The sequence below is a fragment of the Gammaproteobacteria bacterium genome, assembly GCA_029884425.1.
In the GTDB taxonomy this organism is placed as follows: domain Bacteria; phylum Pseudomonadota; class Gammaproteobacteria; order S012-40; family S012-40; genus JAOUHV01.
Map to the genome: position 1 here is coordinate 1 of JAOUHV010000011.1, position 57,671 is coordinate 57,671.

Genomic DNA, 57,671 nt, shown 5'->3' on the forward strand with positions numbered 1-57,671 from the left:
TGGTCAATACTGGCACAGGTTATAACTCCAATCTGAGCACTGATTTGAGTAATGATCACCCGATAGCCTTTGGCTACAACACGTTGTTGGCAACCTCTGATGGTGAGCTGATCGATCCGGCATCAACGACGTATATTGATTCCCGTCTTGGTCGTAGTGCGGCAGGGGCTGCTGCCACCAAAAACCGCATGGCGGTGCCGTTGGAGAATGGCAGCCTGGAGTGTACTTCCTGTCACGATCCGCATGTACGTGGCACCAATGGCGAAGAAGGTACCAATATCAAGTTTCTGCGCTTGAATCGCTTCCAGAAAACAACCCAACCCAGTGGCGCCGCGTTCAATGTGGCGACGGATATTGGCTGTTTGGCGTGTCACAAAAAAGCGGGCTGGGAAAATTCTACCCATGCTCATGCTCAGGTGGCGGACGAGACTTATGCTGACGCAGCAGCAGCGACACGCGAATTTCCAAAAAATATTCAAGTCTGGCAGGCCAGTTGTTTAAGCTGCCATGATGCGCACACGGTTCCCGGTGCTGAACGGTTATTGCGTGAAGGCACCGATGATATCAATACCCCCAAACAGGCAGGCGGCAATCCGTCGGTGGATGACAGTTGTTATCAATGTCATACCTCGCTGGCCAATGCGGATCAGGTGCTGACAGATGTGACCGCAGTGGCGGATATCGAAGCGGTGGATGGCAAGGCAGCCAACCATAGACCAGTAATCGTATCGAAAGTGCATAATGTGCTTACGGCGGATTTGACCGAAGATGCAGATCCGAATGCGGTGCCTTCGCTCAACTTGGGTTCAGGTCACAATACGCAGTGTTCGGATTGTCACCATCCGCACCGCATGATTTCCAATGCCACCGTGACATCAAGTCCGACCACGCCGGCCCCCGGCAAAGGCAAGCACGTTCACACTGCGGGTGTGGCGCATAACAATATCGCCTCCGGTGCGTTGCGTGGTGTAACCGGCGTTGAACCAACGACGCTAACGCCAACGACGTCCGCTTCGTTTGATCCATCAAATGGTACGTTGACCTACGCGTTCAAGAAAGGTGACCCTGGGGCGTCGCCAGGCACTGATGTCATCGAGTCATACACCACACGTGAGTACCAGGTGTGCATGAAGTGTCATTCCAGCTATGCTAACACCCCTGCTGCTAATGTGAGCAATACGGCGATGGAATTCAATGCTGATATTTCGGAAGCGGGCGAGCCGGGTGGCAACCACCTGAGCTGGCATCCAGTGATGGTTGGGACTAATCGAAGTGTGACCACGGGCGGTGCGGCAGCGGAGACATTTGTGGCGCCGTTTAATACTGCGGTGGGTACGCAGACAATGTACTGTTCGGATTGCCATACCAATAATGATGTCACTGGTCCTAAGGGGCCGCACGGTTCCAATGTGCCGAAGGTGCTTGCAGGTCCCTGGAACTCAAACACAGGCAAGCTGGGCAGTGAAAATGATTTGTGCTTTAGCTGTCACAAATTCAATGAATATGGCCAAGGTGGTACCGGAGTGGAGCAGAGCGGCTTTAGTTGCGTGGGCTGTACGACTCCCTTGTCAGGTTTTAGCGATAACAACTTACACTTGGGGCACATGCAAACTAATCCCAATGTCAAGGAAGATGGTCCTGCTGGTGCCGCGACTGCCAAGCAAGTGGTCTGTCAGGATTGCCATGTGCGTTTGACTCATGGCTGGAAGAAAAAAGGCATGCTGGCGGATAAGAACGATCTGGCGGGTGGTTTTGAATCGACCTATTTTGATCCGGCGGTTTCCCGCCTGCGGGTGGCAACCTATCGCGCCAGTGGTGCCTGGACTAAGGCGGACTGCACGACTTGTCATTAACCGTATGATTTATTGATAAAAAAGCCGGCGAAAAGCCGGCTTTTTTGTGACAGCGCTATTCGGGCCAAAAACCTAGTTTCGTGGCTTTTAATAGTGCTAGAATGCTGGCTTAATTTTGCGTTTAACAATAACAACAAACATCTTCGCAGGACTTCCGGGCTATTCATCATGTTAGAAACCGCGAATCTCAGCTGTGTACGCGGCGATCGTATTTTGTTCGAAGAATTGAGTTTCTCTGTGCAGGACGGTGAGCTGGTCCATGTGGTCGGTCCCAATGGTGCGGGCAAAACGTCGCTGATCCGCATGATGTGCGGTCTGGTGGCGCCGGCGATGGGTGAAGTGCGCTGGCGCGGCCAAAATATTCGTAAGCAAAAAGAAGAATTCAACAGCGAATTGCTGTATCTGGGGCATCAACTGGGTATTAAGGCCGAGTTGACTGCCGTGGAAAATCTGCGCATTTCCTGCGCAATGTCCAACCAGGCGCTGGCAGACGATGATGCCTGGCGGGCGTTGGATGAAATTGGCCTGCGTGGCCGCGAAGATCTACCCACGAAAGTGTTGTCGCAAGGACAGCAGCGTCGGGTTGCCTTGGCGCGATTATTGGTTAGTCGCGCCAAGTTGTGGATTTTAGACGAACCCTTTACTGCATTGGATGTCAAAGCCGTGGCCCAGTTGGAAGCCGTGCTTGGGCGCCATTTGGCCAGTGGTGGCATGATTGTGCTGACAACGCATCAGGCGTTCAGTTTGCCACAAGGACGTATGCGCCAATTGGTGTTGGAAAATCGCCGGGGGATTCTGCAGTGATTACCGCATTACGATGGCTGTTGTGGCGAGATCTGACCCTGGCGATGCGCCGCAAATCCGAAGTGCTGACGACATTGTTCTTTTTCGTCATCGTGGTCAGTCTGTTTCCGCTGGGGGTGGGGCCCGAACTGCAAACCCTGGAAGAGATTGCGCCGGGCGTGTTGTGGGTAGCGGCGTTGTTGGCGTCGATGTTGTCGTTGAACCGACTGTTTGCTGATGACTACGCCGACGGCAGTTTGGAGCAGATGCTGCTTTCCGCGCAACCGATGTACATGGTGGTGTTGAGCAAGGTTGCGGCGCATTGGTTGGTCAGTGGTTTGCCATTGGTGCTGATTTCGCCCGTTTTGGGAATGCAGTTGGGGTTGAGCACGGAAAACATCCTGATTTTGATGCTGACCCTGGCGTTGGGAACGCCTGTGCTGAGTTTGGTTGGTGCCGTGGGTGCTGGCCTGACGCTTGGGGTGCGAGGCGGTGGGGTGTTGTTGTCTTTGCTGGTGTTGCCGCTGTATATTCCGATTCTGATTTTTGGTGCGGGTGCAGTTGAATCAGCTCGTGCCGGACTGGGATTTGAGGCTCACGTTTCGCTGTTGGGTGCATTTTTGGTGTTGGCTGTGCTGTTGGCGCCGTTTGGTGCCGCGGCAGCGTTAAGGATTTCGTTGGACTGATATGCAGATTTTTTCTTGGTCGTTTTGGTGGCAGTATTCGTCACCCAAGGTGTTTTACCCGGTGGCGGGTAAAATGATTCCCTGGTTTGCGGCAACCGCAGCAATTTTGACGGTAGTCGGTTTGTATTTCGGCTTTTTTGTCGCGCCAACCGATTATCAGCAGGGCGAGAGTTATCGCATCATGTTCATTCATGTGCCTGCCGCCTGGATGTCGATGCTGATTTATCTGGTGATGTGTGGCTACGCTGCAATTGGTTTGATCTGGAACACCCGCTTGTCGCACATGATGGCGTCGGCCCTGGCACCAACAGGAGCACTGTTTACCTTTTTGGCGCTCTGGACCGGGGCGTTGTGGGGCAAACCCACGTGGGGAACCTACTGGGTTTGGGATGCGCGCCTGACCTCTGAATTGATATTGCTGTTTTTGTACCTGGGATATATGGCGCTACAGGCAGCGATAGATGATCCACAACGCGCAGCGCGTGCCAGTGGCCTGTTGGCTTTGGTGGGCGTGATTAATGTGCCCATCATTTATTTTTCTGTGCGCTGGTGGAATACCTTGCATCAGGGTGCCTCGGTGACGGTGACGAATGCGCCAACGATGGAAAGCAGTATGTTTACCGCCATGATTGTAATGACGTTTGCGTTTTGGGCATACGCAATCGCCATGGCACTTTATCGTGTCAGGGTGGTCATATTGGAGCGAGAGCGTCACGCGGCCTGGGTGCTGGAAATGATGGAGGCCAGAAAATGAACTGGGGCAGCTTTTCCGAATTTTGGGCCATGAATGGTTATGCTTGGTATGTTTGGGGTTCTTACGGCGTGACTTTTTTGTTTATGGCGATAGAAGTTATTTTGCTGGTGCGGACCAAGCGTACTCTGGTGCAGCGTTTGACGCGCATTTCCCGAATGAGTAGAGAGTAGTATTCATGAAAACGAGACATAAGCGCATGTTTTTGATTGGCGGTGGTTTGGCGGCCATCGCTATTGTGGCCACGTTGCTGTTCAATGCATTTAACAGCAACATGGTGTTTTTCTTCAGTCCCAGTGACGTGCACGCCAGCAAAGCGCCGTTGGATCGCGATTTCCGTTTGGGCGGTTTGGTGGAAGAAGGATCGTTACAGCGTGAAGACGATGGTCTGACCGTGCATTTTAATGTTACCGATGGTGCGCAAACCGTTGCGGTAACCTACACCGGTATTTTGCCGGATCTGTTCCGTGAAGGTCAGGGCGTGGTTGCTCAGGGCCGTATGTCCGGGAACAGATTCGCTGCGTCCGAAGTTTTGGCCAAGCATGATGAAAACTACATGCCGCCAGAAGTTGCTGACGCGCTGGAAAAAGCCAAAAAAGCCGAAGCTGCAGCCGCTGCAAAGCCTGCTGACGGCATCTAATATTTTCTGAGTTTCTTTGGGGGAGAACTTTCATGGTACCTGAGTTAGGTCATTTCGCCGTGATCATGGCGATGCTGATTGCCGCAGTGCAATTTGCCTTGCCATTGTGGGGGGCGCATACCGGCAATCAGGCATTGATGCGCGTGGCGCGTCCAGCTGCAGCGGGACAATTTGTCTTTATCAGCATTGCCTTTCTGTGTTTGACCTACACCTTTGTGACGAATGATTACTCGGTGACGTATACCGCTGGTCATTCCAATTCCATGCTGCCGATGATTTACAAAATCGCCGGTGTTTGGGGGGGGCACGAAGGATCGCTGTTGTTGTGGATGCTGATGCTGACGGGCTGGGGATTGGCGGTGGCGATTTTTAGCCGCAATCTGCCGTTGGACATGGTGGCGCGAGTTCTGGGTGTGCTGGCATTTGTTGGCTTTGGTTTTTATCTGTTCACGATGATTACCTCCAATCCGTTTGATCGTTTGTTGCCACCGGCACTGGATGGCAAGGATCTGAATCCGCTGCTGCAGGATCCTGGTTTGATAATCCATCCTCCATTGCTGTACATGGGCTATGTGGGTTTCTCTGTGGCGTTTGCGTTTGCAGTCGCTGCCTTGCTGTCGGGCAAGATGGATGCGGCCTGGGCGCGTTGGTCGCGTCCGTGGACCATTATCGCCTGGGTGTTTCTGACCCTGGGTATTGCGCTGGGTAGCTGGTGGGCGTACTACGAGTTGGGCTGGGGTGGCTGGTGGTTCTGGGACCCTGTTGAAAATGCCTCCTTCATGCCTTGGCTGGTGGGAACAGCGCTGGTGCATTCGCTGGCGGTGACCGAAAAGCGCGGCAGTTTCAAGAACTGGACGGTTCTGCTGGCAATCTTGGCGTTTTCGTTAAGTCTGCTGGGTACCTTCCTGGTGCGTTCCGGGGTGTTGACCTCAGTACACGCCTTCGCTTCGGATCCTGCACGTGGTACCGCAATTTTGATTTTCCTGGTGGTTGTCATCGGTTTGTCGTTGGTGCTCTACGCATGGCGTGCGCCTGCAGTAGGTTTGGGCGGACGGTTTGGCATGTACTCGCGCGAGTCGATGCTGCTGGTGAACAACGTATTGCTGGTGGTGGCGATGGCTGCGGTACTGATCGGTACGCTGGCGCCGCTGATTTGGGACTCGCTGGAGCTGGGTAAGATCTCGGTGGGTCCTCCGTCTTTCAATATGGTGTTTGTCATCCTGATCATGCCGTTGCTGTTTATGGTGGCGATTGGGCCGATTGTTCGCTGGAAACAGGGCAGCCTGCCAGACACCGTTACTCGCTTGAAATACGCCTTGGGTATTGCACTGATCCTGGGGATATTGGTGCCGTTGGCCATGGGTGAGTTGACCTTCAAGGCTGCGCTTGGCAGTTTTGTCGCTATGTGGATCGTGGTGTCGATCATCAGCAGTATCATGCATCGCTGGCGTACACGCGAAGAGCGTGCGGGCAAGGGCGAGGGTAGTTTCTCCCGCAGTTATTACGCGATGCAGCTGGCGCATTTTGGTGTTGCCGTGATGGTGCTGGGCGTTACGTTGGTGACCAATTACGAATCGCAGAAAGATGTGCGCATGAACATCGGTGATACGGTGGAAGTACATGGCTACACCTTCCGTTTCGATGGTACCCGTCATGTCCAGGGGCCTAACTACGAAGCGGACCAAGGTGTGGTAACCGTTTTCCAGGACGAACGTGAGATTGAAGTTCTGCATCCGGAAAAACGCTTTTACAACGTAACCACCATGGTGATGACAGAAGCGGCGATTGATTCGGGATTCTTCGGTGATTTGTACGTGTCCTTGGGTGAGCCTGTATCCGGTGGTGCTTGGAGTGTTCGCGTTTACTACAAACCGTTCGTGAACTGGATTTGGGGCGGCGCATTGCTGATGTCGATTGCTGGCGTGCTGGCGGTGACTGATCGCCGTTACCGTCTGGCTGCGCGTCGCAGTGAAAAAACGACTAAACAATCCAAAGATGTGGTTGGTCAGGCGACGGAGGCTAATTCCTGATGTTGCGTTTTTTAATTCCTCTGGGCATTTTCGCTGTCCTGGTTGTGTTTTTCTTTATCGGTCTGGGCAAAGATCCTGGCCGCCTGCCATCGGTGCTGGTGGATAAGCCTGCGCCGATGTTTGAGGTTCCTGAGTTGCTCAACAGCGAGGCGACTTTTTCGCCTGAGCAGATGAAAGGGCAAGTATGGATGCTAAACGTGTGGGCTTCCTGGTGTGAAGCCTGCCGCTCCGAACATCCTCTGTTCATGGAAATTTCACGTCGCGGCGACGTTGTGATGGTGGGATTGAATTACAAAGATGAGCGCAATGATGGTCTGGGTTGGCTGCAGCAGTTGGGCAATCCGTACAAGTCGATTGCCTGGGACTACAGTGGCGATGTGGGCATTGATTACGGTGTATACGGTGTGCCGGAAACGTTCCTGATCGACAAAGAAGGCGTGATTCGTTACAAGCACGTCGGCCCCGTTTCCCGTCAGGACTGGAATGAAATTCTCCTGCCCAAAATTAAGGAGCTTCGCGGATGAAAGCGTTGAGCCGTATTGTATGCCTATTGTTGCTGGCGCTGGCGTTACCTGTGAGCGCGCAGGAAGCTGCGCCGTTGTCGGATATGGATCCCGTGCTGCAGGCGCGAATGGATGAATTAACCAAAGAGCTGCGTTGCCTGAAATGTCAGAATCAAACCATTTACGATTCCAAGGCTGGCTTGGCGGATGATTTGAAGCGTCAGATTCGTATTCAAATAGAAAAGGGAAAGTCAGATGAAGAAGTCGTTGAATATCTGGTTTCCCGATATGGCGAGTTCGTACTGTACCGTCCACGTTTTGATGCGCAGACATTTTTTGTTTGGGTCGGGCCATTTATTTTGCTGATCGTGGGTGTAGTTGTACTGGTGGTTACGATTCGTAAGCGTCGTCAGCTGATTGACGATTCGCCGCTGAGTGAACAAGACGAGAAACGCGTACAGGATCTGTTGCGCGAACAAGCTGGGGATAAATAAAAATGGCTATGTTTTGGTTTTGGGCCGCCTTGTTTGTGGTATTGGCTCTGGTGTTTGTGTTGCCGCCTTTGTTGCGCAAGGGAAAAGGTGAGGATGAAGTGCCAGTGGGCGTGGATCAGCGCGCACTGACCTTGGAGGTCTATCGTGACCAGTTTACCGAACTGGAAAATGATCTGAAGATTGGCACGATCAGTCAGGATCAATACGAGAAAGCCAAGCAGGACATCGAAAAGAATATGTTGGCCGACGTGGGCATGCTGGAGAAAAATGCGCAGCACCAGGCGAAAGCCTCCGCAAAGCTTGCCAATATTGCGGCTGGCGTGATCGCTCTGGCGGTGCCGGTAGTGGGCGTTTCGTTGTACATGAGCTGGGGCGCTGGTGAGGCCGGACTGGATCCGTCGTCCGCTACACCACAAGTAGCTGCCGCCGAGCACAATGAGGTCAATATTGAAGCACTGGTTGAGCAGTTGCACGAACGTTTAAAAGCTCAGCCTGACGATGGTGAGGGCTGGTACATGCTGGCGCGCACCTATCAGTACATGCGTCGTTTTGACGAAGCCGTTGAAGCCTTTAAGCGAGCGGTGGAGCTGGGTGGAAGCAATAGCCCTGACGTGTTGGCAACTTATGCTGACGCCATTGCGATGGCGAGCGATCGTACGTTGACTCCCGAGTCGGTTGCGCTGTTGAAACAGGCGCTGCAATTGGATCCATTCCATGGGCAGTCGTTGTGGTTGATGGGAACAGCGTCGTACCAGAATTCCGATTTTAAAGGTGCGCTGGAGTACTGGACGCGCTTGCTCAACGTGCTGCAGCCTGGCAGTCAGGATCACACGCAGATTTTGGCGAACATTAATGAAGTTCGCTCCAATCTGGGTATGGCGCCGATGGCGGCACCTATGGTTGGTGGGCCCATGATGGGCGCAGGTCCGGCGATGGCACAGCAGGGCAGTGCGGCACCGGCGGCGAATGCCGGTCCAGGAGCTGTTATCAAAGGCAAGGTCAGTTTGAGCAGCAAGCTGGCAGGCAAGGTGAGCCCTGAGGATACAGTGTTCGTATTTGCCCGTGCGGTTGATGGTCCACGGATGCCGTTGGCGATTGTTCGTGCCCAAGTGAAAGATTTGCCGATGAGCTTTGAGCTGAGTGACGCGATGGCCATGAACCCCAACATGACCCTGTCCAGTGTGGACAAGGTGATTGTCGGTGCGCGAGTTTCCAAAACCGGCAACGCGATGCCGCAGCCAGGTGACAAGCAAGGTCTGAGCGGTGAAATCACCGTGGGTGACAAGGCAAGCATAACACTGGTGATTGATTCTGAAATCTAGGTTGCTTTGCTGTTTTTAAGCACGAAAAAAGGCCCAGTTGATACTGGGCCTTTTTGTATTTGATCAGTCCGGGTTGAATGGCGCGCAAAGTGGTGCGCGCTTGAATGTATTGCTTTAAACTTCTGATTCTTATGCCGTAGTAGTGCTTCCGTAGTTAAAAAGGGGTAGTTGGGGCCGATATAGCCATTATGGATGGATTCCAGGGCTGGGAGTGGCATGGATGCGAGGTGCGCTGATTCACTCGAAATTCGTATTTTTGTTGTTCCTTTGGATTGTTTGAATTGGTTTTAGTTAGTTGAAAACCAAGGTTTTTTCTGGACTGATAAAACGCTGTTAAACAATCGAGTGCAATTGTGTACGTGGCCGGCGACCGCTAATCCGAGGTAGGAGGCAGTATTATGCATAAGATGGCAGAAATTGCAGCCCAGGAAGCTGAACGCATGCGCAGTAACGCGGCGCAACGAGCTTCCAAACGCAAGGAAGATTTTTTGGGTGCACGGGTGCCCAAAGAGCTGAAGGAACGGGTCATGATGCGTGCCAGCGAGTTAGGTATTCCAGTTTCGCTACTGATTCGCAAAGTTCTGGAGGACGCATTCGCCGAACCGGGTCAAGCCTTGGCGCAAATGGCTGATCCTATCAAATGCAGTGCGGCTGACAGGCAGACTCGTTTGTCGTCGGTACTTGGCTGGAAATCGCTGGAGCTGAATCGCTCTCACGCTTGTGACTGTTGTGGGCAGGTATTACAGGCAGGGAATAACGTAGTCATGGGCGTCACGCCGGATAACGGCATGATGATAATTTGTGGTGCATGCAAGGAACAATTAAAAGCTTAGCGCGAAGTCTGGCCGCCCTCTTGTTGATCGTTCTGACTGGCTGGAGTGTCCCGGCGACGGCTCAGGAAGATCTGGATCAGGGGATGCAGTCGGATCTTGCTGGCTCGTTGGATGAAAAATCCACTTCGGGATTTTCCTGGGGTGGCTATTTGCGCAACGAAACGGCTTACCGCTATGACGAACCACGAACCTTCACCAAAATTCGCAACACATTTTCGCTGAATTTAGCGTACGATTTTGGGAGCTCTGCTCGATTGTATGCCGCAGGTTGGTATTATTACGACCACGTCTACGACCTCTTTAATTACGAAACCATTGCTGCGCGTACCCGGCGTGATGAAAAGGAAACTCTGGTCTTTATCGAAACACTCAAACACGAAAAAGACTCTGATGTTACCGATCTGCGAGAACTCTACCTGGATCTATATTTGCCCAGCATGGACGTACGCATTGGCCGCCAGTTTGTGGTGTGGGGGGTGATAGAAGGGATTCGTGTGGTTGATGAAATTAACCCGATGGATTTTCGTGAGTTGATTTTGCCCGAATTGCTGGATTATCGAATCCCATTGTGGACGCTGAAGGTGGATTATTACCTCGAACAGGGAGCGCTGCAATTTTTGTATATTCCTGATCTCACTTTCCACAAACCTGCGCCTGGTGGCTCTGAGTGGGAATTGTTCCAGGTGCTTGATAAAACCACCCTGCCAGAAAATGGCCGACCGGAGTTTGCGGAGTATGGCCTGAGGTGGAGTGGCAATGTTTGGGACGCGGATGTGTCCCTAAGTTATTTTTATACTTGGGATGACTATCCCACCACCTTTCGTGTCATTTCCGATGCGGATGTGCAAACCGCAGATCCCACCACTGAACTGGCAATTTTGCCAACTTACAAGCGCATGGCGATGTATGGCAGCACGCTGACCAAGGAAATCGGTGGTAATATCGTCAAAGCGGAGCTCGTGTATGCCACGGGCAAGTATTTTGCCGTGGTGGATGAAGATCAAGACGGCGATGGTTTCCTGGACGCCGATGGCGAGATAGAGCGACCGCACTGGCGTTGGGCGTTGGGATATGACTTTAGCTGGGGTGGAGCGGATTTTTCGCCTGCGATCGCCCAGTGGATCATCACAAATTACAATAATTACATTTTGACCGACGAAGTTGATACGACGTTTAATTTGTTTATTCGTAAGCCCATGCAGCGTTATTCATCAGTCTTTACCCTGCTGGGTATTTACTTGTGGAATTTCGAAGAAGTGTATTTGAAGCCAAAATTTACCTTTAATCTGACGAACAATTTTCAGATTATGGCAGGTGTGGATTATTTTGCCGGAATACGTACCCAGTTTGGTCGTGCGGCAGATACGACTGCCGAAGGTGGTTTGATAGACTTGGAACAACGAGCACAATTTCTCGGCAATTTCAGAGACAACAACCGAATATTCGTCGAGTTTAAATACAGTTTTTAATCACAGTGCCCCATGGGCAACAGACAGAAAGGGTCGTGAATGATTAAGGCGATATCCTCCATTGGTGTGAAGTTTCCCAAGACCGTGGTGTTGGTGATGCTGGCGGTGACCGCCTTCATGCTGATGCAATTGAGTCAGGGATTGCGTTGGGAGACTGACGCCAGGGTGTATTTGCCCAAAGGTCATCCTGCGATTATTTACGACGAAAAAATCGATGACGAATTTGGTGTTAAAGACAACATCATCATCGGTATCGTGAATGATGACACTATTTACAACCAGGACACACTGGAACGGGTTAAGCGCATCGCGGAGAAAATACGCGGCCTTGATGGGGTGGCAGCACAGCGCGATGTGGACATTGCTTCCATGGCCACGGCGATTTATTTCACCGGGGACGATGAGTCCATTGCCGGTGTACCGTTGATGCCAGATGTGCCCAAAAATGACGAAGAAATGGCTGCACTGAAAAAACGAGTCACGGAAAACGCTGATCTGTTTGTGGGCAATATTGTGTCCGCTGACGGCAAGGCAACCATGATTCGCGCCAAGCTCAAAGAAGGTATGGTCAATCGTTACATGACCTACTTCCAGATTAAAGGCATCCTGGCGGTGGAAGGTGGAACCAGCGCAGGTTGGGATTCCGCATCTTGGGGCGGCGGTGATGGCGACTGGAAAAAATGGCAAAAGACCGCCGAGTCGTCGGATGCTGCCAATGATCAATTGCAACAAAAACAGGCCGATCAACAATCGCAATGGCAAGCCGGTGCGGGTGGTCAGTGGGATGCCGCCGGTGATGCCGGTGGTGGCGCCAATCCGTGGTGGCCGGGCAATCAGTCAGACAATTCTTCGACTGAAACTGAGACCGCTCCAGCGTTCAAGCCGGCACCAGAGACCGAGCATTTTTATCTGGCAGGTCGTCCCGTTATTGAAGTGACCTCAGGCATTTACGCGCTGGATGACATGAAAATCATGATTCCAGCGATCGTTATTGTCATGGCACTGGTGTTGTTGGTGATATTCCGCAGTTTTCGCGGTGTGCTGATGCCGCTGATGGTGATGAGCTTTGCCATTATCTGGACTGGCGGATTGATGGTGTTGCTGGATGTGCCCTTGTACACCATTTCGACTATGCTGCCGGTTATTCTTGTGGCGGTGGGAATTGGCGATTCGGTGCATCTGATGAGTCAATACTACGATAGTGCCACACGCAATATTCATCGCAGCAGCAAAGAAATTGTTGCTGAAACCATGGATAATCTAGGTGCGCCGCTAATTGCGACGACAGCGACTACCGCTATTGGTTTCCTGGCTTTGCTGTTTGCGGAAATGCCTCCGTTCAAAGTTTTTGCCGCATTTGCCATTTTGGGTATTGTGTTCTCGTGGTTGATTACGGTGACGTTGCTTCCGGCAATGCTGAGCCTGCTTAAGCCGCATGTAGCGAATTATTACGCCAAGAAGCGAGCACAACGTGTCTACGAAGACAGCAGTCGTCTGGGATGGCTATTGGTGCGTTTGGGAGTGTTTATTAACGCCCGCACGAAACTGGTGATGGCATCATTGGTGGTGGTGATTATTGCTGCTGCTGTGGGTGCAAGTCAGTTGTTTGTCAACTCCAGTTGGCTCAGTGATTTCCGCGCAGAAAGTGAAATCAGTCAAGCAACAGCAATGATGAATGACAAGTTCAATGGCACTACATTCCTTCATGTGGTTATCGAAGCGGACGAACGTGACACGCTAAAACGCCCTGATGTGTTAAAGGCGATGGAAGAATTGCAGAAATACGCTGAAACATTGCCAAAAGTGGGCGGTTCATTGTCGGTGGTAGATTATCTCAAAAACATGAACCTGAATCTGCATTCCGCTGATCAGCAGTACAATAGATTGCCTGATACCCAAGCGCAAATTGCTGAATTTATGTTTTTGCTGGCCTTGTCTGGTCGCCCTGAGCAATTGGATGAAGTGGTAGATTACAACTTCAAAAAAGGCTTGATCAGTATCGCCATCAAAACAGATTACACAAAAGATTTGAAGTTCGTGGTTGACTCGGTGGATGCGTTTGTGAAGCAACACTTCCAGGGATTGGGGGTGCGCGTAAATTATGCGGGGTCGGCGAATAATTCGTACGTGTGGGGGCATCTGCTGATTGGTAGCCAGACCGACTCCATTGTTATTTCTAAACTGGGAATTATTTTGGCCGCGGGATTGATTATGATGTCGTTGGTCGCCGGCATTTTCGTGGTGATGCCGGTTGTATTGAGCACATTGCTGGTGGCCGGTATTTGCGGATTTTTTGCAATTCCGCTGGATGTGTCTACTGCGCTGGCTGCAGGTATTGCCATCGGTGTGGGTGTGGACTACGCGATACACTATATTTTCCGCTATCGGCGGGAACGTAAAAGCGGGAAAAACCACGACGAGGCGACCGCCGAGACGTTGCGGACCGCTGGCCGCACAATTGTGCTGAATGCGACGGTGGTGGCCGCTGGTTTTGCCGTGCTGTTTTTCTCACACTTTCCACCGCACGTAAAATTGGGATATTTCGTATCTGCCTACATGGTGATTAGCTGTTTGGTTGCCATCGTGGTATTGCCGGCGTTGTTTGCTTTCTTCCGGCCAAAATTTGTGGAGAAAGTGGCTGACTGATGTGGCGTGGCATAAGGGCGTGTTGTTTATTGCTTGCCTTGGCGGCAAACGCACAGGCGGCGGATCTTTGGGAGGAGGGCTGGATTTTTTCTCCCATCGCCGGCGTTGCGGTTCCAAAATTGGATGTAATTTATAACAAAGCCTTTTTTGCGCCACTGGCAGGTCAGTCTGAATTGCGCGACGAGTTACCGCAGGATGCTCAGGGTGAAAGCGCATATTCCATCGTTTCATTTCGTATCGAAAATAATTTGCCCAAGCCTGGAATTGCGCCGGAAGCAGGCTTGGAGTTTCGAAAAAATTTCGGTACGCGCAATGATTTTATAATTGGTGTCTCGGCTTGGGAGATTGGCTCTGCCGGCACAGTGCTGACAACTCTAACGTTGCAAGGTGTGGCGGATAATGACGCCATCTATGAGCGCAGAGCCAAGTTTTCCTATACCCAATATTTTCTTGGGTTGCGCCATTACTTGCGTGATCGCAAACAAAAAAACAATTTCTATGTAAATGCTACGTTGCACGAGTTTTTTGACTTGGATTATAAAGAAACCCATGTTCTTGAATTTCTGAGTGGACCACCCAAAGGTTTTAAACGTGTTGCAGTGTATCAAACACAGTCGACAGGGTTGTTATTAGGGCAGCTTGGACTGGGTTTTGAACGCATGATAGGCAGTCGTTTTTCGTTCGGTCTTGAGGCAGCCTACGCCAAGGGAGTTAATCGAGGTGTTTTTCGCACAGTGCAGGCTCGAAGCGACTTTAACCAGGGTGACCGTTTAATGGGGCCGCCTAAACCTCTATTGGAGGGGCCGGATGGAGCCGCTTATGTGCTGGGCGCAGATGGTGAGAGCAGGCATCGACTGGATATTGTGCTCGATGGTTGGCGCGTTACCGGTAAAATGAACGTGGCGTTTTAACGTATGAAAGCCGCAAATGTCATTAAATTTACTTTGCTTTGGTTGCTAACTGTACTTGTGTTTAGTGCGATGTCCTCTCCAGCGATGGCATTGGATGAAAAGGGCGGGAAGTTATTGGCACAAGCGCGCGAATTTCTACAAAAAAATAATATTGCTGAGGCAAAGCGGGCATTGGAGTTGGTGCTGCAAAACGATTCGCAAACAGCCGAAGCGTATTTTTTATTAGGTCATGTTTATCTGCGCAGCAATGATGCGGCAAGTTCTGTTGCCAATTTCCAAAAGGCAGTTAGCCTGGATAGCAAAAATGCGGTTTATAGCCTTGGCTTGGGCAATGTATACGAGCGTGCCGGTCGCCCGGATTTGGCGATCAAAGAATATCAGCGGTTAGTGGATAGTGGTTCCCGGCATCCTGCCGTGAAGGCGGTGGAAAAAAATCTGGCGATTATGACGGCGCAATCTTTGATGTCACGTGGTGAGTATAACGCGGCGTTGCTGATACTTAATGGTTTGTTGCTGGAGTATCCAGATGAAGCCTCCATTCTGTATATGATCGGTTCGGTCTATATGCAGTTAAATCGCATGGAAGATGCAGAGCAAACTTATTTGAAGCTGCTGGCAGATAAACCGGACAGTGTGCTGGTTAATATGAGTTTGGCCAGTGTCTATGAGCGAACGGGGAAACCTGAGCAGGCGAGAAAATATTACTGGAAGGTTGTTGTCTTAGACAAATCACCTGAGTCAACGCGAGATGCGCGGATTCGCTATGGTATTGTCAGTGGTAATTTCTATCTTGAACAGCAGCGCTTCGAGGAAGCGATTGCAGCCTATGATGATGTGCAGAAAATAGCTCCTGACAATCCCGAACCTATCTTGAAAAAGGGCATTGCGTATATGCAAATTCGCAAGCCTGAAAAAGCCGAACAATTGTTTGCAATATTGGTTAAAAAGAACGAAAAAGATTTTACTTCCCGTCTGCAATTGGCTAATGCGCTGGGGATGCAGCAAAAGAATAAAGAAGCCAAGGAACAACTGGAATACATTATCAAAAATGATGATGGGCGTTTTCGTGATCAGGCCAAGGTGCGACTGAATCTTATTCATACCCAGATTGCTGACGAAGCTCTGCGCTCTGGGAATGTGGCGGAAGGATTGGCTGAATATCAAAAGGCGCTGGAATATTTTTCTGGAAACGTTGATGCGGCCTTTAAAGCAGGCACTATTCTCATGCGACAAGGTCGTCTGGAAGAGGCGCAACGTGAATTCGAAACGGTGTTGACACACATGCCGGACGCATTGCCGGCGAGAATGACCTTGGCGCAAATCTATGATCAGCGCGGTTTGTATTCGCAGGCCGCAGAGCAATATGAGCGTGTGATACAGATTGCGCCGGATACCAATGAAGCAAAATTTGCCAAGCAACGCTGGCCTATCTCGAAGGCGCGTGGATTATGGGCTGAACAGCGATTGCTGGAGGCAGAGGATGTGCTGGCCCAGGAGTTGGAAGAAAATTCGGGCAATACCGAGGCCTATATTTATTTGGGGATTATTCAATCTGCGCGTGGTAATGCCCGTGATGCGGTTGCGTCGTACCAGAAGGTGATGCAGTTGCAACCAGAAAACCAAGGGATACGCCTGCAGTTAGGAACGGCGTATGAGCAGTTGGGTATGGATGAAATGGCAGCCACGGAATATCGCAAGATTATATTTGCTGGCGCAACTGAAGTGGTTCTTAGTCAAGCCAAGGCGCGTTTGAGCGACGTGGAGTCGCGGCTCAATGGTTTCTCTGAAAGTATGAGTTATAGCTTTCAGTATGACGATAATCTGAATATGAATGACGAAAATCCAGTGGAAGAACTGCGTTCAGATTTGGCTTTCAACTTATTTTTTAATTACAAATTTTCAGATACTCACGCGGTTCGATTGGGGTGGAGTCCCACCTATTCAACTTATCATTTTAGTCAGTCCGATTATTTAAATTCCAATTTGAGTGCGGGTTGGACGGTGGGGATTCCTGGAGACAGTTATGCGATTGTCTATTCGAGGCAAGACCAACAGGGCTTGATGAATGAAACAACTGTCAGTAAGAGCCAGTCGCTGAGTCTAGCCAGAGCGCAACGTGTCGCGATGCCCGCGTTGTTCGGTTTAACGCCAAAGCGTTATGAGGGTGAGGATGGCGTGCCTACCTCGTTGCAGAGTACGCTGAATGCGCGAACCATTGAATCGTTTGGCGGAGTGCCGCTGGAATCATTATTGGTTGCCATGGGATTTAACATGGGGCAGTTGCTGCTGGGAGATGTGCAGGTCACTGTTAGCTACAACCTGACGGTTTACCGTAACGTGCATAACAAGCAAGTGATTAACGAAGCACGGGTCAGGGATCCAGAGACAAATCAGATCACTGACACGCCGGTAAGAACCTTGTTTTATGATTCTCGTGATTATGAGTATAACAGTCATACCTTGGGTATGAATTTGCAGCGTGCATTGGCGGCGGGTTTATCCGGCAGCGTGGGGGGGAATGTGACATACACTGGTTACGTCAATCCTGATTCGGGTGCGAAAACACGTCGCCTGCTCGATACGCGTAACAATTATACTGTGAGTGGTGAAGCCGGTTTGTTTTATGCGTTGACGCGAGGGGTGAATTTATTTGCCAACGTTAGCGTGACCCGCAATGACTCAGATATGCCGATTGCAACGCTGTATAACAATGACAAGGATGAAACCGAACAAGCGATTGCCAGTTATCAAAGCACTTCGTTGGGGGATTATAAGCGGTTGTCTGGAACGCTGGGGATGAACATGGCGTTTTGATGACAAAACAGGGACCTGAAAGGCCCCTGTTTTGGTATGGCTGGCAGAGAATTTAACGAATTAATCCCGCAATGCCTTGAAGGCAGAAATCGCCCAGGCCAATGTGCCAGCGGCAAACACCAGCATAATCGCCAGACCCTGGCCATACGCAGCCAGATTAACTTCACCGACAAAAATTGCGCGGATCGCACCCACCGCATATTCAATCGGATTGATAATCGCGATGTATTGTATCCACTGTGGCATGTATTGTTCGGGCACCATGGCGCTGGAAAAAAACATCAGTGGCAGTGTCATGATGTTGCCCAGAACAACCAGTGGCTCTTCGCGTTGCAGCATGATGGCCAGACCATTGGAAATGCTGGCGAATGCGATGCCCATCAATAACACGATGATCATCACCAGTGAAACGTAAAGCGGATTCCAGGTAGTGCTGGCGCCCATCATCCACGCAGCAATCAATACGATTAACGCCTGCACAACCACTTGAACCGCTGCGTGCAGTACGCGACTGAGTACGATGGAGGCGCGAGAGGCCGGCGAGGCAAGCATTTTGTCGACAGTGCCGGCGCTGATTTCGCGCAACAAGCTGACGCCTGCCCAGGACGAGCCGAACAATACCGTCATGATCAATACGCCTGGCAGGAAATAGTCGATGTACGATTCGGCGGGAAAGCCAGGCAGCTGAGCAAAGTGGCCAAACAGTGAGCCAAAAATGAACAGCCAAATCAGTGGTTGGATCAATGCAAACAATGACCACAGCGGCATGCGCGCTGAAATGATCATGTATTTTTTAAACAGGTACCAGGTATCTGAAATCATTTTTTATCCTACAACTTAATCTTTTTTGGATGACCAGTCTTTTGACCAGTTGTCTTTATTGGGCCACTTCTTTTCACCATCAGATTTGGTTGCGGCGGCATCATCGGATTGTTGCCACTGTTGCCAGTTTTTTTCGCCCGCATTCGGCCAGGTCTGATTGTTAGATTGGTCCTCAGTGGTTGTTGGCGCTTCTTTCGCTGACGGGGTTTGCCACTGTTGCCAATGGTTGTCGCCAGTTTGTGTGGACGTGTCAGCAGCTTTGTTTTGCCAAGCATTATCAGTGGTGGCTGGCGCGGCGTCATGCGTCTGTTTCTGTTGCTGCCATTTTTGCCATTCCTGATTGGTTTCGCGCCAATCGGTGTTGGTGGCACTGGTCTCTGCGGTGCTGTCAGTGGTTTCTGCAGCCTGGTTTTGCCATTGCTTGGCCCATTTGCCACCGCCTTTGCCGGCCCATTTTTCCCACCACTTGTCGCCGCTGTCCTCGGTTTCCGTGTTGATGCTGTTGCCGGTGTATTTGATGAATACGTCGTCCAGCGTGGGGCGCGAAAAACTGATTTGAGCTACCTTGGCATTTTGTGCGGTAGCGATGGTCATTACTTGCGGAATAGCCTGCGCGCCGTTGTCGACATACAAATGCAGTTTGTCATTTTCCCAGGTGGTGCCTTTGATGAATGGGGCTTGTTTCAATGCCCAGGTGAGTCCTTCTTCGTGGCCATTGTCGCCCTCCATGGACAAGCTGATGATGTCACCGCCGATGGATGATTTTAATGCTTCGGGCGTATCAATAATTTTGATCTGGCCTTGATTGATAATCGCGACGCGATGCGACAGCTTGTCCGCTTCCTCGAGGTAGTGAGTGGTCAACAGAATGGTTAAACCAAGTTCGCGATTGAGCTTTTCGATGTATTTCCACAGGCTCTGCCGACTCTTGGTGTCCAGGCCCAAGGTCGGTTCATCGAGAAACAGTAATTTGGGACTGTGTAATAGTGCGGTGGCGATGTCCAGCTTGCGACGCATACCGCCAGAATAACCAACTACCTGTTGATCGAGTACCTCGGTTAATTCGAAGTAACCGGCAAGTTCGGTAATGCGCTGGGCGATGTCCTTGCCGGACATGCGGTACAAGCGTCCGTGAAGTTCCATGTTCTCGCGGCCAGTCAGGAAATAGTCAACGCCGGTTTCCTGGGCAACATAACCGATGGAACGACGAACCTGATCGGCATCGGTGTCAACATCAAAACCTGCAACGATGACTTTGCCCTCGTCAAAACCTGCAAGCGTGGTGAGTATGCGGATGGTGGTGCTTTTTCCTGCGCCGTTTGGACCGAGCAACGCCAGAATTTCACCGTCCTTGACTTCCATACTGAGCTGGTTGACGGCCTGCGTGCCCGACGCGTAGGTTTTGGTGAGTCCCTGAATGTTGATCATGCCTATTACACCGACTTGAAAAAACGACCATTATAGCGGGAAGTTTGCGCTTGCCTAGGGCCAAGTGTTTGATTGCGTTGCACACGGCAAAAGGTGCTGAGATTGACACTGTGGCGCAGGTTCCGTACATTAGCTGGTTATCAAAACCAGAGGGGCGACGCGTCAGGCTCCGACATAAAAAGGTATAAAAACGGTGCACGGTAGGCTGCGTATAAATATGTCAGGCATGGTTCGCTTAGGGTTGAGCGTTGTCATTGGTTTGAGTGGCTTGCTGGCCTTCAATACCTTGCTCAAAGCGGATGGCTGGGCGGGCAGTAAGGCACCGGCTCAGTACGATAACGAACTTTCAGCCGATGGCCTTCGCCAAGGCGGCATTGCCAACACGCGACACAATCTCACCATTTCCTATAACTCCGGCCGTGTGAATATGGAGGGCGTGCGCAACGATTACTACGAAATTTGCGTGTATTGCCATACGCCGCATGGTGCCAATTCTACTGTTGCTGCGCCGCTGTGGAATCGGACAGTGCAATCGTCGGTTTACACGGTTTTTCCTCGCGCTGAAACGATGCTGGGTCAGACGGTTACTCAGCCAGGGCCGAATTCTTTGACGTGCTTGTCCTGTCACGACGGCGTGACAGCGATTGATTCTGTTATCAATATGCCGACGCGCTTGGAAGGCTCTTTCCGTGCGGGCTATGCGTCGAGCCAGGAAAATTCAGTTAGCCGCGCCTTCCTTGATGCATGGGCAAGCGAGGGCAATGAACTGCTGGCTAAAGAAGGTAAGTTTACTTCTGCGGCGCAGCTGGGGCCTGCGGGATCAGGTTCGCAGAATCACTTTTCTTTGGGGGGAGCCTCGGATGGCTGTGTGGCCTGTCACCGTGATGGGGGCGGAACGCAGGCAGCGCCTGATTTTAGCGCGTTTGTGATCGGCGCCGACGGTATTCCCGCACTAAATACTGGCGTGCGGGGGATTGCGGCAGGAAACGGCAGCCTGAACGATGATCACCCGATTGGCGTGCGTTATCCGACCGACTTTTCAGCGGGGGTGGATTTTAATCCGCCGACCGTGGAAAAGGGCAGGATCGCGTTTTTTGATCGAGATGGCGATCGCCACGCCGATGCCAACGAAGTGCGTCTGTACAACAGTGGTGACGGTTACGAAGTGGAATGTGCTTCCTGCCATGATCCGCATGGCGTTCCCATGAACTACGACAATCATGGCGCACCGACCGACGGCGCCAAGATGATTCCCAGTTTCTTGCGGGTGGGCGCGATGGGCGTGGCCACTGCGAGTAATGCCGTCGGAGGTGTGCCGACCAACATCTTGGGTGGCAACAGCGGCAGTGAACTGTGCCTGACCTGTCATGTGAAATGATCGAATTCGCGAAAACTAAAAAGCCCCTCGATGAGGGGCTTTTTTTATGCGTGGCTACACACCGGACAATTGGGGTCTTTGGGGAGCTTGAGTGTACGCCACTCCATGTAGTAAGCATCCAGCAGCAGTAGGCGACCACTCAGGTCCTGGCCTATGCCCATCAGCACCTTGAGTGCCTCGGTGGCCTGCATCGCACCGATAATGCCGACCGCAGGTGCCAGCACGCCGTTGAGGGAGCAGGTTTCACCCAGCTCACCAGCCTCTTTGTACAGGCAGTGATAACAGGGACCGGTACCCTTGTCGGCACGGAACACGGTAATTTGGCCTTCCATGCGAATCACTGAACCTGAAACCAGCGGCTTCTTTTCTTCAACGCACATGCGATTTAAGGCAAAGCGCGAGGTGAAATTGTCGGTAGTGTCGATGATGACGTCTGCCAAGTGGACTTGCTCGCGTAATGCATCGTCTTCCAGGCGTTTGCTGATGGTGGTGATCTGAATTTCAGGATTCAGCGCCTGCAGCGTTTCTTTGGCGGAATCCACCTTGAGTTTGCCAATGTCAGCATCGGTGTGCAGGATTTGTCGCTGCAGATTGCTGATTTCGACGGTGTCAAAATCGCTGATGACCAGATGGCCGACGCCGCTGCTGGCCAGATACATGGCCACAGGCGAGCCAAGACCGCCGGCGCCTAGGATTAATGCTCGGGATTTCAATAGTTTATCCTGGCCGTCGTAATCCACTTGCGGCAGCATGATATGACGGTTGTAACGTTTGAGTTGTTCGTCGTTCATTCTTCAATTCCATGTGTAAGCAAAAACGGTGTTCACGGGTGTGCGTCCGTCATCGGCCCATCCGCCCACCAGGTAGATGGTGTTGTCCATCATGGCGACGCCCATGGCTGCACGGGCGGCGGGCATGGGGGGGAGCTCGCGCCAGATATTGCTGCCGGCGGGGCAGAGCGAGGCGCGGTTGTGGATGTTTTCGGTGCTGTAGCCGCCAAAGAAAAACAGCGTATCACCGAGGTTGCACATGCCTTGGCCTGCGGCCGGCCAGGGTAGTTTTAGCTGGCTATCCTGTGTCCATTGGCGCGAGGGTTTGTCGTAAGTTTCGATGAAATCGAAGTTATTAAAGCCGTCGGGCGTGAAGGCAACGCCGCCGGCGACCATGATGGCGTTATGGCGCATAAACCCCGAAGCCGCAAAGCGGGGAGTAGGTAGGGAGGGTAATACTTCCCACTGGGCCATGCCGGGTTTCCAGCGTTCACAAAAGTCGAATCCAGGGTCGGTTTTGGGGCCACCTAGGCAGGCGTCGGGATGGTGGCCGGCCAGGATATAGATGTAGCCCTCGTCCAGAACTGCGGCCGGGTAGTCGTGGGGCTGCTGCATGTCAGGGCCGGTAGTCCAGCGATTGGTTGCCGGGTCATAAATTTCCACGGTGCGTAAAAACTGAAAATTGCCATCAGGCTTTTTGAAGCCGCCACCCACGATGTAGATTTTGTCGCCAATGAGGAATCCCGCAGTGCCTGAACGCTTGGTTGGCATGGGGGCCAGTTCCTGCCAGCTTTGGTCCGCAGGGTTAAAGCAGACCACAGAATCCAGGCTTTTGAACTGGGGGCCGCCGCCGCCAAAAATGTACAGTTTGCCTTGGTATGGGATGACCGGAGCATGTGAGCGAGCCAGCTCCAGCGCTGGCAGTTCACGCCATTGCCCGTTTAACATGTTCATAATGCTGCTTTAATCCTTCCTGATATATATTTTTAGTGTGGATATTTGCCCGTATTTGGCTGGTTGTGTCAAGTTGAACTCAGCTCAGGGTGGTTTGGATTTAAAAAAAACATACTCTGAACGATATTAGGGGTATATACCGCGGGGCCTGATGATGCACGAATAGGCTCGGATTTGCGGGTGGAGTGCAAGATGTTGGAAATTTGACGCTACCTTGTCTTTAAGTGCTTTAAGTTACTACCGTTTTTGGCAATTGTGCATATGTAAAAGCCGCTAATTTACTGTATGATGATGCCTTCAAATCTATCCAGAAAACCTGGTGCTCTACTTGGTTATTTGGCTAAGCATAAAATTTGTTAGGATAGTCGCAGGCTTAAGCTAGCAGGCTTATTTCGATGAAGTCCGGGGGTAGTGGAGTGCTAATCAACAACGATCAGTTTAAGGGGAAAGACGCATTTGCAGGGAGCAAGGATGATAAAGCAGTCCCCACAAGCAAATATGCGCCGTTGCAGGATACCTTTGGTCGTACTTTCGACTATGTTCGCATTGCAATCACAGAAAAGTGCAATTTGCGTTGCACCTACTGTATGCCAGAAGAAGGCGTCGATTTTAAAAACGGCGAACAAATTCTAAGCACCGACGAGATTTTGCGCGTCGTGGGCATTTTGGCGCAAATGGGCGTGAAGAAAGTTCGATTTACCGGTGGTGAGCCACTGGTGCGCAAGGACATCGTCGAGCTGGTACGCGGCACGGCGGCTACGCCGGGTATCAAAGGCGTGCACATGACCACCAACGGCATTATCTTCCCCAAATACGCAGAACAACTGCTTGAGGCTGGATTGACAGGCGTAAACATCAGCCTGGATACCTTGAATCCTGCCAAATTTAAAGAAATCACTCGCCGCGAAGGCGAAGATAAAGTGCTGGAAAGCATTCGCATTGCTCAGTCCCTTGCGTTCCCCCGTGTTAAGGTGAACGTAGTGTTGATGCGCGGCTTTAATGACACGGAGTTTTTTGATTTTACTGAAATGACCCGTGACCAGCGCGTGACGGTGCGTTTTATCGAGTTCATGCCGTTTGATGCCGAGCAGATTTGGGAATCGGGTGAGCACTTCCTCAGCGCCGAGACCATGGTGAAGCAGCTGAAAGAGCGCTATCCCACCATCGAGTTGGCATCAGGAACGCGTACTGAGCATCACATCTATCAAGTGCCTGGCTATGCCGGCAAAATCGCAATTATCCCCGCATTTACTCGCAGCTTGTGTGGTAACTGTTCGCGCATTCGTTTGACTGCAGACGGTGGTGTGCGTAATTGCCTGTATTCCGATCAGGAATACAGCATTCGCAGCCTGTTACGCAGTGGTTGTACGGACGAGGAGATTGTTGCGACTTTCCGTCAAGCATTCCGCGAAAAAGCCAAAGATGGTTTCGAATCCAAGAAGCGTTCTGCGATGCAGGTATCGACTGTGAAGTTTGCCGGTCGGACCAGTATGACGCAGATCGGTGGCTAACGACCGAAACGAGAGGGGTGTTCGCGAGATCACCCCTTTTGATCTTGAATCCGAGTTTTTCGTTGTGTAAAAATCCCCTCGGTATTTTAGGTAAAAGTCACGTAACCCGTTGCTGTTTGAGTGGTGTGAGCCAGGCTTTCACCACAGAACTTATGAGAGAGAATACATGGACAATAAGTTGACCCATTTCAATGCCTCCGGTGAAGCGCACATGGTGGATGTGGGCATGAAAGATATCACGACGCGCGAAGCGGTGACCGAAGGCCGTATTTACATGGAGCCTGACACCTTGAAGCGCATTATGGCGGGCGATCACAAAAAGGGCGACGTGCTGGGTATTGCGCGCACGGCGGGTATCATGGGGGCCAAGCGCACGCCTGATTTGGTGCCATTGTGTCATCCCATTTTGATTACCAATGTTGAGCTGGATTTAACGCCAGAGCCCGAAACTAACAGTGTTTATTGCCGCACGACGGTGCGCTGTAATGGTCAGACCGGCGTTGAAATGGAAGCGTTGTGCGCCACTCAGGTTGCGTTGTTGACGATTTATGACATGTGCAAAGCGGTTGATCGCGGTATGCGGATTACCGATGTACAACTCACTGCCAAATCCGGTGGCAAGTCCGGTACTTGGACTCGGGAAGCAGTGCGGGGAAAGTAAGATGAAAGTTAGAGTGAAATTTTTTGCCAGCATGCGTGATTCCATGGGCCGCGCCGATGACACAGTGGAGTTTTCGGGCAAGGCCACGGTGGCGGATGTGTGGGCCAAAGTGTCCAAGGATCCGTTGCCTGAGAACACCTTGATTGCGGTCAACATGGAATACACCAGTGTGGGCGAATCGCTAAAAGATGGCGACGAGGTTGCGTTTTTTCCTCCCGTCACTGGAGGTTAATACATGAAGGTGGTGGTGCAAGAGGGCATTTTCGATCCTTGGAAAGAGATCGCCGATTATCAGGCGACCTACCTGCCTAAGGGCAAGCACGGCGCAACGGCGGTGTTTATCGGTACCATGCGCGACTTCAATGAGGGAGTGGACGGTATTCGTGGCATGTACCTGGATCACTATCCCGGCATGACTGAAAAGCACATTGAGCGTGTCTGCCAGGAAGCCCTGAACGAATGGGATGTGATGGACGCGTTTGTCGTTCATCGCGTGGGTGCGATTGAGCCGGATGAGCCGATTGTGCTGGTTGCCGTCTGGTCACGTCACCGTGCGATGGCGTTTGACGCCTGTCGTTTTATCATCAATGACCTGAAGCATCGCGCTCCTTTCTGGAAGCGGGAAACGCGCAAGGGCGGCGAGGAAACGTGGGTCGAAGGTAATACTGCTGATGAGCGTGCAGCGAAAATCAGCAAGAAGTAGTAACGAATACACTTAGTTGTATGCGCGTAAAAGCGGTCCTTGTGGCCGCTTTTTTTATTGGTTCTTTGGTTGAATGCGCCGTGTGTCAGGCAAACACGGCGCGTGATTGTCGCGGGTTAGTGACTGGCTTGGGTGGCGTCGCGGGCGCAGCGAAAACCGACATCATCGTAGACTTCGCTGGGTTTAAGATTCATGCGATAGGCGCCACGGTAATACATTTCCAGTGCGTAGTGGCCTGAATTGCTCCAGCCACCGCCGCGAGCGACGCGGTAGGTTTGGCCATACTTGTCGCTCTTGGCATCAGAGTCGGGGTAAGCCATGTACCAGTCGGCAGTCCATTCCGATACGTTGCCTGCGAGGTCATGGACGCCGTAGGGAGAGATGTCTTCTTTATGCTCACCAATGGGGGCGGCACCAAATTCCCACTCTGATTCGGCGGTGTTGGTGGCATTGGGGCGCCATTCATTTCCCCAGGGATACTCCTGGCCATTGGCACCGCGTGCGGCTTTTTCCCACTCTGCTTCGGTGGGCAGGCGCTTACCGGACCATTTGCAGTAGGCGTTGGCGTCTTCCCAACTGACGAACGTGACAGGGATAACGTCAAACTCTGCATAGCGAGCTTTGATCGCTTCCAGTAGCTGATCATGGTTCATGGTGTTGGTGTCGAGGTCCAGCTTGAGCACCGTGCCAGCGAGTTTGCGCAGGATATCGTCAGGCGCGCGGTTTAGCTTTTCCATTTGCATGCTAAACAAATAACCGTTGTTTAGCCAGAAACTGGGATTTTTATGTCCGGTATCAGCAACGAAAGCGCGGTATTGACTGTTGGTGATTTCGTATTTATCGATGAGGTAGGCGGGCAGGTTGATCTTTTTTTGCGGATGCTCATCTTCGTAAAAGGGTTTGAGCTGACCATACTCCTCAGCCAAGTGCTGAGAATCGATCTTGTCACTACCTCGGACAAATTCACCTTCAGGAATGAGGATCATGTCCTTAGTATCAGAGGCTGGGGTGGCTTGAAGCTGAGTTGAGACAGAAAATAAAGCTGCACAAAGGATGGTGTACTTCATATAACGCTTCTTCTTATTAATTGTTGGCGTAAAATCTGTGCCCCTGGGATCCAGGTGCCAGAGTCAGGTTAGCTGACGGTTCAGGAACCGGGCTTTATACTGCAAGCCTATGAGTATACGGTTAAGAAAGGCTTAATTACACGGTAAATTCGGGGGCGGAATGAGGAAGGTAAAGCAGGCGATAAGCTGGGTAGTGTTAAATCTGTGGATGGTTGGTGCGATGGCGGAGCCGGTGACCCATCATCAACTGCAAGTGACCCTGTCACCTGCCAGTCAAACGCTGCAAGTGGTTGATAAGGTGACATTTCCGACCGCAGAGCCGCAAATTGTACTGTTGCATGCGGGCTTGCAGGTGCAGGCAATCACTGGCAGTTTGAGAAAACTGGACTCAAGTACCCAGGATTTTGCCGTCCCTGTGACCGCCTATGAGCTGAAACCGCAAACAAATGGCCAGCTAACATTGCAATATCAGGGTAAAATCCACCACCCGTTGCCCGAGGGTGATGGCGATAGTCCAGCCTTCCTGGGACCTGAAGGGGTTTACCTGGGAGCCAGTTCGGTTTGGTACCCGATGAGCCGGGATGGTTTGTTGACCTTTGATCTGGATGTCACCCTGCCCGAGCGCTGGCGTGCGGTCAGTCAGGGGCGTCAGCATGGGCAACAGGAGAAGGGACCGCAGTGGCGGACCCGCTGGAGCGAGAAATCGCCCCAACAGGAAATATTTTTAATTGCGGCACCGTTTTATCAGTTTAGCCGTACAGCAGGTGACATTCAGGTCATGGCGTATCTGCGGGACAACGACCCAGCATTGGCCAGCCGTTACCTGGATGTGACGGCGGATTATGTGAAGATGTACGAGACAATGATTGGGCGTTATCCCTACGACAAATTTGCCCTGGTGGAAAATTTTTGGAGCACTGGCTACGGGATGCCGTCGTTTACCTTGTTGGGCTCGGATGTCATTCGCCTGCCGTTTATTCTGTATACCTCCTACCCTCACGAAATATTGCATAACTGGTGGGGAAACAGCGTTTACGTAGATTATGACTCAGGTAATTGGGCGGAAGGTTTGACGTCTTATCTGGCAGACCATCTGTTGCAGGAAATGCGACAGGAGGGCGTGAGTTATCGTCGCGATTCGTTGCAGGCGTATGCGGATTTTGTGGATGCGGATAAAGACTTTTCGTTAAACGATTTTCGTACACGTCATAGCAACAGCAGTCAGGCGGTAGGCTATGGTAAAGGGCAAATGTTGTTCCATATGCTGCGTCGTGAGCTTGGGGATGATACCTTCAAAAAAGGGCTGCAGAAATTTTACGCTGAGCGAAAATTTACCGTCGCCAGTTATGATGACATCGAAAAGACGTTTTCTGCCGTCAGCAATCGGGATCTCAAACCGTACTTCCAGCAATGGGTGGGCCGAGTTGGCGCGCCAAAGCTGGCACTCAGCAAAGTGTCGCGCATCGAAGTGGATGACGAGTGGAAACTCTATTTCACCCTGGAACAAGTGCAGGATGGTGATGTTTACGATTTGAATATCCCCTTAGCTGTTACGCTGAAAGGGGAGTCGTCCGCAAGCCAGCAATGGATTCATCTGAACCAAAAAGAACAACAATTTGTTCTTACTTTTGCCCAGCCTCCTGTTCGGGTTGATATTGATCCGCAGTTCGATATTTTCCGACGCGCCGATCTGGCCGAAATTCCCGCCGCACTGTCCCTGGCATTTGGTGCTTCAACGGCAGTGGCGGTATTGCCATTTGCGGCAGAAAAAGACGAAGTGCGTGAATACCATAATCTGGTTTCGCAATGGCGCATGCAAGGGCTGATGATTGACGCGGTTTACGACAACGAAATTAAGTCGTTGCCAACCAATAAAACCGTTTGGGTTTTAGGCTGGCAAAATAAATTTGTTGATGCATTGAATTCTGGCGTTGCACCGTATGGGGCTGACGTTTCCTCCAGTAAGGTGACCTTGGCTGGACAGCGTTGGAACAGCGAAAGCCAATCAGTTGTTTTGGTTCAGCGCAATCCCGCAGATCCAAAACATGCCTGGGTGTGGTTGGCTGCACATGACGTCAGCGCCATTGCAGGCTTGGCGCGTAAAGTGCCGCATTATCGGAAATTTAGTTATTTGATGTTCGAGGGTAATGCCCCGGAGAACAAAGTGAAAGGACAGTGGCAAATAAAACGTTCGCCACTGAGTGTCTCATTGGATGATGACGCTGTGATGGGACAGTTGGCACCTCGTGTGCCGTTGATTGAGTAAATTGAAATTGTGGTACAAATACATGCGCTTCTTGTTGCGTTATTGGCTCGTGCTGTTGGGGCTGGTGGGCGTTGCCATTGCGGTGGCGATACTGTGGTTGTTTTTTTATGCTCTGGATCTGAACAAAACTGTTGTTGAGAAATTCGAAGGCAAGCGATGGTCGATTCCTTCCCGGGTGTATGCCCGACCTTTGGAGTTGTTTCCTGGAAAATATTTGAATCAGGAATCGTTTGAGCGCGAGCTGCAAACGGTCGGATATCAAATTTCCGATGATGGCTTAACGTCAGGTACATATGCGCGTCAAGGAAACCGGGTAACGTTAACTCGTCGTGCGTTCAAATATCCTGACGGTAAAGAACCATCGCTGTCTTTGACATTAAGCTTTGAGAACAACCGGGTCAAAATGCTGCAAGACGCCAAGACTGGACAGAATTACCAGTTGCAGCGGATTGAGCCCCTGTTGATCGCCAATATTTATCCGCGCCTCAAAGAGGATCGCGAGCTGCTGCGTTTGCAGGATTTGCCACCGGTGTTGGTGCAGGGCCTGCAGGCCATGGAAGACAGAAAATTCCAGAAACATCATGGTATCGACTTTCTGGGTATTCTGCGTGCAGCTTGGGCGAACCTGACGGCGGGCAAAGTGGTGCAGGGTGGAAGCACGCTGACACAACAGTTGGTTAAGAATTTTTATCTGGACAGTGAACTGACGCTGGAGCGCAAGTTCAACGAAGCGATCATGGCGTTCCTGCTGGAGATTCAGTATTCCAAAGAAGAAATTCTGGAAGCGTACATCAATGAAATCTACATGGGGCAAGAAGGGTCACGCTCCATTCATGGATTTGGCCAGGCAGCGTGGTTCTATTTTGGCAAGCCGGCATCAGAATTGACTGTCGGTGAATCTGCGACCCTGATCGCCATTGTGCCTGGTCCATCGCTTTATAATCCACGCAGATTCCATGAGCGCGTGCAGGCGCGTCGTGACATGGTGGTGGATGTATTGCTGGAAGATGGTCTGATCACTCAGGTGCAGGCAGTACAGGCTAAATATCGCCCATTGAAAGTGGTGCCGCGTTCCAGGTTGAGTTTTACCCAGTACCCGGCTTTCATCGATTTGGTGAAACAGCAATTGCGGCGTGATTACAAAGAGGAAGATTTGCGGTCTGATGGCCTGCGAATTTTCACCAGCTTTGATCCCAACGTTCACTACAACGCGCGACGTTCGTTGGAGCGCCAGCTGGCGCAGATGTATGTGCGCAACAATGCACCGTTGCAGGCAGGCATTGTGGTGACACGTCGTGGCACTGGTGAAGTCATGACGGTGATTGGTGATGTACGTCCTGGATTTGCAGGATTAAATCGAGCGTTATCCATTCATCGTCCGGTGGGATCTTTGCTCAAGCCTGCGATCTATTTGACCGGGGTTGAGCAGGAAAATTACACCCTGACCACCTTGGTGGATGATGACCCGATTCGTATTCCACAAGCCAGTGGCCAGGATTGGCAACCCAAAAATTACGATGGCGAAGTGCATGGCAACGTGCCTATGCTCAAGGCGCTGGCATTCTCCTACAATTTGTCAGCGGTGAATACCGGTTTGACCCTGGGTGTAGAAAATGTGATTCAGACGATTTCTGCGCTGGGCTACAAGGGAGAGATTCCGGTTTATCCTTCGGTGATGCTGGGAACGCAGGAAATGTCTCCGTTTGAAGTAACGCAAATTTATCAAACACTGGCGGATGACGGTTTTTACACGCCACTGCGCGCGGTACGGGAAGTGGTTGACTCAAACGGCAAATTACTGCGTCGTTACCCGATCAATACCGAGCAACGCTTCCCCGCAGAGAGCGTTGCGCTGATCAAATTTGCTTTGAACTACGGTTTGTACCACGGCACGGGGCGATCGGTGGGTGAGCGGTTGCAAAACAAAGTGCTCGCAGGCAAAACAGGAACGACGGATGATATGCGCGATAGTTGGTTTGCCGGATTTGGAAACGATTATGTCGGCGTTGTCTGGTTGGGCAATGATGATAACAAAGTGACCGGATTGACCGGCGCAACGGGTGCACTGCGAATCTGGGGTGAAATGATGCAAGGCATTGCTCTGGATTCGGTGCCAGACGCATTGCCTGATACCGTAAAATTGGTTGGTGTAGATTTAGAGTCTGGCCAATTGGGTGATGACAACTGTGAACACTTTGCAGTGCTGCCGTATAAAGATGGAACATTACCGGATGAAAAGGCTGACTGTGCAGGCTCGGACAGTACTGCCAGCACGGTTTGGGAAGACTTCATGGGATGGTTCCAATGAAAGTGGTGCTTGGGGTGCTGATTATTTTGCTGGCCGCCTGCGCCAGCCAGCCCCCGAGAGATGAACAAACGGAAATAAAAGAGCCTGCGCAGCATTCCTTGCTGATTTGGGCGGAAAAGCTGGAAGCTGCTGGTAGTTTTCAGCAATCTGCTTCACAAATCGAGCGTTTGTTGCGCCTCGAACCCCGCAATGCCCGTGCCTGGTACCAATTGGCACGGGTTCATTTTCGACTTGCACAATACAAACAATCACGCCAATTCTCGCTGCGATCGATCAGTTACGCCAACAATGATCGTTGGTTGCTAAAGAAAAATCACGAGCTGATTACGCAAATTGATGAGGCGACACGTCTCTAGTTTCTTGTTTGGATATAGTGAACATTTGTGTGAGTTCGAATTTGGCACTGTCTAACGATATTGTTGGTAATTTCAAAAACAACTGTAAGATGTTCATGATGCAGCGACGATGAATCATGGCATGCTGTCAATCAAAAATACAATCTTCTACTGTCTTCTGGCGACCAACGCCATTAAGAAAAATGGTAAATAGTTAAAGCAAAACCCCTTGATATGGATGTCACAAAGAAAGGCTCTTCGGGGCCTTTTTTTGTTGTTGCGAAAAATTAATAACATGGGATGTTTTCAGGTTTTCGTTATTTCGTTGAGTTTTTTAATTGGTCATTGTTCAGTTTATGTCATCGATATCTCATGAAGCAGAGGCATATGAATGCCGTTGGTTTATTGGTGTTCTCTCATGCGCCAGTGTGGCTGATTTGGGGAAAAACTTCACAATTCTCCAAAACGCGACAGCAGGCCCCCCGCGGTCGCTAAATTTTGCGTCGCTTCGGCGGCGCTTTTTTGTTTCTGAATAACCTACATCTTGTCAATATCAATGTTTACATTTATTGTATTCGACTAGTTTAACTTCATGGCTGCACTCCTGGGGGAGGCATGATCGAATTCGTTCAGATCGGTGTGGAGTTTTATTGCAAGGGAGAGCGTTTCGCATTGTCGTCAAAGGTCGGGCTGGATCACTTCATGGCGAGTGAGCCGCCTTACAATTTCCATGACCTGTTGGCCGAGCAACATAACATTGTTCCGGGAACGGAAGAGTACGGTGTTTTGCGTACGGCAAAGATCGAATTCAGCGAACTGGATGATGAAGCTCGCCAGTTTGTGGTTGATGGTGAACTTGATGTTGATCGCTGGATTCAACATTTGCGTGTGGAGCAGGAGCTAGAGGCTTTGCTTGAGGCCGCTAAATTTCATCTTGGAGCAGAGGATCTGGTTGAGCACAAAGAGCAGCTCAAGCAGATGTTGTTGAGCGCCCACGACAAAGATCGTCGTTGATAATGATGTCGCGTTGGATGTGATACCAGCCGCGCTTGCGGCTGTTTTGTTCTATTTTCCCTTTTGCTTCAATGTCGTTACGTTCCAGGGGGGGGCTGGGATGGTATCGAATTATCTGTTGGGTTTCCCAATCCAATGAATCTCATGCCTATTTAAGTCCTGCGCTGGTTTGTCGATATGGTGGCTGAACGGGAGGAAAACAGGGCCAGCCAAATGATGTACTGGGCGACATAGGAAGAGCAGATGAAAGCAATTGCCGGATTTATAATGGTGGTGGTGTGTGTGTTTGGCGGCTTTATGCTGTCCAACGGCCAGCTGTTGGCGCTGTGGCATCCACCGGAACTACTGATCATCGGTGGTGGGGCGTTGGGCGCATTTATCGTGGCCAACCCACCAGTGATTTTGAAAGCTGTTGCTGCAGGAATTCCCGGCTTGTTCAAAGGTTCGTCCTACAGTAAACAGTTGTACATGGATTTGTTGGCGTTGCTGTTCGAAGTGTTCCAAAAGGCGCGTAAGGAAGGCTTGATGTCGCTGGAAGCGCATGTGGATGAGCCAGACAAGAGCGCCATTTTCACCAAATACCCAAAAATATTGGCCAATCATCATGCCATGGATTTTTTGACGGATTATCTGCGGCTGATGGTGACCGGAACTGCCAACGCATTTGAGATGGAAAACCTGATGGATCAGGAGTTGGATACCCACCATCATGAGGTGTTGGCACCTGGTGAGGCAATGCAGACGATGGCTGATGGTTTGCCCGCGTTTGGTATCGTTGCGGCGGTTATGGGGGTGGTAATTACCATGAGTTCCATCGACCAAGGTGCGGAAGTCATCGGTGAAAAGGTGGCCGCGGCGCTGGTGGGAACCTTCGTGGGGATTTTGCTGGCCTATGGTTTGGCTGCGCCCATTGCCAACGCACTCAAGGCGGAAGCCGCCAACGAAAGCAAGTTCATCGAAGTAATCAAGGTGTCATTGTTGGCGTCACTTAACGGTTACAGCCCGCAGGTGGCCATTGAATTTGGTCGCAAGGTGATTCATTCGCACAATCGCCCGACATTCAGCGAACTGGAAGACTACGTGAAGCAAAAATAAGGTCTGACCATGGCTGAGAACGCGCAACCGATAATCGTCAAAAAAGTCAAAAAAAGTGCTCACGGGCACCATGGTGGCGCCTGGAAAGTGGCGTATGCTGACTTCGTGACGGCGATGATGGCGTTCTTTTTGTTGCTGTGGCTGTTGAACGTTTCAGACCCCGAGACTCGAGGTGGAATAGCCGCGTATTTTAATGACCCCAGTATCGTTCATGCCGCCGGCGGTGCCAGTACCAGCGTGATTGAAATTGGCAAAAATGTGGATATGGCGCGAGGTGAGGGTGAAAAAATGCGTGATTCGCAGGAAAGCGATACTGCAGGTGGCAACAATGCCCAGCAGGCTGAACTGCAACAATTGCTTGATCTGAAGGAATCGCTAGAACAACTGATTGAGTCGAGTCCCAGCATGATGCCGTTCAAAGAACAGATCATTCTGGATATTAACTCTGAAGGTTTGCGTATTCAGATCACCGACAAGGAAAATCGGCCCATGTTCGACTTGGGCGGTGCGCAGATGAAGTCATACACGCGCAAAATCTTCAAGGAAATTGCTCCCATACTGCAACAAATTCCCAACAAGGTAAGTATTTCCGGACACACGGATGCGTTGCAATTTTTTAGCAATGACAACAATTACAGCAACTGGGAATTATCTGCTGACCGGGCGAATGAGGCACGCCGCACCTTGATCAATTACGGAGTTCCGACGGCACAGGTTGCTCGCGTTATGGGGATGGCAGATAAGGCACCCTATGACAGCAAAAATCCAACGGCGGCAGTGAATCGCCGCATCAGTATCGTGGTGTTGAACGCCAAGGCTGAACAATCCATTTATCGCCAGGAAGGCGGTGATGGCGCCATTACGGTCATTCCCGCCATCCTGCCCAAAGAACTGAAGGAAGCCATCAAACGCGACGCTATGGAGCGTTCGGGCACCATTCAGCGCTAAATCAGAAGTTGTGCGAGATGAATCCGTACGCTGAGTGATTGTGGATGGATTCGAAATTTTCCGATTCCACCGTGTAGCCCACAATGCGCTCGTCGGCATTGAGTTTGGCTGCCACGTCCCGCACCATGTCTTCGACGAATTTGGGATTGTCGTAAGCGCGCTCGGTGACGTATTTTTCGTCGGGACGTTTGAGCAGTCCGTAGAGCTCGCACGAGGCTTCGGTTTCCACCAGGGTGATCAGTTCTTCAATCCAGACAAAATCACGCGTGCGCACGGTAACCGTGACGTGCGAGCGCTGGTTGTGCGCGCCGTAGTCAGAGATTTTTTTCGAACACGGACACAAACTGGTGACAGGTACCACGACCTTGATCAGCAGTTCGGGTTTGTCGCCCTTGATTTCGCCGATGAAGGTGACGTCGTAATCCATCAGGCTGGTGACGCCAGACACGGGCGCAGCCTTGTTGACGAAATAGGGGAACATCATTTCGATGTGGCCCGATTGCGCTTCCAGGCGCTCAAGCATTTCCTTGAGCATTTCCTTGAATGACTTGACGGTAATTTCGCGTTCGTGCTCGTTGAGAATTTCAACGAAGCGTGACATGTGCGTGCCTTTGAAATTGTGCGGCAAGTTGACGTACATGTTGAAGGTGGCGATGGTGTGTTGCTCGCCACTGGTCTTGTCTTTTACCCGCACTGGGTGCCGTATGTTCTTGATGCCCACTTTGTCGATGGGAATCTGACGGGTGTCAGCGCTGCTCTGAACGTCAGCGATGGGAGTGCAGGTGCCGGTCATTTATTCTTCCTCGTATCGCACGCAGGCACGCTCGGTTTCCCAGATGGTAATCGAACTGATACGGACGCGCTCGTCGTTGACAGTCTTGCTCAGCTCGGTAAAAAGGAAGCAAGCCAGGTTTTCTGCCGTGGGATTGATCTTGTCGAACGGTGGGATGTCGTTGAGATTGTAATGGTCGAGTTTGTCCAGCAGGGCCTTGGTGTGGCCCTTGAGGTCTTTGAAATCGATGCCCATGCCAACCTTATCCAGGGAGATGGCGGTGGCCTCAACCTCGATTTTCCAATTGTGACCGTGCAAACGATTGCAGGGGCCGTCATAACCACGCAGGTAATGAGCGGCGGCAAAGTCGGTCACGACTTTCATTGTGTAACGTGCTGCCATAATGTTGAGTATTTTACTTGGAGTTTGCGCCTATGGGTAGTCCCACAGAGCTAAAATGTGCCAAAACCTCTTCGGCGGCGCGGATTATACCACGACTGTCCAGGCCGCATTCGGCCAACAGTTGCTCGCGCGAGCCGTGATCGACGAAGATGTCAGGCAGGCCCAGGTGGATACAGCGGGGGACGTGTTCCATCAGTGACAGATACTCGGTGACTGCGCTGCCCGCGCCGCCAGCAATGGCGTTGTCTTCCAGGGTGATCAGCAGATCGTGGCGGGTGGCCAGATCCAGGATCAGCTCCTCATCCAACGGTTTGACAAAGCGCATGTTGGCCACGGTGGCGTCCAGCTGCTCGCCGGCGGCCAGTGCCTCGTGTAACAGTGCACCAAACGACAGGATCGCAACCCGCTGGCCCTGGCGACGGATTTCGCCTTTGCCCAGGGGCAGGGCGCGCATGGTGCTTTGCACGCTGACACCAGGGCCTTTGCCGCGTGGATAGCGGATGGCCGAGGGGCCGTCGAACTGGAAGCCGGTATACAGCATTTGCCGGCATTCGTTTTCGTCTGCTGGCGCCATGATCAGCATGTTGGGGATGCAGCGCATGAAGCTGAGGTCAAAACTGCCGGCGTGGGTCGGTCCATCCGGGCCAACCAGGCCGGCGCGGTCGATGGCGAACACCACCGGCAGATTCTGCAGTGCCACGTCGTGAACCAGTTGGTCATAGGCGCGCTGCAGGAAAGTGGAGTAAATGGCTACTACCGGCTTCAGACCTTCACAGGCTAAGCCTGCTGCCAGAGTGACCGCGTGTTGTTCGGCGATGCTGACATCGTAGTAGCGGTTAGCAAACTGCTGGGAAAATTCCACCATGCCTGAGCCTTCGCACATGGCCGGGGTGATGCCGATCAGGCGATTATCCTCGGCGGCCATGTCGCACAGCCATTGGCCAAACACCTGGGTGTAGCTGGGACCGCTGGCTTTGGGTGCGATGCGCTGGCCGGTTTCGGTACTGAGCGCGGCGACCGCATGGTAGGTGCAGGGGTCAGCTTCGGAGGGCGCGTGGCCCTTGCCTTTTTTGGTCACCACATGCAGGAACTGCGGGCCGCTGAAGTCACGCATGTTGCGCAGGGTGGACAGCAGGGCATCGAAATCGTGACCGTCGATGGGGCCGATGTAATTAAAACCCAGCTCTTCGAACAGGGTGCCGGGAATCACCATGCCTTTGACGTGCTCTTCGGCGCGACGCGCCAGTTCGGCCACGCCTGGCATGGATTTGAATACTTTTTTGCCGGTTTCGCGGGCTTGGGTGTAGAGCTTGCCGCTGAGAATTTTGGCCAGGTAATTGGACAGGCCGCCGACGTTGGGTGAAATCGACATTTCGTTGTCGTTGAGGATGACCAGCAGGTTGGCATCCAGATCGCCGGCGTGATTCAGTGCCTCAAACGCCATACCCGCAGTCATGGCACCATCGCCGATAATCGCGGCTACGTGGCGACCGGCGTTCTGCTGCTTGGCGGCCAGGGCCATGCCCAGTGCCGCGCTGATGGACGTGCTGGAGTGACCGACGCCAAAGGTGTCGTACTCGCTTTCACAGCGCTTGGGAAAACCGGCAATGCCGTTGCGCTGACGCAGGGTGTGCATCTGGTCGCGGCGACCGGTGAGAATTTTGTGCGGATAACTTTGGTGGCCCACGTCCCACACCAGCCGGTCTTCCGGAGTGTTGTAGACGTAGTGCAGGGCGATGGTCAGTTCCAGCACACCCAGCCCGGAGGAGAGGTGGCCACCGGTTTCACCCACGGATTCGAGCAGAAAACCACGCAATTCGCTGGCGAGTTTGGGCAGGTCAGACTCCGGTAGCTGCCTGAGCTCTTCCGGTCCGTCAATGGAAAACAGCAATGGATAAGAAGCTGGGTCGACCATGTTTTTGTAGTTTCGTCTGCGTAACCGATTAATTTATGAAAAGTATACCCTATTTGCGCTCAGGGCTGGCCTTCATTTCCACACTGCGGACCAAGAAAATCGGCGCTAGTGGCCCCGTTGCACGATGTAGGCCGAGATGGCGCGCAGGGTATCTGCCCGTCGGTCCAGTCCGCTCAGAGCATCAAGTGCCTGCTGATGTAGTTCCAGGGCAATTTTCTTGGCCCCATCCAGACCCAGCAGCGCCGGGTAGGTCGGTTTGTTCAGCGCAATATCAGCGCCCTGGGTTTTGCCCAGGGTCTCGGTATCGGCTTCCACATCCAGAATGTCATCACGTACCTGAAACGCCAGACCAACACAGCGGGCGTAGGTTTTCAGATTGTCGATGACGGCAGCATCCGCCTTGGCCACGTAAGCGCCCATTAGTACGCTGGCGCGAATCAGTGCGCCGGTTTTGTGCAGATGCATGTTTTCCAGTTCGGCCTGAGTCAGTTTTTGGCCAACGGACCCCAGGTCGATGGCCTGACCGCCGCACATGCCGACCGAGCCGCTGGCATTGGCCAGTTCGGCGATCAGTTTCAGTCGCGTGGCGGCATCACCGACGCGCTCGTCATTGGCCAGCACATCGAACGCCAGGGTTTGCAGCGCGTCGCCCACCAGGATCGCTGTGGCTTCGTCAAAGGCTTTGTGGCAAGTCGGCTTGCCGCGACGCAGATCGTCGTTGTCCATCGCCGGCAGGTCGTCATGCACCAGCGAATAGGCGTGAATAAATTCAATGGCACAGGCCGGAGCATCGAGCTGCGCCAGATCCGCGCCCAGTGCGCTGCCAGCGGCGTAGACCAGTACCGGACGCACGCGCTTGCCGCCGTTTTGGCTGGAGTAACGCATCGCCTCGTGCAGGCGTTGTGGCTGCTGGCTGGCGGGGGGCAAAAAATGCTCCATGGCGCTTTCCACGCGATCCTTGTAGGCGGCCAGGGTGGTTTTGAAATCGTCAGTGCTCATTCGTCGTTTTTACCTTGGAAGGCTTGGGGTTCCAGCGTGCCATTTTTTTCCATCAGGATTTGCACTTTTTGTTCGGCGTCTTGCAGGGCCTGTTGGCACTGTCGTGTCAGCTGAATGCCTTTTTCGAAGGCCTCCAGGCTGTCTTCCAGGCTGAGATCGCCTTGTTCCATGGTGCGGACGATGGTTTCCAGTTCGCTCAGTGCGTCCTCGAAACGAAGTGCATCCTCTTTCTTCTTCTTGGCCACAGCGGTACTCCGCGAAAAAAGCCGTAACTTACCAGCTTGGCGGCGAACGGGTCAATCTGCTGTCGGCAGGCTGACACCGGCAGGGGGAACGGCGATAATGGGCGCATGAATGAATCTAAACAACACATTAGCCTATTTTTACCCGCGTTTTTCCAACTGCCAGCCGAATTGCGAGCGACGTTGCTCGCCGATGGTTTGCCATTGTTACTGGGACGAGGCCAGCGGCTGGCGTCAGTCAACGGTGGTGACTGGCACGAGGCATTATGGCGTTTGCAGGGGATGGGCGAAGCCTTGGGCGAGGACGTGCCGGTGGCAGCGCTGCGCATGCTCGGTGCTGGGCAACCGCTGGAGTCGGGCGTGTACGCCTGCGTTGATCCGGTCAATGTCAGCCCCAATCGCGATCACCTGTTGCTGCTGGGCAATGACATGTTGGCGATCAGTCTGGCGGAGGCTCAGGCCTGGGCGGCGGAGCTGAACCGGTTTTTTGCCGATGACCAACTGCAATTAACCGTGCTGCAGAATAAACAGTGGGTGTGGCACAGTCCGACGCTTCCAGCGTTGCAGTGTTGTCCGCTGCGCGAAGCCACCGGGCGTAATGTGCGGCAGTGTTTGCCTCAGGGCGAGCAGGTGCCGGCGTGGACGCGGTTGCTGACCGAGGCGCAGATGTTGTTGCACAGCAGTGCCGGCAATGTGCAGCGGCGTGCGCGTGGACTGATGGAAGTCAACAGTCTGTGGCTGTGGGGTATGGGCCGCTTGCCGGCAGCCCGCGCGGGCAAGTTTGCGCGTCTGTACGGCGATGATGTGTTTGTTGCCGGCCTGGCGCAATTGACCGGCGCGAGCTATGCATCTCTGCCTGATGGCCCGGAGGCGGTGCTGCGTGACGTGACGGCGGATTCGGCGCTGCTGGTGTGGGACATTGATGCCCAGCAGGACGTGGCGGCACAGCTGATCCACTGGCAGCAGCAGTGGTTGTTGCCGCTGATGGCAGAATTGAAAGCAGGCCGCCTGGCGCGGCTAACCGTGGAACTGGGTGGGGGCGTGGCGCTCACTGCCACGGGCAAGGATTTGAAACGTTTCTGGCGACGCCGTCGGCGTCTGGACACTCTGGAGAGTTGATTTGAATTACGATCTGGCCGCGCTGGAGTTTGATGGCATTCGTCGATTGCTGGAAGGTTTGGCAGCAACGCCGTACGGTGCCGATGCCGCGCGCGGATTGGAGTCACCACCGAACGTTGAAGTTGCGCGGCAAATGCAGCGTGCGGTGAGCGCCGCGCGGTATCTGCTTGAAAGTCAGCGGACGCTGCGGATTGATTCACTGGCCAATGTGCGGCCTTCGCTGCGCCAGGTCGCCAGCCCCGGAGGAACCCTGAGCGCGAAAGCGCTGGCCAATTTGTTACAGGTGATGGACGCGGCGGCAAAGCTGCATCGGTGGGTGAGCGATGAACCTGCCCTGTATCCCGGTGATGCGCGACATCTGCTGGCGGATACAGCGTTGCAGTCGCTGTTGCAGACCACCGTGTCGGCATCGGGTGCGCTGCGCGATGATGCCTCGGAATCGTTGACGGCGCTGTGGCATGCGCAACGCAGTCAGAGTCGCGAAGTGGAAAAGCTGCTCAAGGCAATGATGCAGCGTGATGACGTTCGTCATTGTCTGCGTGACGAATCCAAGGTGATTTGGCAAGGTACGCGTGCAATGTTGGCAGTCAAGGCTGACAAGACAGAACAGATTCGCGGCGTGCGGCGTGGCAGTCATTATGGTGGTCGCGATGCGTTGATCGAACCGCTGGAAGCTGTGGCGCTGAACAACCAGTTGGAACGCACCAGCCAGAGCATTGGGGTTGAGCAACAAAAATTGTTGTGCGAAATCTCGGCGCAAGTTCAGCAGCACATTGACGCGCTGGAAAAAATGCTCGATGCCATTACCTGGATTGATTTGGCAATCGCCGCAGCGCAATTGAGCATTCAAACCGGCAGTCATGCGCCCGAGTTGCTGGACGAATCCTGCGTGGAACTCAATCAGGCTTATCACCCGCAGTTATTGCTGCAATTTATTCAGGGGGTCATTCCCCGGCCAGTGCCGATAACCTTGCATCTGAATGGCGAGCAGGGATTATTGCTGATCACGGGTCCAAACACCGGCGGAAAAACCGTGGCGCTGAAAACGCTGGGTTTGTTGGTATTGATGGCGCAATGCGGTTTACACATTCCGGCAGAACACGATTGTCGCATCGGCTGGTATGATGCGGTGATGGTCGACATGGGCGACCGGCAAAGTTTGTATCATCAGCTGTCGACTTTTGCCGGCCATGTGGAAGCGATGAAACGTATTTTGAATTTGGCCGGTGAGCATTCATTATTGCTGCTGGATGAGTTAGGAACGGGAACCGATCCCGACGAAGGTGCAGCATTGGCCATGGCGATTCTGGATGAACTGATTGCACGTCGGTGCCAGGGCTTGGTCAATACCCATCTTTCACCGCTGAAGGATTATGCCGCGCAGCAACAATACATCCAGAATGCGGCAATGGTGTTTGATCCAAAGACATTGTCACCGACCTACGAATTGCAAATCGGGGCCAGTGGCGTTTCGCTGGGGTTGATCATTGCCGAACGCAATGGTTTGCCGGCGGGCCTGGTGGCTCGCGCCCGCGATTATCTAAAACAAATTGAATCTTGAAAGAAGTGCTATGTGCGGAATTTGTGGTGAACTTCGTTTTGATCAGCAAGCAGCCAGTCGTGAACACATCGATGCGATGCTTCACAAACTGGAACGTCGTGGCCCGGATGCCGCTGGCCATCATTTGCGTGGTCCGCTAGCGCTGGGACATCGCCGTTTGGCGATTATTGATTTGTCGGAGCGCTCCAATCAACCGATGGTTGATCAACAGTTGGGATTGACGCTGGTGTTCAACGGCACAATTTACAACTACAAAAAATTGCGTTCCGAATTGCGGCAGAAGGGCTACCAATTTTTTTCCGATGGCGATACCGAAGTCATCATCAAAGCCTATCACTGCTGGGGCGAAGCGTGTGTGGAACGCTTGCACGGCATGTTTGCGTTTGCACTTTGGGATGAAGGACGCCGGACGCTGTTTTTGGCGCGGGATCGGTTTGGCATCAAGCCGCTGTATTTTACCCAGACGCAGCAATTTTTCCGTTTTGCTTCCAACATTCAGGCATTGCTGGCGGCAGGTGGTGTCGACACTGATATCGATCCGGTGGCATTGCATCACCAACTGAGTTTGCATGCGGTGATTCCTGCGCCGCGCACCATCCTCAAAGGCGTACACAAACTGGAACCCGGTACCTGCATGCGCATCGACGGCGAGGGCGAGATTACCGAGCATCGCTACTGGCAGTTGAACGCACAGCGTCCCAGCGAAAATTATTCCGAACAGGAGTGGCAGGAGCGCATTCATCAGGCATTGCGTGACGCGGTGAAAAAACGCAGTGACGTGGCAGACGTCCCTGTGGGTGTGTTGCTGTCTGGCGGTTTGGATTCCAGTTTGTTGGTCGCGTTGCTGGCGGAAGCTGGCGTAAAGGACATTCGTACTTTTTCCATCGGCTTTGAAGACATCGGCGATGAGCGCGGCAGCGAGTTTGAATTTTCTGATCAGGTGGTTGAGCGTTATCAGACGCGTCACCGTAAGCTGCATATTCCCAACGATCAGGTGCTAAAGCGTCTGCCTGAGGCGGTGGCCAACATGGCTGAGCCCATGGTGGGACAGGATGCGGTGGCGTTTTATCTGCTGGCCGAGCAGGTGTCCAAAGAAGTGAAAGTGGTGCAAAGCGGCCAGGGTGCCGACGAGGTGTTTGCCGGTTATTTCTGGTACCCGCAAATGAACGAGGCTCAGGGCAGTGATCTGGAGCGTTTTGCCGACCGTTATTTTGATCGCAGCCACGAGGAATATCTGCAAACCGTGACTGAAAAATATCACGGCACAGATTACACCAGCGCGTTGATTGGCAAAATGTTGGGCCAGCCTGGAGCAGATACTTTTATCGACAAAGTATTGCGCCTGGATGTGACAACGCTGATTGTCGATGATCCGGTAAAACGCGTAGACAACATGACCATGGCCTGGGGCCTGGAAGCTCGCGTGCCGTTTTTGGATCATCAGTTGGTGGAACTGGCGGCGCAAATGCCACCGGAGCTGAAGCTGGCCTCGGGCGGCAAGCACGTGTTGAAAAATATTGCGCGCGGTTTGATTCCCGATGGCGTGATTGATCGTCCCAAGGGCTATTTCCCCATGCCGGCGTTGAAATATGTGCGCGGCGAATTTCTCGAATTTATGCGCGAGATTTTATTGTCGGAGACGTGTCAGCGGCGCGGATTATTTCAGCGTGCCTATGTGGAAAAATTACTCGCCGATCCAGAGTCGCATCTGACGCGCATCAAAGGCAGCAAGCTGTGGCACTTGGCGCTGTTGGAATTGTGGCTGCAAACCAATGTGCAACAAAGCTGACAAAAAAAGTCGGCTTTAAACTGTAGTATTTTACTAGGGTATCCGATATAATTTTGAGCATGTAGCATAGTGAATATGTAACTTATTGATTTTATATAGTAGACTCGGCAGGGTCAGTGCTTTTTTGGAGTTAGAAATGGACGTTTTAGAGCGTATTCGTCAACAGGTTGAGAGTACCCCCATCGTGATTTATATGAAGGGTTCTCCCCAGTTTCCTATGTGCGGCTTTTCCAGTCGCGCGGCTGCAGCCATTCAGTCCTGCGGCGTTGAGTTTGGTTATGTGAACGTGTTGGAAGATCCCGAGATTTTTGCGAATCTGCCGCGTTTTGCTGATTGGCCCACCTTTCCACAGGTCTATGTGAATGGTGAGTTGATCGGTGGTTGTGATATCACTCTGGAGATGCACCAGCGCGGTGAGTTGAAGCCCATGCTGGAAGATGCGGTGAAAAATGCCAAGAGCAAAGACGCTGCAGAGTAATTGCGTACCGAGCTAGACAAAAAAACGCCCCTGTCGGGGCGTTTTTTTTTAAGCATATTGCTGGTTGAAACGGTCGACGAAGCGTTCGAATTCGCTATCTGGCAGCAGGTTGATACCGGCTGCAGCCTTGCGTCCCCCACCGGTTTCAAACTGGCGGCATAATTCGTCGGCCCCTGTGGCGTGATCGAGCGGTGCACGCACGCTGACCACAAAGCCGCTGTTCTGGCTGTTACGGGTCAGGATCGCATGGGCACGTTGTGGATTGGCGCTGGCCAGATCGTTGGCGAAAATGCCGCTGACACGGCGAGCCCATTTTTCTGCGGGCAGACAGTAAACCGCAGTGGTTGCTGTTTCCCGTTCTGCGCGTAGCTTGCCGATGTTGGCGCTGTCGTCCTTGTATCCGGTCTGCAACTGGGCAAACGCAGAATTGTCAGCGATGAACTCCAGCGGATTGCTGTAGGGCAGGGCGCTGCGGTACAGCGTGTCCGGCGGGAAGTGCAGGTCGTCGATACTTTCGCCATAACCGTTGTAGTTCAGCAGTCGGCCTAATTCGCGTAGCTGCGACAATTGCACTGCTGAGAGCGTTAGCGAATTTGCTAATTCGTTGGCGGTCTCGTCCAGGTTGTCACCAAAACTGCCGACCACGGCCCAGGCGCGTTGACTGCCTCCCAGATAGCGATCAACCAGGTAGCAGGTGCCAATATTGGGAGCGGTGTTGATGTTGGCGGCCAATCCCATGTGATCGGGAATGTCGCCGGCATAGTGATGGTCAAAATAAGCGACCTCGACGCCGGCATGCAGCAGGCGGTCGAGGTCGTCGCGATTTTTATCCAGCGAAACGTCCAGCACAGTGACTTTATCACCGGACACAGCGCGCACTTTTTTCAGCAGTTTGATGTCACGTTTGACGCCAGTGATCAGTGTACTGTCACAGGGACGTGTCAGGCGCAATTGCAGCAGTGAACAGATCCCGTCGGCGTCGCCGTTAAAAACATCAAACTGTGCCATTTATTTCAAAAAGCCCAATTGTTCCAGCTTCAGCAGAATTCGCTGTGCGGCTTCGTCGGCCGTGCAATCGGCGGTGTCGATACGCAGCTCGGGGTTTTCCGGGGCTTCGTAGGGATCGCTGATGCCGGTGAACTCCTTGATGATGCCGGCGCGTGCCTTGGCATACAGACCTTTGCGATCGCGCTGTTCGCACATTTCCAACGAGGTGGCGACGTGTACTTCGATGAAGCCGCCCAGAGGCTGGATCATGTTGCGTACGGTCTTGCGTGTTGCTGCGTAAGGCGCAATCGGTGCACAGATGGCGATACCGCCGTTCTTGGTGATTTCGCTGGCCACGTAGCCGATGCGCTCAACGTTGATGTTGCGGTGCTCCTTGGAGAAGCCCAGTTCGCTGGACAAATGCTTGCGCACCACGTCACCGTCGAGCAGGGTAATGCGACGACCGCCTTGCTCCAGCATTTTCACCAGCAGCGCGTTGGCGATGGTGGACTTGCCCGAGCCGGACAGGCCGGTGAAGAACACCGTGAAGCCTTGCTTGTGACGCGGCGGATGGGTTTTGCGCAGTTCTTCCACCACTGTTGGGTAGGAGAACCAGGACGGAATTTCCAGACCTTCCTGCAGACGGCGGCGGAACTCGGTGCCGGAAATGTTCAGGATGGTGTCACCCTGTTTGACTTCGGAAACGGGTTGGTACTCGGCTTTTTCCTGCACGTAAACCATGGCTTCAAACGGCACCATTTCGATTTGCAGTTCTTCCTGGTGAGCTTTCACCAGATCCTGCGCGTCGTAAGGGCCGTAGAAGTCCTGACCCTGGCTGTTGTTGCCTGGGCCGGCGTGGTCACGGCCAACGATGAAATGAGTACAGCCGTAGTTACGGCGGATGATGGCGTGCCATACCGCTTCGCGAGGACCGGCCATGCGCATCGCCAGCGGCAGCAGGCTCAGCATGGTGGTTTGGGCAGGGTACTCGGCCAGTACGTGCTGATAGCAGCGTACGCGGGAGTAGTGGTCAATGTCGCCAGGCTTGGTCATGCCGACCACGGGTTGGATTAGCAGATTGGCTTCGGCCTGTTGCGCGGCACGGAACGTCAGTTCCTGGTGGGCGCGGTGCATGGGGTTACGGGTCTGGAAAGCCACGATTTTGCGCCAGCCGCGCTGCTCGAACACTTCGCGCAGTTGCTTGGGTGTTTGGCGCAGAGGCTGGTAGTCGTAGTGGTGTGGCGCATCCAGGCCCTTGAGTTTGCCGCCCAGGTAGATTTTGCCGGCCTTGTTGTGCAGGTAGGCAACTGCCGGGTGAGCCATGTCATCGGCACCGAAAACGTTTGCCGCCTCTTTGGATTTGTTGGGGGTCCAGATGTCGGAAACCTCCATGGTAGCCAGCATCACCCCTTCCTGGTCGCGCAGGGCAATGTTGTCGCCTTTGGATAGTTTGCTGGCGAAGTCTTCGGACACGTCCAGGGTGATGGGCATGGTCCAGAGGGTGCCGTTGGCCAGGCGCATGTTATCGACCACGCCGCTGTAGTCGGCTTCGCTCAGGAAGCCTTCCAGCGGCGAGAAACCACCGTTGAGCAGCAATTCCACATCACAGATTTGGCGGTGAGTCAGGTCCCAGGATGGATAATTCAGCGCGGCTGCTTTTTCTTGTGCGGCCTCTTGCGCGTTCAGGTACAGATCTTTTAACTCGCCACCGTAGGGTGAAATCAGCTTGCTCATTCGGTTACTTCCCTTGTTGAATCACGTTAAGGCCGGCAAGTATGCCAGCAATGTATATCAATTTAAAAGTAAATAAGAAAAACTTATAACGATATTGCAGATTCGCACAATCCGAACTCATGATGTATTGTTTGGAACAGCAAATTAGTCAGGAGTTTCCCCTTTATGCACGCAACCTTGCCATTGTTGCAAGCCAGTGATTTTCCCGCGTTACGCCGTGGCCGATTGCAGACCTTGCAGGTTAATTTGGGCTATGTGTGCAACCAGAGCTGTTTGCATTGCCACGTCAACGCCGGGCCGGGGCGCAAGGAACAAATGAGTGCGGCGATGGTGGATGAGGTGTTGGCGTTTGTTCGTCGCAGCGAAGTTACCACCCTGGATTTGACTGGAGGTGCGCCGGAACTTAACCCGCACTTTCGGCGTTTGGTTGCCCAGGCGCGCAGTTTGGGACGACAGGTGATCGATCGTTGCAATTTGAGCATTTTGAGCGAGCCAGGCCAGGAAGGTCTGGCCGAGTTTTTGGCCGAACATCAGGTCGAGATAGTCGCTTCGCTGCCGTGTTACCTGCAGGAAAATGTCGATACGCAACGAGGTGCAGGGACGTTTGATGCCAGCATCTCCGGATTAAAAAAATTGAATGCGCTAGGGTACGGTGTGCCGGGCAGTGGATTAATGCTGAATCTGGTGTATAACCCGCAGGGGCCGTCATTGCCGCCGCCGCAGCAGGCGTTGGAACAGGACTACAAGGCGCATCTGCGCGAACATTACGCTATCGAGTTCAATCACCTGTTCACTATCACCAACATGCCAATCAAGCGTTTTGGCAGTACGCTGATTTCCAAAGGGCAATTCAGCGAATACATGCAGTTGCTCAAATCCTCGTTCAGTGAAACCAATTTGGCGCAGGTGATGTGCAAAACCCTGATCAGTGTGGATTGGCAGGGTTTTGTTTATGACTGCGATTTTAATCAGCAACTGGAATTGCCGCTGCGAATGGCCGGTGGCCGTAGCGTGCATTTGCGCGATTTACGCGCCGACGAATTGATCGGTCATCCGATCGTGGTCGCCGATCACTGTTATGGTTGCACCGCTGGTCAGGGCAGTAGTTGTGGCGGCGCCCTCAATTAGCGAAATAAAAATCAGCGTGGTGATACCGGTGCTCAATGAGCAGGTGGGAATTGTTGCCCATCTGCAGCGATTGCAGTTGTTGCGGCAGCGCGGACACGAAGTCATCGTGGTCGATGGTGGCAGCGACGATCAGACCGTTGCGCTTGCCTCGCCGCTGGCGGATTGTGTGCTGCAGGTCGGGCGTGGCCGGGCGCGGCAGATGAATGCCGGAGCGGCTAGTGCCAGCGGCGATGTATTGCTGTTTCTGCACGCCGATACCACTTTGCCCGAACAGGTCGAGAGCGAATTGATGTGCGCGCTGCGGACCCATGGTTGGGGACGGTTTGATGTGCGTCTGTCCGGTTCGGCCTGGGTGTTGCGCCTGGTGGAGCGAATGATGAACTGGCGTTCGCGGTTGACGGGTGTGGCGACTGGCGATCAGGCGATGTTTGTGCGCCGGCCTCTGTTCGTCGGCGTGCGTGGATTTCCAGAAATTCCGCTGATGGAGGATGTGGCGCTAAGCAAAACCCTGCGTCGCTATGCCAGGCCCTGGTGCTCACGGCTGAGGGTGGTGACTTCCAGTCGGCGTTGGGAACAAAACGGTCCTTGGCGGACCATCTGGCTGATGTGGCGACTGCGATTGGCTTATTTTTTGGGGGTATCGCCCCAGGAACTGGCAAAACGCTACCGTTGAGAGACAGGCGGCAAAGGTTTGCCGCATCGCCGCCGGCAAGGTGTTGCCGCTGCGGGATCAGGCTTTACCCAAGGTGCCGCCGGAACCGCGTGGCGCGGTATAGCCGCTGGAGCGCCCTTTGGCCGAGTAGGTGACCTCTTCGCCGGGCACCTTGCCGCGCAGGATGTCCAGCGCCGTCTGGGTGGTTTGTTCGCGAACCACCAGAATGGCGCCATTGACCGTGTTCTGCCGCTGGCATTCACTGGCAACGGCTCCCAGTTTTTCCCAGAGACTGACCAGTCCCAGGGACTGGCCAGGGTCTTGTTTTTCCAGTGCAGCGTGGATGCTGTCGAGGGTGATCTCGACCTTCGCCTGCTTGAGCGAGCCCAGCCAGCGAGCGGTCAGGTCTTCCAGCAGGTTGACCTGAACCAGTTTGGCCTGGGTCAGGTCGCTGAGATCCCCTTCATCCTCCCGCTTGAGCAGGCGGTATTCCTTCTGCAGCAGTGCCAATAGTTGTTCCGCAACGCTGGTCTGTTGCTCAAGGAGTGTTTTGGCGATGCTGGCAAAGGTCGGGCTCATGGTTTATGTCCTGTTAGCCACCAAACATGCGTTCCATCTGGATCATTTTGTCGGCAATGCGTGGAGCATTGATTTCAAAGGTGCCGGAGGCAATTTGGTCGCGGATAGTATCAACCCGGCGGCTGTCGACCACCGGATGGTTGGCCAGTGCTTTCTCGGCCTGGCGCAGTTGTTCGGCCGTGCTGGTAAACGAGACGGCATCGGCGGTCGCGCTTCCAGGGGCTGAAGCCGCATGCTGCGTGCCTTGCTGTTCCGTTGAGGTGGATTGACCCTGTACACGTCCATAAAGAGCATGAATTTGGGCTCCAGCGGATCCGTTGATGTTGTTGACAGCCATCGCTATTCCTCCAGATGCTATTCTGCAAACGGTTATCGTCCACGCAGATTGCTTCTTTAGAAAAAAATCCCAGAATGTGACGGGCTTGGCAAAAAAAGCCCAGTTCCAGTCTGGCTTGCTCTGTCAATGATAGTCTATTGTTTAAATAAAACAATTGCTTACATCCTGATCTGTACCACTCCTGGACGCACGATCTCTGCCTCGATAATTTTATTGGAGGAGAGATTTTTTACGGGAATAAGCTCGCCGGTCATGCCTTTGGCCATGGCTTCGCCGGCCATTTTGATGGCGATACCTTGCAAATCAGCGGCGATGGTGACCTTGTCGCCTTTGCTGACGGTATTTCCTTGATAGACGGTGTCGGAGCGCAGGGGGAGGCCGTTGCTCAGGTTGTGGGTGGCGACCAGGCCAACAATGGCATTGCGATCAGTAAGATAACCGCGACTGAGGCTGTTCAGATCCAGAATTTCTTCGCGAACGTCCTGGGTGGTCAGTGTCTGGCCCCTGCGGAGGTGGCGGTTGGCGACCAATACCTTGGCGTGGCGCTGGATGACCACGGGAAGGTAAACCGTCCAGGTGTTGCCGGTTGTGCAGCGGACGCCTATGGTGACGTGGCGTTGGCCAATATTCCCATTATTTACAAACAGTTCGGGAGTTTCCGCGCATTTTTGCAGGTTAAGAAACTCGCTGAGCTTGCCGACATTCAAATCAATGAGAGTACCGCTGGGGCTGACCGACTGGGCTGCTTGCTGGGTGAAGTCTCTGACCTGCTGGCGAATGGCTTCCGGATCGTGTTTTTCCTGGGAAAAAACGATCGCTGGCATCAGCAACGCGAAGGTGAGAGAAATCGTTTTGAGCATGATCCTGACAGAACTCGATAAAGTGGTAGTGCAGAAATAAGCAGTATCCGTGCCTGTTATGGTGTTCTTGGGGATATATCGCCATGAAGAACAGGGAGTTATTGCCGATATAAATCCGGACTACATGCAGAAATCGGTGGAGCCTATGGCAAACGTATTGAGCAAAGTGGATGAAAGAACCCAGCTGGTTGGACATAACCGCTTGGAATTATTGCTTTTTCGTTTGGATGGTAAGCAGCGTTATGGCATTAACGTATTCAAGGTCCGGGAAGTGATTAGTTGTCCGACATTAACCCGTGTACCTCATTCGCATCCGGCAGTGATTGGTTTGGCCAATTTGCGTGGTCAGACGATCAGTGTGATTGATATTCAAATGGCGGTGGGTAAACCCAAGGTTGAGGATGTTTCCCATTGTTCGGTAATTGTGACCGAGTACAATCGCTCGGTGCAGGGCTTTTTGGTGCCTAAAATAGAGCACATCGTCAATAAAAACTGGGACGAAGTGCAAATGCCGCCTGCGGCCGCCGGCAAAGGACATTTTTTGACCGCGGTGACTCGAATCGATGACGAACTGATTGAAATTTTGGACGTTGAGCGCGTTCTGTTTGATGTAACTGGCCAGCGGCTGGATGAGGCCGAAGCTGATAGCGTCGACGAGGATTTTCGTGCTGTCGCGGCCCAATATTTCGTATTGGTGGCGGATGATTCTTCTGTCGCGAGACACCAGATTGAGCGTACCATGAAGCAGACCGGGGTGGACGGCGTGCTTGTTGAAGACGGCGCTAAGGCGTTGAAATTGTTGCAGCAGTGGCGCGATAACGAGCCAGACAAGCTAGCTAAACTGGCCTTGGTCATTTCGGACGTAGAAATGCCGGAAATGGATGGTTACACTCTGACCAGCAATATTCGGCGTGATCCGAAATTGCGGGATTTGAAGGTGTTGTTGCACACTTCACTGAGCGGGGTGTTTAATTCGTCGTTGCTGGAGCAGGTACAGGCGGATGGGTTCCTGTCAAAGTTTGACCGGGAGGAGCTTGGTGAGCAAATTCGAGGATTTGTCACCGAGTTTGCCAAAGCGCACTAAATAACGGAATATTGAGCGCGTAGCCAGCTGATCATTCAGGAAAAGTTGTACAACGTGGGGAAGGCAATCAATTGAATCAAGCGCTCACCAAAGAGGAATACGATGCGTTCCGGGGATATCTGGAGCAGACGTCGGGGATTTTGCTGGGAGAAAACAAGCACTATCTGGTCAGCAGCCGTTTGGGTCGTATTTTGGATGAACATCAGATGGCCAATTACGGTGAACTGGTGCGCTGTCTGCAAACCAACCGTATTCCCGGTATCAAGGATAAGGTCATCAACGCAATGACCACCAACGAGACCATGTGGTTTCGTGATGTCTACCCGTTTGAGTTGCTGAAGGCCGAGATTTTGCCCCAGTATGCGCGCCAGCAAAACAAGCCATTGCGTATCTGGTCGGCTGCCTGTTCAACCGGGCAGGAGCCGTATTCGTTGAGCATGGTGGTGCAGGAGTTTTTGCAGGCCAATCCGGGAACATTCCCCCAAGGGGTGCAAATCGTTGCGACGGATATTTCTTCCCGCGTTCTGGACTACGCCCGCGAGGCGATTTATGACCAGGCGGAAATAAGTCGTGGCCTGGAGCCTGCCCGCAGGGATCGATTTTTTACCAACAAAGACAACACCTGGCAGCTGCGGCCGGAAATCCAGTCGCGCGTGCAGTTTAAATTGTTGAATTTGCAACAAAGTTACGCGTCGTTGGGCACGTTTGATGTGATATTTTGCCGTAACGTGCTGATTTATTTCTCTTCTTCACTCAAGAGCGACATTCTTGAGCGCATGGCCAGCCAGCTCAGTCCCAATGGTTATTTGATGCTGGGTGGATCGGAAGCACCGAATCGTTATACTGGCCGTTTCGTGATGTCCCGTTTGCCGCAAGGGGTGGTTTACCGCCTCGGCTAGGTAACGCTGAGCCTGGCAGGGTGGCAGCCGCTTGCCGCCTTGCCAGGGCAGATCTGCCAACCCCTTCTGATTTTCCATTTCTCCCGCCCGTATTTTTCTGTCTCAACCCTTGTGTTTTCGACGTTTACAGAGCAATTTTCCATGGCGTGACAGAGTGGCATACGGATTGCTGAATATCTTGGGAACCACCACACACAGGAGTTCACAGGATGCGATTTGATCTCGACAAGGCCATGGGGATACATGAACAAGCGCTGTATGTGCGGGCGCGCCGAAACGGGATCATTGCGTCCAACCTGGCGAATGCTGATACCCCAAACTACAAGGCTCGCGATATCGATTTTCGCGAAGCGTTGAAACAGTCTGCTGGTAAGCCTGGTGAGGGCACAATGCGTACCACGCATGGTAACCACATCCAGCCATCTGGCAATGGGGCGGCATCTGCTGAAGTGCTATACCGTTACCCCCATCAGGCATCCATTGATGGAAATACGGTGGATACACAAATGGAAAAAGCCCGTTTTGCAGAAAACGCCGTGCAGTATCAGACAACACTGGGTTTTCTCACCGGGCGGTTTAAAGGTTTGAATGAAGCACTGAAAGGTGGAGGTCAATAATCATGTCTCTGTTCGGAGTATTTGATGTTGCAGGCTCGGCCCTAAGTGCCCAGTCCATCCGGTTGAATGTTACGTCCAGTAACTTGGCAAATGCGGAAACGGTAAGCAGCAGTACGGAAAAAACTTACCGCGCCCGACATCCGGTGTTTGCCACCGTCATGGATCCTTTTATGGAAAGTGCTCACCAGGCCGGGGTGAAGGTAAAAGGTATCGTGGAAAGCAAGGCAGAGTTGCGCATGCGCTACGAACCAGAGCATCCGTTGGCTGATGCCAAGGGGTACATTCATCTGCCCAATGTGAATGTTGTTGAAGAAATGGCTAATATGATCTCCGCATCCCGCTCGTACCAGAGTAATGTAGAGGTTATGAATACCGCAAAGCAGTTAATGCTGGCCACATTACGTCTGGGACAGTAAGTGGCAAAGGGTAATTAGCTCGGAGTAGAAGCCATGCCAAAAGAAATTAATAACAATCCGCTGTACGACCAACTGGGTATCCAGAAGAAGCAGGCTGAGAAAAAAGATCAGAATGGCCTGGCGCAGGCGGATTTTTTGAAACTGTTGATGGCGCAAGTGCAGAACCAGGATCCACTAAAACCGCAGGATAATGGGGAGTTCTTGGGTCAGATGGCACAGTTCAGCACGGTTTCCGGACTGCAGGACATGCAAAAGTCCATCGACAATCTGGCAAACAGTTTTATGTCCAATCAGGCATTGCAGGCATCGAGTCTGGTAGGGCGTCTGGTACTTGTGCCAGGTGGCTCAGGATTTTTGCCTGAGCATGTCGAGGGCCAGGATCGATTCATGGCCGGTGCCATTGAGCCGGATGAACCGGTAAAAAGTGTCAAACTGGAAGTCGTTGGCGCCAATGGTGAGCTGGTGCGAACCATGCGCATGGGAGCGATGGATTCCGGTTTGGAACGATTTGTCTGGGATGGTCTGGATGATGCCGGCAATCCAGTAAAAGCTGGAAAGTATTCTATCAGGGCAACGGCCCTGGACGCAAAGGATGAACAGATTGCGCTGACAACGCACATGTTGGCGCCGGTTGATAGCGTTACGCTCGGACGTAACGGTGAAAAGATGAAATTGAACGTCGCTGGTTTTGGCGCTATGGACATCGACAAGATTCGCGAAATTATGTAGTGAAATGCGTGTGTAGTGGTTACTGGTTGTTCGGTAAATTTTCCTTGATGTAAGGAGTTTCTTATGCCTTTTCGTATCGCTTTAAGTGGTTTGCATGCAGCGTCCACCGACCTTTCGGTAACCGGTAATAATATCGCTAACTCGGCGACGGTTGGCTTCAAAAAATCGCGTGCTGAGTTTGTTGACGTGTATGCCCAAGCTTATGGCTCCATTACCAACGTGACTAATGGTTCTGGTGTGCGTACTCCCAATATTCGTCAGATGTTTGCTCAGGGGAATATTGAATATACAGATAACGCAACTGACTTGGCGATTACTGGTCAGGGATTCTTTATTGTCGAAGATGACAAAGGTCGTTACCTGTCGCGCAACGGTACCTTTGGTTTGAACCGCGATGGTTTTGTGGTCAACAATACTGGCCAGACCTTGCAGGTTTTTCCAGCCGTCACTGTCGGTGCCAATACCACCTTTAACACTGGTTCGTTGATAGATCTGCAGTTGAAATCCGACATCGGCGCGCCACGCGCAACAACGCAAATTGATGTGAATTTGAATGTGGATGGCGATTTGACACCGCTAGTAATACCTACTGCGGGTGGTACTGTCTTTAACACGGATACCGTACCTCCATTCTCTCCTGCAGACCCTGCAACCTACCATCATGTAACTGCGTCTACAGTATATGACAGTTTGGGAGCGCCACATGTGGTGACCATGTATTATCGTAAAGTCGATGATTCTCCTACGGTAGCAAGCAATACTTGGCAGGTATTTACCGAAGTGGATGGATTGCCTACTTCTCCTTTTGATACCGTAGGTGCGGTTGCCGCTGGCGCAGGTACGCCTGCAGTGATGCGATTTAATACTGACGGTACGCTGGCGAATGTGACTGTTGGCGCGACATCAACAACCACTTTGACGTTGGACACCATTAATACCACCACAGGCTCTGCGCCGCTGAACCTGACATTTGATTACGGACCTACTACGCAATACGGTAGTGAGTTTGCGGTTAACGATCTTTCCCAGGATGGTTTTACCACAGGTCGACTCACCGGCTTCGACGTTGAAGAAAATGGCATAGTCTATGCTCGTTACACTAATGGTAACGCAGAAATTCTTGGCATGGTGGGTTTGGCAACCGTAGCCAATCCTCAAGGCTTGCGCCAGAAAGGGGATTCTCTGTGGGTAGAAACCTTTGATGCTGGTGATGTGGTTTTGGGTCAGCCAGGAACAGCCAGTCTGGGTTTGATCCAGGCGGGTGCGCTTGAAGCGTCGACAGTGGAAATTGCAGATGAACTGGTCAACATGATTGTTGCGCAACGCAACTATCAGGCAAATGCCCAGGTCATTAGTACTGCCGATCAGCTAACCCAGACATTGCTGCAAATCCGATAATTGATCGAGGTATGTAGTTTATGGATAGAATGCTCTATATCGGTATGACCGCTGCGCAAGAGTCGATGTACGCGCAGGGGTTGAACAACCACAATCTGGCGAACGTCAACACCACCGGCTTTCGCGCCGATTTAGAGCAATTTCGCAGTATGCCTGTGTTTGGGCCCGGCCATCCCAGCCGGGCTTACTCCATGACGGAACGGCCTGGCATTGATTTTCGCCAGGGTGCGATGATTACTACAGGCAATCCAATGGACATGGCCATCAAGGGCAATGGCTGGTTTGCCGTGGAAGGACCGGATGGCAGTGAGGCCTATACTCGTGCCGGCGATTTTCGTGTGGACGCCAGAGGCTTTTTGCTGACGGGCACCGGTTTGCGGGTGATGGGAAATGCCGGACCGATTGTGATTCCGCCGGCGCAAAGTATGTCTATCGGCAATGACGGTTCTATCCGCATTCAACCGCTGGGGCAAAATGCGGCCACCATGGCCGATGTTGGCCGCATCAAGATGGTTAATCCGGGCAACGCCAACATGGAAAAAGGCAGCGATGGCCTGTTTCGCACGCGTGAGGGCAATCCTGCGGATGCGGATTTGAATATGCGTGTCATGACCGGCATGCTGGAAAGCAGCAACGTCAATGTGGTTGAAGCCATGGCGAAAATGATCACGCTGCAACGCAATTTTGATATGCAAACCAAGGTGATGAAAGCGGCGCAAGACAACGATCAGGCCACAGATACTTTGATGCGTATCAGTTAACAGCAATATTGAATCGTACACACAGCGGCGCCTTTGAGGCGCCGTTTTTTTTCGCGAATAAAAAGAGTTTGGTTTTGTGATGCATTGGTACGGCAATTGAATATTACCAAGCATAGTCAGTATGAGTGAGGGTGCTATGGATCGATCACTATGGATTGCCAAAACCGGACTGGAAACACAGTCCACACGTATGTCGGTCATCTCGAACAACTTGGCCAACGTGAGCACCGCCGGCTTCAAAAAGAGCCGCGGTATTTTTCAGGATTTGATTTATCAAAATGTTCGTCAGCCAGGCGGCAAAAGTAGCGAAGACACCATTTTGCCTTCGGGTTTCATGCTGGGCAGTGGTGCGCGTACGGTTGCAACAGAAAAGCTGCATACGCAAGGCGCGTTCATCCAGACAGATAACACTTACGATATGGCGATTCAGGGGCGCGGATTTTTCCGTATTCAACTGCCCAATGGTCAGGTGGCGTATACGCGTGACGGTGCGTTTCGTGTTGATCATGAAGGCCGGGTAGTGACTGCAACAGGTTATCTGTTGGATCCGCCGATTACTGTGCCGTTTAACGCGATGTCGTTTACGGTGGGCAACGATGGAGTAGTGACGGTCTCGGAACCAGGCACGCCAACAGTGACTCAGGTTGGTGAGGTGCAACTGTCAGATTTTATCAATCCCTCCGGTCTGCAGCCCATGGGTGAGAACTTGTACATCGAAACCGCTGCCAGTGGTCCACCGCAGGACAGCGCACCTGGTCAGAATGGCATAGGCACCTTGATTCAAGGATCGATTGAAAGTTCCAACGTCAATGTTGTTGAAGAGTTGGTCAACATGATCGAAGCACAACGCGCTTATGAAATGAATTCAAAAGCCGTCGCCGCTGTGGATGGCATGCTGCGTAACTTGAATCAGACACTCTAACCGATAGGGTAATGATATGAAGCGACTATTAGTGTTTCCTGTGATTTTGCTGAGTGCGGCGTGCAGTCTCAATCCGCCGCCAAAGCCAGATCCTGAATACGCGCCAGTGCGTCCGGTGGTAGCAGAACCACCACCCACTGAAGATGGTGGCTTGTATCAGGGCGGCTATGGCATGAGCTTGTACGCGGATATGTCGTCCAAGCGCGTTGGTGATTTGATTACAGTCATTTTGCAAGAAAGCACCAACGCGTCCAAATCGGTGAGTACCAAAACCGCCAAGTCGAGCAATATCGACT

The 57,671-nt window shown here is 52.5% G+C and carries 56 protein-coding genes (1 of these 56 running past the window's edge); 41 read left to right on the forward strand and 15 right to left on the reverse strand.

What is annotated here, in order from left to right; all coding sequences use genetic code 11:
• From OEW58_04785 to OEW58_04855, 15 genes are all read left to right on the forward strand, one after another.
• On the forward strand, positions 1–1,853 hold a 1,853-nt coding region (locus OEW58_04785), incomplete at its 5' end, for a cytochrome c3 family protein (protein MDH5300659.1).
• A 168-nt stretch (positions 1,854–2,021) separates the two neighbouring features.
• Positions 2,022–2,657 (forward strand): cytochrome c biogenesis heme-transporting ATPase CcmA, encoded by a 636-nt coding sequence (ccmA, locus tag OEW58_04790; GenBank protein ID MDH5300660.1) that lies wholly within the window; start codon positions 2,022–2,024, stop codon positions 2,655–2,657.
• Positions 2,654–3,322, forward strand: coding sequence for a heme exporter protein CcmB (gene ccmB / locus OEW58_04795; GenBank protein MDH5300661.1), 669 nt, complete (start codon positions 2,654–2,656; stop codon positions 3,320–3,322). The genes ccmA and ccmB overlap by 4 nt, the downstream gene beginning before the upstream one ends.
• A gap of 1 nt (position 3,323) precedes the next feature.
• Positions 3,324–4,076: a heme ABC transporter permease gene (locus OEW58_04800; protein MDH5300662.1), complete on the forward strand. Its 753-nt coding sequence runs from the start codon at positions 3,324–3,326 to the stop codon at positions 4,074–4,076.
• Positions 4,073–4,246 (forward strand): heme exporter protein CcmD, encoded by a 174-nt coding sequence (gene ccmD, locus OEW58_04805; protein MDH5300663.1) that lies wholly within the window; start codon positions 4,073–4,075, stop codon positions 4,244–4,246. The genes OEW58_04800 and ccmD overlap by 4 nt, the downstream gene beginning before the upstream one ends.
• A 5-nt stretch (positions 4,247–4,251) precedes the next feature.
• The gene (gene ccmE / locus OEW58_04810) at positions 4,252–4,713 is read left to right on the forward strand and encodes a cytochrome c maturation protein CcmE (protein ID MDH5300664.1); all 462 of its coding nucleotides are present in this window, start codon (positions 4,252–4,254) and stop codon (positions 4,711–4,713) included.
• Between the two features lie 32 nt (positions 4,714–4,745).
• Complete coding sequence (locus OEW58_04815) at positions 4,746–6,743, forward strand: heme lyase CcmF/NrfE family subunit (protein ID MDH5300665.1); 1,998 nt, start codon at positions 4,746–4,748, stop codon at positions 6,741–6,743.
• A complete protein-coding gene (locus OEW58_04820; protein ID MDH5300666.1) occupies positions 6,743–7,267 on the forward strand; it encodes a DsbE family thiol:disulfide interchange protein in 525 nt (174 codons plus the stop codon). The genes OEW58_04815 and OEW58_04820 overlap by 1 nt, the downstream gene beginning before the upstream one ends.
• Positions 7,264–7,740: a cytochrome c-type biogenesis protein CcmH gene (locus OEW58_04825; GenBank protein ID MDH5300667.1), complete on the forward strand. Its 477-nt coding sequence runs from the start codon at positions 7,264–7,266 to the stop codon at positions 7,738–7,740. Before OEW58_04820 ends, OEW58_04825 begins: the two co-directional genes overlap by 4 nt.
• Positions 7,741–7,742: 2 nt before the next feature.
• Entirely contained in the window at positions 7,743–9,062 is a 1,320-nt protein-coding gene (ccmI, locus tag OEW58_04830) for a c-type cytochrome biogenesis protein CcmI (GenBank protein ID MDH5300668.1), read from the forward strand.
• A gap of 398 nt (positions 9,063–9,460) precedes the next feature.
• Entirely contained in the window at positions 9,461–9,895 is a 435-nt protein-coding gene (locus tag OEW58_04835) for a BrnA antitoxin family protein (GenBank protein MDH5300669.1), read from the forward strand.
• A 20-nt stretch (positions 9,896–9,915) separates the two neighbouring features.
• On the forward strand, positions 9,916–11,364 hold the full coding sequence (locus OEW58_04840) for a hypothetical protein (GenBank protein MDH5300670.1): 1,449 nt from the start codon (positions 9,916–9,918) through the stop codon (positions 11,362–11,364).
• A gap of 39 nt (positions 11,365–11,403) precedes the next feature.
• The gene (locus OEW58_04845) at positions 11,404–14,010 is read left to right on the forward strand and encodes an MMPL family transporter (GenBank protein ID MDH5300671.1); all 2,607 of its coding nucleotides are present in this window, start codon (positions 11,404–11,406) and stop codon (positions 14,008–14,010) included.
• Positions 14,010–14,921 carry a hypothetical protein gene (locus tag OEW58_04850; protein ID MDH5300672.1) on the forward strand — a complete coding sequence of 304 codons (912 nt, stop codon included), beginning with the start codon at positions 14,010–14,012 and terminating at the stop codon, positions 14,919–14,921. The genes OEW58_04845 and OEW58_04850 overlap by 1 nt, the downstream gene beginning before the upstream one ends.
• Positions 14,922–14,924: 3 nt before the next feature.
• Positions 14,925–17,735 (forward strand): tetratricopeptide repeat protein, encoded by a 2,811-nt coding sequence (locus OEW58_04855; GenBank protein ID MDH5300673.1) that lies wholly within the window; start codon positions 14,925–14,927, stop codon positions 17,733–17,735.
• A gap of 60 nt (positions 17,736–17,795) precedes the next feature.
• Here OEW58_04855 and OEW58_04860 read toward each other — a convergent pair whose 3' ends face one another.
• On the reverse strand, positions 17,796–18,557 hold the full coding sequence (locus OEW58_04860) for an ABC transporter permease (protein MDH5300674.1): 762 nt from the start codon (positions 18,555–18,557) through the stop codon (positions 17,796–17,798).
• A 15-nt stretch (positions 18,558–18,572) separates the two neighbouring features.
• The gene (locus OEW58_04865; GenBank protein MDH5300675.1) at positions 18,573–19,985 is read right to left on the reverse strand and encodes an ATP-binding cassette domain-containing protein; all 1,413 of its coding nucleotides are present in this window, start codon (positions 19,983–19,985) and stop codon (positions 18,573–18,575) included.
• A 217-nt stretch (positions 19,986–20,202) separates the two neighbouring features.
• Between OEW58_04865 and OEW58_04870 the strand changes: the two genes are divergently transcribed.
• Positions 20,203–21,363, forward strand: a complete 1,161-nt coding sequence (locus OEW58_04870; protein ID MDH5300676.1) for a hypothetical protein — start codon at positions 20,203–20,205, stop codon at positions 21,361–21,363.
• 44 nt (positions 21,364–21,407) lie between these two features.
• On the opposite strand, the gene OEW58_04875 is transcribed toward OEW58_04870, so the two are convergent.
• Both OEW58_04875 and OEW58_04880 read right to left on the reverse strand, forming a co-directional pair.
• On the reverse strand, positions 21,408–22,154 hold the full coding sequence (locus tag OEW58_04875; protein MDH5300677.1) for a molybdopterin-synthase adenylyltransferase MoeB: 747 nt from the start codon (positions 22,152–22,154) through the stop codon (positions 21,408–21,410).
• Positions 22,155–22,157: 3 nt separating this feature from the next.
• On the reverse strand, positions 22,158–23,087 hold the full coding sequence (locus OEW58_04880; protein MDH5300678.1) for a hypothetical protein: 930 nt from the start codon (positions 23,085–23,087) through the stop codon (positions 22,158–22,160).
• A 395-nt stretch (positions 23,088–23,482) separates the two neighbouring features.
• Between OEW58_04880 and moaA the strand changes: the two genes are divergently transcribed.
• From moaA to OEW58_04900, 4 genes are all read left to right on the forward strand, one after another.
• Entirely contained in the window at positions 23,483–24,598 is a 1,116-nt protein-coding gene (gene moaA / locus OEW58_04885) for a GTP 3',8-cyclase MoaA (protein MDH5300679.1), read from the forward strand.
• Between the two features lie 166 nt (positions 24,599–24,764).
• Entirely contained in the window at positions 24,765–25,259 is a 495-nt protein-coding gene (moaC, locus tag OEW58_04890) for a cyclic pyranopterin monophosphate synthase MoaC (GenBank protein ID MDH5300680.1), read from the forward strand.
• Between the two features lies 1 nt (position 25,260).
• Entirely contained in the window at positions 25,261–25,491 is a 231-nt protein-coding gene (locus OEW58_04895; protein ID MDH5300681.1) for a MoaD/ThiS family protein, read from the forward strand.
• 3 nt (positions 25,492–25,494) lie between these two features.
• Positions 25,495–25,962: a molybdenum cofactor biosynthesis protein MoaE gene (locus OEW58_04900; protein MDH5300682.1), complete on the forward strand. Its 468-nt coding sequence runs from the start codon at positions 25,495–25,497 to the stop codon at positions 25,960–25,962.
• Positions 25,963–26,078: 116 nt separating this feature from the next.
• On the opposite strand, the gene OEW58_04905 is transcribed toward OEW58_04900, so the two are convergent.
• Positions 26,079–26,948, reverse strand: a complete 870-nt coding sequence (locus OEW58_04905) for a formylglycine-generating enzyme family protein (protein MDH5300683.1) — start codon at positions 26,946–26,948, stop codon at positions 26,079–26,081.
• A 241-nt stretch (positions 26,949–27,189) separates the two neighbouring features.
• On the opposite strand from OEW58_04905, the gene OEW58_04910 reads away from it, so the two are divergent.
• The 6 genes from OEW58_04910 (at position 27,190) to motB (ending at position 34,995) form a co-directional block, all read left to right on the forward strand.
• Positions 27,190–29,295 (forward strand): M1 family aminopeptidase, encoded by a 2,106-nt coding sequence (locus OEW58_04910; protein ID MDH5300684.1) that lies wholly within the window; start codon positions 27,190–27,192, stop codon positions 29,293–29,295.
• A gap of 1 nt (position 29,296) precedes the next feature.
• A complete protein-coding gene (mrcB, locus tag OEW58_04915) occupies positions 29,297–31,603 on the forward strand; it encodes a penicillin-binding protein 1B (protein ID MDH5300685.1) in 2,307 nt (768 codons plus the stop codon).
• On the forward strand, positions 31,600–31,959 hold the full coding sequence (locus OEW58_04920; protein ID MDH5300686.1) for a hypothetical protein: 360 nt from the start codon (positions 31,600–31,602) through the stop codon (positions 31,957–31,959). Before mrcB ends, OEW58_04920 begins: the two co-directional genes overlap by 4 nt.
• A gap of 594 nt (positions 31,960–32,553) precedes the next feature.
• Positions 32,554–32,952 carry a hypothetical protein gene (locus OEW58_04925; protein ID MDH5300687.1) on the forward strand — a complete coding sequence of 133 codons (399 nt, stop codon included), beginning with the start codon at positions 32,554–32,556 and terminating at the stop codon, positions 32,950–32,952.
• A gap of 243 nt (positions 32,953–33,195) precedes the next feature.
• The gene (gene motA, locus OEW58_04930) at positions 33,196–34,047 is read left to right on the forward strand and encodes a flagellar motor stator protein MotA (protein MDH5300688.1); all 852 of its coding nucleotides are present in this window, start codon (positions 33,196–33,198) and stop codon (positions 34,045–34,047) included.
• A 9-nt stretch (positions 34,048–34,056) separates the two neighbouring features.
• Positions 34,057–34,995 (forward strand): flagellar motor protein MotB, encoded by a 939-nt coding sequence (motB, locus tag OEW58_04935; GenBank protein ID MDH5300689.1) that lies wholly within the window; start codon positions 34,057–34,059, stop codon positions 34,993–34,995.
• Between the two features lies 1 nt (position 34,996).
• On the opposite strand, the gene folE2 is transcribed toward motB, so the two are convergent.
• The 5 genes from folE2 to OEW58_04960 form a co-directional block, all read right to left on the reverse strand.
• On the reverse strand, positions 34,997–35,788 hold the full coding sequence (folE2, locus tag OEW58_04940; protein MDH5300690.1) for a GTP cyclohydrolase FolE2: 792 nt from the start codon (positions 35,786–35,788) through the stop codon (positions 34,997–34,999).
• On the reverse strand, positions 35,789–36,169 hold the full coding sequence (gene queD, locus OEW58_04945; protein MDH5300691.1) for a 6-carboxytetrahydropterin synthase QueD: 381 nt from the start codon (positions 36,167–36,169) through the stop codon (positions 35,789–35,791).
• A 13-nt stretch (positions 36,170–36,182) separates the two neighbouring features.
• Entirely contained in the window at positions 36,183–38,084 is a 1,902-nt protein-coding gene (gene dxs, locus OEW58_04950) for a 1-deoxy-D-xylulose-5-phosphate synthase (GenBank protein MDH5300692.1), read from the reverse strand.
• 105 nt (positions 38,085–38,189) lie between these two features.
• A complete protein-coding gene (gene ispA / locus OEW58_04955) occupies positions 38,190–39,083 on the reverse strand; it encodes a (2E,6E)-farnesyl diphosphate synthase (GenBank protein ID MDH5300693.1) in 894 nt (297 codons plus the stop codon).
• Positions 39,080–39,328: an exodeoxyribonuclease VII small subunit gene (locus tag OEW58_04960; GenBank protein MDH5300694.1), complete on the reverse strand. Its 249-nt coding sequence runs from the start codon at positions 39,326–39,328 to the stop codon at positions 39,080–39,082. The genes ispA and OEW58_04960 overlap by 4 nt, the downstream gene beginning before the upstream one ends.
• Positions 39,329–39,433: 105 nt before the next feature.
• Here OEW58_04960 and OEW58_04965 point away from each other — a divergent pair, with 105 nt between their 5' ends.
• The 4 genes from OEW58_04965 to grxD all read left to right on the forward strand — a co-directional run bounded on the left by OEW58_04965 (position 39,434) and on the right by grxD (position 44,272).
• Complete coding sequence (locus OEW58_04965; GenBank protein ID MDH5300695.1) at positions 39,434–40,444, forward strand: hypothetical protein; 1,011 nt, start codon at positions 39,434–39,436, stop codon at positions 40,442–40,444.
• Position 40,445: 1 nt separating this feature from the next.
• Positions 40,446–42,005, forward strand: coding sequence for a DNA mismatch repair protein MutS (locus OEW58_04970; protein MDH5300696.1), 1,560 nt, complete (start codon positions 40,446–40,448; stop codon positions 42,003–42,005).
• Positions 42,006–42,015: 10 nt separating this feature from the next.
• Positions 42,016–43,794, forward strand: a complete 1,779-nt coding sequence (locus OEW58_04975; protein ID MDH5300697.1) for an N-acetylglutaminylglutamine amidotransferase — start codon at positions 42,016–42,018, stop codon at positions 43,792–43,794.
• A 136-nt stretch (positions 43,795–43,930) separates the two neighbouring features.
• Positions 43,931–44,272, forward strand: coding sequence for a Grx4 family monothiol glutaredoxin (gene grxD / locus OEW58_04980; GenBank protein ID MDH5300698.1), 342 nt, complete (start codon positions 43,931–43,933; stop codon positions 44,270–44,272).
• 48 nt (positions 44,273–44,320) lie between these two features.
• Here grxD and OEW58_04985 read toward each other — a convergent pair whose 3' ends face one another.
• Positions 44,321–45,280 carry an acetyltransferase gene (locus OEW58_04985; protein ID MDH5300699.1) on the reverse strand — a complete coding sequence of 320 codons (960 nt, stop codon included), beginning with the start codon at positions 45,278–45,280 and terminating at the stop codon, positions 44,321–44,323.
• Positions 45,281–46,993: a bifunctional sulfate adenylyltransferase/adenylylsulfate kinase gene (locus tag OEW58_04990; protein MDH5300700.1), complete on the reverse strand. Its 1,713-nt coding sequence runs from the start codon at positions 46,991–46,993 to the stop codon at positions 45,281–45,283. It lies immediately after the preceding gene.
• 165 nt (positions 46,994–47,158) lie between these two features.
• Between OEW58_04990 and arsS the strand changes: the two genes are divergently transcribed.
• A complete protein-coding gene (arsS, locus tag OEW58_04995; protein ID MDH5300701.1) occupies positions 47,159–48,121 on the forward strand; it encodes an arsenosugar biosynthesis radical SAM protein ArsS in 963 nt (320 codons plus the stop codon).
• Entirely contained in the window at positions 48,102–48,794 is a 693-nt protein-coding gene (locus OEW58_05000) for a TIGR04283 family arsenosugar biosynthesis glycosyltransferase (GenBank protein ID MDH5300702.1), read from the forward strand. Before arsS ends, OEW58_05000 begins: the two co-directional genes overlap by 20 nt.
• Positions 48,795–48,851: 57 nt before the next feature.
• Here the strand turns inward: OEW58_05000 and OEW58_05005 are convergent, their stop codons facing one another.
• From OEW58_05005 to flgA, 3 genes are all read right to left on the reverse strand, one after another.
• Entirely contained in the window at positions 48,852–49,352 is a 501-nt protein-coding gene (locus OEW58_05005) for a flagellar protein FlgN (protein MDH5300703.1), read from the reverse strand.
• A gap of 13 nt (positions 49,353–49,365) precedes the next feature.
• Complete coding sequence (gene flgM, locus OEW58_05010) at positions 49,366–49,689, reverse strand: flagellar biosynthesis anti-sigma factor FlgM (protein ID MDH5300704.1); 324 nt, start codon at positions 49,687–49,689, stop codon at positions 49,366–49,368.
• Between the two features lie 158 nt (positions 49,690–49,847).
• Complete coding sequence (gene flgA / locus OEW58_05015; GenBank protein MDH5300705.1) at positions 49,848–50,549, reverse strand: flagellar basal body P-ring formation chaperone FlgA; 702 nt, start codon at positions 50,547–50,549, stop codon at positions 49,848–49,850.
• Positions 50,550–50,694: 145 nt separating this feature from the next.
• Here flgA and OEW58_05020 point away from each other — a divergent pair, with 145 nt between their 5' ends.
• From OEW58_05020 to flgH, 9 genes are all read left to right on the forward strand, one after another.
• A complete protein-coding gene (locus OEW58_05020; protein ID MDH5300706.1) occupies positions 50,695–51,633 on the forward strand; it encodes a chemotaxis protein in 939 nt (312 codons plus the stop codon).
• A gap of 71 nt (positions 51,634–51,704) precedes the next feature.
• Positions 51,705–52,532, forward strand: a complete 828-nt coding sequence (locus OEW58_05025) for a protein-glutamate O-methyltransferase CheR (GenBank protein MDH5300707.1) — start codon at positions 51,705–51,707, stop codon at positions 52,530–52,532.
• Positions 52,533–52,741: 209 nt separating this feature from the next.
• A complete protein-coding gene (gene flgB / locus OEW58_05030) occupies positions 52,742–53,149 on the forward strand; it encodes a flagellar basal body rod protein FlgB (GenBank protein ID MDH5300708.1) in 408 nt (135 codons plus the stop codon).
• Between the two features lie 2 nt (positions 53,150–53,151).
• Positions 53,152–53,565 carry a flagellar basal body rod protein FlgC gene (gene flgC, locus OEW58_05035; protein MDH5300709.1) on the forward strand — a complete coding sequence of 138 codons (414 nt, stop codon included), beginning with the start codon at positions 53,152–53,154 and terminating at the stop codon, positions 53,563–53,565.
• A 33-nt stretch (positions 53,566–53,598) separates the two neighbouring features.
• Complete coding sequence (locus tag OEW58_05040; GenBank protein MDH5300710.1) at positions 53,599–54,294, forward strand: flagellar hook assembly protein FlgD; 696 nt, start codon at positions 53,599–53,601, stop codon at positions 54,292–54,294.
• A gap of 63 nt (positions 54,295–54,357) precedes the next feature.
• The gene (gene flgE / locus OEW58_05045; GenBank protein ID MDH5300711.1) at positions 54,358–55,692 is read left to right on the forward strand and encodes a flagellar hook protein FlgE; all 1,335 of its coding nucleotides are present in this window, start codon (positions 54,358–54,360) and stop codon (positions 55,690–55,692) included.
• A 20-nt stretch (positions 55,693–55,712) separates the two neighbouring features.
• Positions 55,713–56,453: a flagellar basal-body rod protein FlgF gene (gene flgF, locus OEW58_05050; protein MDH5300712.1), complete on the forward strand. Its 741-nt coding sequence runs from the start codon at positions 55,713–55,715 to the stop codon at positions 56,451–56,453.
• A 136-nt stretch (positions 56,454–56,589) separates the two neighbouring features.
• Positions 56,590–57,375, forward strand: a complete 786-nt coding sequence (gene flgG, locus OEW58_05055; protein ID MDH5300713.1) for a flagellar basal-body rod protein FlgG — start codon at positions 56,590–56,592, stop codon at positions 57,373–57,375.
• Between the two features lie 16 nt (positions 57,376–57,391).
• Positions 57,392–57,671: the 5' portion of a flagellar basal body L-ring protein FlgH gene (gene flgH / locus OEW58_05060; GenBank protein MDH5300714.1), read on the forward strand. Its footprint extends 392 nt past the window's final position; the window shows 280 of its 672 coding nt (coding positions 1–280); the start codon lies at positions 57,392–57,394; its stop codon lies off the right edge, out of view.

Bases quoted from the DNA above. Each gene is read 5' to 3' on its own strand.
- ccmA (MDH5300660.1), top strand. From the start codon at position 2,022: ATGTTAGAAACCGCGAATCTCAGCTGTGTACGCGGCGATCGTATTTTG.
- OEW58_04800 (MDH5300662.1), top strand. From the start codon at position 3,324: ATGCAGATTTTTTCTTGGTCGTTTTGGTGGCAGTATTCGTCACCCAAG.
- ccmD (MDH5300663.1), top strand. From the start codon at position 4,073: ATGAACTGGGGCAGCTTTTCCGAATTTTGGGCCATGAATGGTTATGCT.
- ccmE (MDH5300664.1), top strand. From the start codon at position 4,252: ATGAAAACGAGACATAAGCGCATGTTTTTGATTGGCGGTGGTTTGGCG.
- OEW58_04815 (MDH5300665.1), top strand. From the start codon at position 4,746: ATGGTACCTGAGTTAGGTCATTTCGCCGTGATCATGGCGATGCTGATT.
- OEW58_04820 (MDH5300666.1), top strand. From the start codon at position 6,743: ATGTTGCGTTTTTTAATTCCTCTGGGCATTTTCGCTGTCCTGGTTGTG.
- OEW58_04825 (MDH5300667.1), top strand. From the start codon at position 7,264: ATGAAAGCGTTGAGCCGTATTGTATGCCTATTGTTGCTGGCGCTGGCG.
- ccmI (MDH5300668.1), top strand. From the start codon at position 7,743: ATGGCTATGTTTTGGTTTTGGGCCGCCTTGTTTGTGGTATTGGCTCTG.
- OEW58_04835 (MDH5300669.1), top strand. From the start codon at position 9,461: ATGCATAAGATGGCAGAAATTGCAGCCCAGGAAGCTGAACGCATGCGC.
- OEW58_04845 (MDH5300671.1), top strand. From the start codon at position 11,404: ATGATTAAGGCGATATCCTCCATTGGTGTGAAGTTTCCCAAGACCGTG.
- OEW58_04850 (MDH5300672.1), top strand. From the start codon at position 14,010: ATGTGGCGTGGCATAAGGGCGTGTTGTTTATTGCTTGCCTTGGCGGCA.
- OEW58_04855 (MDH5300673.1), top strand. From the start codon at position 14,925: ATGAAAGCCGCAAATGTCATTAAATTTACTTTGCTTTGGTTGCTAACT.
- OEW58_04860 (MDH5300674.1), bottom strand. From the start codon at position 18,557: ATGATTTCAGATACCTGGTACCTGTTTAAAAAATACATGATCATTTCA.
- OEW58_04865 (MDH5300675.1), bottom strand. From the start codon at position 19,985: ATGATCAACATTCAGGGACTCACCAAAACCTACGCGTCGGGCACGCAG.
- OEW58_04870 (MDH5300676.1), top strand. From the start codon at position 20,203: ATGTCAGGCATGGTTCGCTTAGGGTTGAGCGTTGTCATTGGTTTGAGT.
- OEW58_04875 (MDH5300677.1), bottom strand. From the start codon at position 22,154: ATGAACGACGAACAACTCAAACGTTACAACCGTCATATCATGCTGCCG.
- OEW58_04880 (MDH5300678.1), bottom strand. From the start codon at position 23,087: ATGAACATGTTAAACGGGCAATGGCGTGAACTGCCAGCGCTGGAGCTG.
- moaA (MDH5300679.1), top strand. From the start codon at position 23,483: ATGAAGTCCGGGGGTAGTGGAGTGCTAATCAACAACGATCAGTTTAAG.
- moaC (MDH5300680.1), top strand. From the start codon at position 24,765: ATGGACAATAAGTTGACCCATTTCAATGCCTCCGGTGAAGCGCACATG.
- OEW58_04895 (MDH5300681.1), top strand. From the start codon at position 25,261: ATGAAAGTTAGAGTGAAATTTTTTGCCAGCATGCGTGATTCCATGGGC.
- OEW58_04900 (MDH5300682.1), top strand. From the start codon at position 25,495: ATGAAGGTGGTGGTGCAAGAGGGCATTTTCGATCCTTGGAAAGAGATC.
- OEW58_04905 (MDH5300683.1), bottom strand. From the start codon at position 26,948: ATGATCCTCATTCCTGAAGGTGAATTTGTCCGAGGTAGTGACAAGATC.
- OEW58_04910 (MDH5300684.1), top strand. From the start codon at position 27,190: ATGAGGAAGGTAAAGCAGGCGATAAGCTGGGTAGTGTTAAATCTGTGG.
- OEW58_04920 (MDH5300686.1), top strand. From the start codon at position 31,600: ATGAAAGTGGTGCTTGGGGTGCTGATTATTTTGCTGGCCGCCTGCGCC.
- OEW58_04925 (MDH5300687.1), top strand. From the start codon at position 32,554: ATGATCGAATTCGTTCAGATCGGTGTGGAGTTTTATTGCAAGGGAGAG.
- motA (MDH5300688.1), top strand. From the start codon at position 33,196: ATGAAAGCAATTGCCGGATTTATAATGGTGGTGGTGTGTGTGTTTGGC.
- motB (MDH5300689.1), top strand. From the start codon at position 34,057: ATGGCTGAGAACGCGCAACCGATAATCGTCAAAAAAGTCAAAAAAAGT.
- folE2 (MDH5300690.1), bottom strand. From the start codon at position 35,788: ATGACCGGCACCTGCACTCCCATCGCTGACGTTCAGAGCAGCGCTGAC.
- queD (MDH5300691.1), bottom strand. From the start codon at position 36,169: ATGGCAGCACGTTACACAATGAAAGTCGTGACCGACTTTGCCGCCGCT.
- dxs (MDH5300692.1), bottom strand. From the start codon at position 38,084: ATGGTCGACCCAGCTTCTTATCCATTGCTGTTTTCCATTGACGGACCG.
- ispA (MDH5300693.1), bottom strand. From the start codon at position 39,083: ATGAGCACTGACGATTTCAAAACCACCCTGGCCGCCTACAAGGATCGC.
- OEW58_04965 (MDH5300695.1), top strand. From the start codon at position 39,434: ATGAATGAATCTAAACAACACATTAGCCTATTTTTACCCGCGTTTTTC.
- OEW58_04975 (MDH5300697.1), top strand. From the start codon at position 42,016: ATGTGCGGAATTTGTGGTGAACTTCGTTTTGATCAGCAAGCAGCCAGT.
- grxD (MDH5300698.1), top strand. From the start codon at position 43,931: ATGGACGTTTTAGAGCGTATTCGTCAACAGGTTGAGAGTACCCCCATC.
- OEW58_04985 (MDH5300699.1), bottom strand. From the start codon at position 45,280: ATGGCACAGTTTGATGTTTTTAACGGCGACGCCGACGGGATCTGTTCA.
- OEW58_04990 (MDH5300700.1), bottom strand. From the start codon at position 46,993: ATGAGCAAGCTGATTTCACCCTACGGTGGCGAGTTAAAAGATCTGTAC.
- arsS (MDH5300701.1), top strand. From the start codon at position 47,159: ATGCACGCAACCTTGCCATTGTTGCAAGCCAGTGATTTTCCCGCGTTA.
- OEW58_05005 (MDH5300703.1), bottom strand. From the start codon at position 49,352: ATGAGCCCGACCTTTGCCAGCATCGCCAAAACACTCCTTGAGCAACAG.
- flgM (MDH5300704.1), bottom strand. From the start codon at position 49,689: ATGGCTGTCAACAACATCAACGGATCCGCTGGAGCCCAAATTCATGCT.
- flgA (MDH5300705.1), bottom strand. From the start codon at position 50,549: ATGCTCAAAACGATTTCTCTCACCTTCGCGTTGCTGATGCCAGCGATC.
- OEW58_05020 (MDH5300706.1), top strand. From the start codon at position 50,695: ATGGCAAACGTATTGAGCAAAGTGGATGAAAGAACCCAGCTGGTTGGA.
- flgB (MDH5300708.1), top strand. From the start codon at position 52,742: ATGCGATTTGATCTCGACAAGGCCATGGGGATACATGAACAAGCGCTG.
- flgC (MDH5300709.1), top strand. From the start codon at position 53,152: ATGTCTCTGTTCGGAGTATTTGATGTTGCAGGCTCGGCCCTAAGTGCC.
- OEW58_05040 (MDH5300710.1), top strand. From the start codon at position 53,599: ATGCCAAAAGAAATTAATAACAATCCGCTGTACGACCAACTGGGTATC.
- flgE (MDH5300711.1), top strand. From the start codon at position 54,358: ATGCCTTTTCGTATCGCTTTAAGTGGTTTGCATGCAGCGTCCACCGAC.
- flgF (MDH5300712.1), top strand. From the start codon at position 55,713: ATGGATAGAATGCTCTATATCGGTATGACCGCTGCGCAAGAGTCGATG.
- flgG (MDH5300713.1), top strand. From the start codon at position 56,590: ATGGATCGATCACTATGGATTGCCAAAACCGGACTGGAAACACAGTCC.